This is a genomic window from Paracoccus methylarcula (assembly GCF_003007735.2).
Classification (GTDB): domain Bacteria; phylum Pseudomonadota; class Alphaproteobacteria; order Rhodobacterales; family Rhodobacteraceae; genus Paracoccus; species Paracoccus methylarcula.
Window position 1 is genome coordinate 225,753 of sequence record NZ_PXNQ02000006.1, and the last position, 48,546, is coordinate 274,298.

Annotated in this window: 43 protein-coding genes, 2 tRNA genes and 6 pseudogenes (1 of these 51 cut by a window edge); 31 read left to right on the forward strand and 20 right to left on the reverse strand. The window is 61.6% G+C overall.

All coding sequences use genetic code 11. The features are described 5' to 3' along the window. Positions 1–975, reverse strand: partial view of a ketol-acid reductoisomerase gene (gene ilvC / locus A7A09_RS11495; protein ID WP_106691534.1) — the 5' portion only. Its footprint begins 48 nt before the window's first position; the window shows 975 of its 1,023 coding nt (coding positions 1–975); its start codon is at positions 973–975; its stop codon lies beyond the left edge, outside the window. 129 nt (positions 976–1,104) lie between these two features. Between ilvC and A7A09_RS11500 the strand changes: the two genes are divergently transcribed. The 3 genes and pseudogenes from A7A09_RS11500 to A7A09_RS11510 all read left to right on the forward strand — a co-directional run bounded on the left by A7A09_RS11500 (position 1,105) and on the right by A7A09_RS11510 (position 3,318). Continuing rightward, positions 1,105–1,560: an Lrp/AsnC family transcriptional regulator gene (locus tag A7A09_RS11500; protein WP_106691535.1), complete on the forward strand. Its 456-nt coding sequence runs from the start codon at positions 1,105–1,107 to the stop codon at positions 1,558–1,560. Then, positions 1,557–2,023 (forward strand): annotated as a pseudogene (locus A7A09_RS11505) (Lrp/AsnC family transcriptional regulator). Before A7A09_RS11500 ends, A7A09_RS11505 begins: the two are co-directional and overlap by 4 nt. A gap of 176 nt (positions 2,024–2,199) precedes the next feature. Further along, positions 2,200–3,318, forward strand: a complete 1,119-nt coding sequence (locus A7A09_RS11510; RefSeq protein WP_106691536.1) for a Hint domain-containing protein — start codon at positions 2,200–2,202, stop codon at positions 3,316–3,318. Between the two features lie 189 nt (positions 3,319–3,507). On the opposite strand, the gene A7A09_RS11515 is transcribed toward A7A09_RS11510, so the two are convergent. Further along, positions 3,508–3,591 (reverse strand) — tRNA-Tyr (locus tag A7A09_RS11515). 122 nt (positions 3,592–3,713) lie between these two features. On the opposite strand from A7A09_RS11515, the pseudogene rlmB reads away from it, so the two are divergent. The 3 genes and pseudogenes from rlmB (at position 3,714) to A7A09_RS11530 (ending at position 5,656) form a co-directional block, all read left to right on the forward strand. Further along, positions 3,714–4,513: pseudogene (rlmB, locus tag A7A09_RS11520) on the forward strand (23S rRNA (guanosine(2251)-2'-O)-methyltransferase RlmB). Positions 4,514–4,605: 92 nt separating this feature from the next. Further along, the gene (locus A7A09_RS11525) at positions 4,606–5,013 is read left to right on the forward strand and encodes a YHS domain-containing (seleno)protein (RefSeq protein WP_148043646.1); all 408 of its coding nucleotides are present in this window, start codon (positions 4,606–4,608) and stop codon (positions 5,011–5,013) included. 277 nt (positions 5,014–5,290) lie between these two features. Continuing rightward, positions 5,291–5,656, forward strand: a complete 366-nt coding sequence (locus A7A09_RS11530) for a CoA-binding protein (RefSeq protein WP_245999306.1) — start codon at positions 5,291–5,293, stop codon at positions 5,654–5,656. 51 nt (positions 5,657–5,707) lie between these two features. Here A7A09_RS11530 and A7A09_RS11535 read toward each other — a convergent pair whose 3' ends face one another. Further along, complete coding sequence (locus A7A09_RS11535; protein WP_106691538.1) at positions 5,708–6,823, reverse strand: aminotransferase class V-fold PLP-dependent enzyme; 1,116 nt, start codon at positions 6,821–6,823, stop codon at positions 5,708–5,710. 143 nt (positions 6,824–6,966) lie between these two features. On the opposite strand from A7A09_RS11535, the pseudogene A7A09_RS11540 reads away from it, so the two are divergent. From A7A09_RS11540 to A7A09_RS11550, 3 genes and pseudogenes are all read left to right on the forward strand, one after another. Then, positions 6,967–7,664 (forward strand): annotated as a pseudogene (locus tag A7A09_RS11540) (type 1 glutamine amidotransferase). Then, positions 7,661–9,019, forward strand: coding sequence for a glutamine synthetase family protein (locus A7A09_RS11545; protein WP_106691539.1), 1,359 nt, complete (start codon positions 7,661–7,663; stop codon positions 9,017–9,019). Before A7A09_RS11540 ends, A7A09_RS11545 begins: the two are co-directional and overlap by 4 nt. A gap of 41 nt (positions 9,020–9,060) precedes the next feature. Next, entirely contained in the window at positions 9,061–10,371 is a 1,311-nt protein-coding gene (locus tag A7A09_RS11550; protein WP_106691540.1) for an NAD(P)/FAD-dependent oxidoreductase, read from the forward strand. 4 nt (positions 10,372–10,375) lie between these two features. On the opposite strand, the gene A7A09_RS11555 is transcribed toward A7A09_RS11550, so the two are convergent. From A7A09_RS11555 to A7A09_RS11580, 6 genes are all read right to left on the reverse strand, one after another. After that, positions 10,376–10,837: a tellurite resistance TerB family protein gene (locus tag A7A09_RS11555; RefSeq protein ID WP_106691541.1), complete on the reverse strand. Its 462-nt coding sequence runs from the start codon at positions 10,835–10,837 to the stop codon at positions 10,376–10,378. A 38-nt stretch (positions 10,838–10,875) separates the two neighbouring features. Further along, a complete protein-coding gene (locus A7A09_RS11560; protein ID WP_106691542.1) occupies positions 10,876–11,175 on the reverse strand; it encodes a DUF1330 domain-containing protein in 300 nt (99 codons plus the stop codon). Further along, a complete protein-coding gene (locus A7A09_RS11565; RefSeq protein WP_245999291.1) occupies positions 11,172–12,041 on the reverse strand; it encodes a PhzF family phenazine biosynthesis protein in 870 nt (289 codons plus the stop codon). Before A7A09_RS11565 ends, A7A09_RS11560 begins: the two co-directional genes overlap by 4 nt. Before the next feature lie 85 nt (positions 12,042–12,126). Beyond that, the gene (gene ppk2, locus A7A09_RS11570) at positions 12,127–13,032 is read right to left on the reverse strand and encodes a polyphosphate kinase 2 (RefSeq protein ID WP_106691544.1); all 906 of its coding nucleotides are present in this window, start codon (positions 13,030–13,032) and stop codon (positions 12,127–12,129) included. Positions 13,033–13,117: 85 nt separating this feature from the next. After that, positions 13,118–13,588, reverse strand: coding sequence for a hypothetical protein (locus tag A7A09_RS11575; RefSeq protein ID WP_106691545.1), 471 nt, complete (start codon positions 13,586–13,588; stop codon positions 13,118–13,120). A gap of 88 nt (positions 13,589–13,676) precedes the next feature. After that, positions 13,677–14,618, reverse strand: coding sequence for an aminotransferase class I/II-fold pyridoxal phosphate-dependent enzyme (locus A7A09_RS11580; protein WP_366465899.1), 942 nt, complete (start codon positions 14,616–14,618; stop codon positions 13,677–13,679). Between the two features lie 206 nt (positions 14,619–14,824). On the opposite strand from A7A09_RS11580, the gene A7A09_RS11585 reads away from it, so the two are divergent. The 5 genes from A7A09_RS11585 to A7A09_RS11605 are packed head-to-tail and all read left to right on the forward strand — an operon-like array spanning position 14,825 to position 18,431. Next, entirely contained in the window at positions 14,825–15,328 is a 504-nt protein-coding gene (locus tag A7A09_RS11585; protein ID WP_106691546.1) for a type III secretion system chaperone family protein, read from the forward strand. A gap of 37 nt (positions 15,329–15,365) precedes the next feature. Continuing rightward, positions 15,366–16,181: a pyrroline-5-carboxylate reductase gene (gene proC / locus A7A09_RS11590; RefSeq protein ID WP_106691547.1), complete on the forward strand. Its 816-nt coding sequence runs from the start codon at positions 15,366–15,368 to the stop codon at positions 16,179–16,181. Beyond that, on the forward strand, positions 16,178–16,510 hold the full coding sequence (locus A7A09_RS11595; RefSeq protein WP_106691548.1) for a tRNA-binding protein: 333 nt from the start codon (positions 16,178–16,180) through the stop codon (positions 16,508–16,510). Before proC ends, A7A09_RS11595 begins: the two co-directional genes overlap by 4 nt. Next, positions 16,510–17,457 carry a 2-hydroxyacid dehydrogenase gene (locus A7A09_RS11600; RefSeq protein WP_106691549.1) on the forward strand — a complete coding sequence of 316 codons (948 nt, stop codon included), beginning with the start codon at positions 16,510–16,512 and terminating at the stop codon, positions 17,455–17,457. The genes A7A09_RS11595 and A7A09_RS11600 overlap by 1 nt, the downstream gene beginning before the upstream one ends. 11 nt (positions 17,458–17,468) lie before the next feature. Next, complete coding sequence (locus A7A09_RS11605) at positions 17,469–18,431, forward strand: magnesium transporter CorA family protein (protein WP_106691550.1); 963 nt, start codon at positions 17,469–17,471, stop codon at positions 18,429–18,431. On the opposite strand, the gene A7A09_RS11610 is transcribed toward A7A09_RS11605, so the two are convergent. Continuing rightward, positions 18,428–19,117 (reverse strand): DUF1045 domain-containing protein, encoded by a 690-nt coding sequence (locus A7A09_RS11610; RefSeq protein ID WP_106691594.1) that lies wholly within the window; start codon positions 19,115–19,117, stop codon positions 18,428–18,430. The genes A7A09_RS11605 and A7A09_RS11610 overlap by 4 nt on opposite strands. Positions 19,118–19,317: 200 nt before the next feature. Here A7A09_RS11610 and A7A09_RS11615 point away from each other — a divergent pair. Beyond that, positions 19,318–20,381, forward strand: a pseudogene (locus A7A09_RS11615) (DUF475 domain-containing protein). A gap of 8 nt (positions 20,382–20,389) precedes the next feature. Here A7A09_RS11615 and A7A09_RS11620 read toward each other — a convergent pair. Together A7A09_RS11620 and A7A09_RS11625 are read right to left on the reverse strand one after the other, a co-directional pair. Then, positions 20,390–20,674: a protealysin inhibitor emfourin gene (locus A7A09_RS11620; protein WP_106691551.1), complete on the reverse strand. Its 285-nt coding sequence runs from the start codon at positions 20,672–20,674 to the stop codon at positions 20,390–20,392. A 45-nt stretch (positions 20,675–20,719) separates the two neighbouring features. After that, positions 20,720–21,811, reverse strand: a complete 1,092-nt coding sequence (locus A7A09_RS11625) for a M4 family metallopeptidase (RefSeq protein ID WP_106691552.1) — start codon at positions 21,809–21,811, stop codon at positions 20,720–20,722. A gap of 195 nt (positions 21,812–22,006) precedes the next feature. Between A7A09_RS11625 and A7A09_RS11630 the strand changes: the two genes are divergently transcribed. Genes A7A09_RS11630 through A7A09_RS20520 form a run of 4 tightly spaced genes read left to right on the forward strand, consistent with a single transcriptional unit; the run spans position 22,007 to position 27,952 of the window. Beyond that, on the forward strand, positions 22,007–22,471 hold the full coding sequence (locus tag A7A09_RS11630; protein ID WP_148043647.1) for a DcrB-related protein: 465 nt from the start codon (positions 22,007–22,009) through the stop codon (positions 22,469–22,471). A 14-nt stretch (positions 22,472–22,485) separates the two neighbouring features. Beyond that, positions 22,486–25,908: a DUF6531 domain-containing protein gene (locus A7A09_RS11635; protein WP_148043648.1), complete on the forward strand. Its 3,423-nt coding sequence runs from the start codon at positions 22,486–22,488 to the stop codon at positions 25,906–25,908. 8 nt (positions 25,909–25,916) lie between these two features. Beyond that, the gene (locus tag A7A09_RS11640) at positions 25,917–27,179 is read left to right on the forward strand and encodes an RHS repeat domain-containing protein (RefSeq protein WP_106691555.1); all 1,263 of its coding nucleotides are present in this window, start codon (positions 25,917–25,919) and stop codon (positions 27,177–27,179) included. Beyond that, positions 27,176–27,952: a hypothetical protein gene (locus tag A7A09_RS20520; protein WP_148043649.1), complete on the forward strand. Its 777-nt coding sequence runs from the start codon at positions 27,176–27,178 to the stop codon at positions 27,950–27,952. The genes A7A09_RS11640 and A7A09_RS20520 overlap by 4 nt, the downstream gene beginning before the upstream one ends. Before the next feature lie 52 nt (positions 27,953–28,004). On the opposite strand, the gene A7A09_RS11645 is transcribed toward A7A09_RS20520, so the two are convergent. The 3 genes from A7A09_RS11645 to A7A09_RS11655 all read right to left on the reverse strand — a co-directional run bounded on the left by A7A09_RS11645 (position 28,005) and on the right by A7A09_RS11655 (position 30,772). Then, a complete protein-coding gene (locus A7A09_RS11645) occupies positions 28,005–28,421 on the reverse strand; it encodes a DcrB-related protein (protein ID WP_106691556.1) in 417 nt (138 codons plus the stop codon). Then, positions 28,421–30,403, reverse strand: coding sequence for a type VI secretion system Vgr family protein (locus tag A7A09_RS11650; protein WP_106691557.1), 1,983 nt, complete (start codon positions 30,401–30,403; stop codon positions 28,421–28,423). Before A7A09_RS11650 ends, A7A09_RS11645 begins: the two co-directional genes overlap by 1 nt. A gap of 294 nt (positions 30,404–30,697) precedes the next feature. Further along, positions 30,698–30,772, reverse strand: a tRNA-Gln gene (locus A7A09_RS11655). Positions 30,773–30,866: 94 nt separating this feature from the next. Between A7A09_RS11655 and A7A09_RS11660 the strand changes: the two genes are divergently transcribed. Beyond that, positions 30,867–32,048, forward strand: a complete 1,182-nt coding sequence (locus tag A7A09_RS11660; protein WP_106691558.1) for a BaiN/RdsA family NAD(P)/FAD-dependent oxidoreductase — start codon at positions 30,867–30,869, stop codon at positions 32,046–32,048. 28 nt (positions 32,049–32,076) lie between these two features. Here the strand turns inward: A7A09_RS11660 and kdsA are convergent, their stop codons facing one another. The 3 genes from kdsA to A7A09_RS11675 are packed head-to-tail and all read right to left on the reverse strand — an operon-like array spanning position 32,077 to position 35,316. Beyond that, entirely contained in the window at positions 32,077–32,919 is an 843-nt protein-coding gene (gene kdsA / locus A7A09_RS11665; RefSeq protein WP_106691559.1) for a 3-deoxy-8-phosphooctulonate synthase, read from the reverse strand. After that, complete coding sequence (locus A7A09_RS11670; protein WP_106691560.1) at positions 32,916–34,679, reverse strand: KpsE/RkpR family capsule polysaccharide export protein; 1,764 nt, start codon at positions 34,677–34,679, stop codon at positions 32,916–32,918. Before A7A09_RS11670 ends, kdsA begins: the two co-directional genes overlap by 4 nt. Next, on the reverse strand, positions 34,663–35,316 hold the full coding sequence (locus A7A09_RS11675) for an ABC transporter ATP-binding protein (protein ID WP_106691595.1): 654 nt from the start codon (positions 35,314–35,316) through the stop codon (positions 34,663–34,665). The genes A7A09_RS11670 and A7A09_RS11675 overlap by 17 nt, the downstream gene beginning before the upstream one ends. Before the next feature lie 153 nt (positions 35,317–35,469). Here A7A09_RS11675 and A7A09_RS11680 point away from each other — a divergent pair, with 153 nt between their 5' ends. Continuing rightward, positions 35,470–36,051 carry a uracil-DNA glycosylase family protein gene (locus A7A09_RS11680; protein ID WP_106691561.1) on the forward strand — a complete coding sequence of 194 codons (582 nt, stop codon included), beginning with the start codon at positions 35,470–35,472 and terminating at the stop codon, positions 36,049–36,051. A gap of 79 nt (positions 36,052–36,130) precedes the next feature. On the opposite strand, the gene A7A09_RS11685 is transcribed toward A7A09_RS11680, so the two are convergent. Next, positions 36,131–36,676, reverse strand: coding sequence for a carboxymuconolactone decarboxylase family protein (locus A7A09_RS11685; RefSeq protein ID WP_106691562.1), 546 nt, complete (start codon positions 36,674–36,676; stop codon positions 36,131–36,133). 42 nt (positions 36,677–36,718) lie between these two features. On the opposite strand from A7A09_RS11685, the gene A7A09_RS11690 reads away from it, so the two are divergent. From A7A09_RS11690 to A7A09_RS11720, 7 genes and pseudogenes are all read left to right on the forward strand, one after another. Further along, on the forward strand, positions 36,719–38,050 hold the full coding sequence (locus tag A7A09_RS11690; protein ID WP_106691563.1) for an aspartate aminotransferase family protein: 1,332 nt from the start codon (positions 36,719–36,721) through the stop codon (positions 38,048–38,050). A gap of 194 nt (positions 38,051–38,244) precedes the next feature. Then, a pseudogene (locus tag A7A09_RS11695) lies at positions 38,245–39,215 on the forward strand (TAXI family TRAP transporter solute-binding subunit). A gap of 802 nt (positions 39,216–40,017) precedes the next feature. Further along, positions 40,018–42,185, forward strand: a pseudogene (locus tag A7A09_RS11700) (TRAP transporter permease). Further along, the gene (locus A7A09_RS11705) at positions 42,178–42,603 is read left to right on the forward strand and encodes a universal stress protein (RefSeq protein WP_106691564.1); all 426 of its coding nucleotides are present in this window, start codon (positions 42,178–42,180) and stop codon (positions 42,601–42,603) included. Before A7A09_RS11700 ends, A7A09_RS11705 begins: the two are co-directional and overlap by 8 nt. Before the next feature lie 46 nt (positions 42,604–42,649). Next, positions 42,650–43,627: a threonine dehydratase gene (locus tag A7A09_RS11710; protein WP_106691565.1), complete on the forward strand. Its 978-nt coding sequence runs from the start codon at positions 42,650–42,652 to the stop codon at positions 43,625–43,627. 49 nt (positions 43,628–43,676) lie between these two features. Then, positions 43,677–45,344, forward strand: a complete 1,668-nt coding sequence (locus tag A7A09_RS11715) for a formate--tetrahydrofolate ligase (protein WP_106691566.1) — start codon at positions 43,677–43,679, stop codon at positions 45,342–45,344. Between the two features lie 67 nt (positions 45,345–45,411). Further along, a complete protein-coding gene (locus tag A7A09_RS11720; RefSeq protein ID WP_106691567.1) occupies positions 45,412–45,882 on the forward strand; it encodes a GFA family protein in 471 nt (156 codons plus the stop codon). A gap of 15 nt (positions 45,883–45,897) precedes the next feature. Here A7A09_RS11720 and A7A09_RS11725 read toward each other — a convergent pair whose 3' ends face one another. Next, positions 45,898–46,683, reverse strand: coding sequence for an enoyl-CoA hydratase (locus A7A09_RS11725; protein ID WP_106691568.1), 786 nt, complete (start codon positions 46,681–46,683; stop codon positions 45,898–45,900). 56 nt (positions 46,684–46,739) lie between these two features. On the opposite strand from A7A09_RS11725, the gene A7A09_RS11730 reads away from it, so the two are divergent. The 3 genes from A7A09_RS11730 (at position 46,740) to rpsI (ending at position 48,283) form a co-directional block, all read left to right on the forward strand. Next, complete coding sequence (locus A7A09_RS11730) at positions 46,740–47,162, forward strand: PaaI family thioesterase (RefSeq protein WP_106691569.1); 423 nt, start codon at positions 46,740–46,742, stop codon at positions 47,160–47,162. 150 nt (positions 47,163–47,312) lie between these two features. After that, positions 47,313–47,777: a 50S ribosomal protein L13 gene (gene rplM, locus A7A09_RS11735; RefSeq protein WP_106691570.1), complete on the forward strand. Its 465-nt coding sequence runs from the start codon at positions 47,313–47,315 to the stop codon at positions 47,775–47,777. A 2-nt stretch (positions 47,778–47,779) separates the two neighbouring features. After that, positions 47,780–48,283 carry a 30S ribosomal protein S9 gene (rpsI, locus tag A7A09_RS11740; protein ID WP_106691571.1) on the forward strand — a complete coding sequence of 168 codons (504 nt, stop codon included), beginning with the start codon at positions 47,780–47,782 and terminating at the stop codon, positions 48,281–48,283. The last annotated feature ends 263 nt before the right edge of the window (positions 48,284–48,546 follow it).

Sequence of the window (48,546 nt, forward strand, 5' to 3'; positions counted from 1 at the left end):
CATCTCGCGCAGCTTGGCGCCGACCTGTTCGATCTGATGTTCGTCATTGATGCGGCGCGTGGCCTTGAACATCGGCTGGCCGACGGTGTTCTCCTGCATGAAGTCGCGCACGAAACGGCCGGTCTGGATATCGGTCAGAACATCCTTCATGCGTTTCTTGGTTTCCTCGTAGGGGAGGATCCGCGGGCCGCTGACATATTCGCCGTATTCGGCAGTGTTCGAGATCGAGTAGTTCATGTTGGCGATACCGCCTTCATAGATCAGGTCCACGATCAGCTTCACCTCGTGGAGACACTCGAAATAGGCCATTTCGGGCTCGTAGCCCGCTTCGACCAGCGTCTCGAAGCCCATGCGGATCAGTTCGACCAGGCCGCCGCAAAGCACCGCCTGCTCGCCGAACAGGTCAGTTTCGCATTCTTCGCGGAAATTGGTCTCGATGATGCCCGAGCGCCCGCCGCCGATGGCCGAGCAATAGGACAGGCCCAGATCCATCGCCTTGCCCGAGGCGTCATTGTGCACTGCGACAAGGCAGGGCACGCCGCCGCCCTTGACATATTCGCCGCGGACGGTGTGGCCGGGGCCCTTCGGAGCCATCATGATGACATCGACGCCGGGTTTCGGCTCGATCAGGCCGAAATGCACGTTCAGGCCATGGGCGAATGCGATCGCCGCGCCTTCGCGCAGATTGTCATGGACGTGCTTCCTGTAGGTCTCGGCCTGCAATTCGTCCGGCATGGTGAACATGATCAGGTCGCACCAGGCTGCGGCCTCGGCGATGCCCATCACCTTCAACCCTTCCGCTTCGGCCTTGGCGGCCGAGGGGCTGCCCTCGCGCAACGCGATGACCACGTTTTTGGCCCCGCTGTCGCGCAGGTTCAGCGCATGGGCGTGGCCCTGGCTGCCATAGCCGAGGATCGCCACCTTCTTGTCCTTGATCAGGTTCACATCGCAGTCGCGGTCATAGTAAACGCGCATGGTCCAAGTCCTTTCCTGTCTGATGTCGAGGTTGTAGTCCTTATATACTGCCGGGGATGTTCATTTTTCGCGAATTATGCGAGTGTTGACAAATATCCATGTCCAAAAGATGCAAACTTGACAAAATTCATGCCTGATACGACGGATCGGCGCATATTGCGCCAGCTTCTCGCCGATCCCGGCGCTCCCAATTCCGTGCTGGCGGACCGGGCGGGGGTGACCAGCGCCAGCCTTTGGCGGCGCGTGGAACGAATGCGCGAAGCGGGGGTGATCTCTGCGATACAGAGCCGCATCGACTGGCGCGCCCTTGGATGGGAGGTCGAGGTGAGCTTGCGCTTCACGCTGGACAAGACCAATCCCCGTGCACTGGACGAATTCATCGCGGCGGCGCGCGAAGTTCCCGAAGTGACCGAGATCCAGACATTCCTGGGGAGCGTTGATTTGCGCCTGTCGGTGATTGCGCGCGACATGGCGCATTGGCAGGAGATATACCGCGACCGGATCCTGACATTGCCGCATGTCTCCGACAGCGATGCGCTGATGCTGATTTCGACCATCAAGGACAGCGCGGAGCTGGCGCTATGAGCGGGCTGGACGCGACGGATTTGGCGATCCTGAGGGCTCTGACGGCGGATGCCACCAAGAGCGCGGCCGAGATCGGGCGCATGGTGGGGATCGGACAATCGGCGCCTGGCGGCGGATTCGCAAGCTGGAGGAAACCGGCGTATTGGCGGGGCGGCGGGTGGTCGTGGACAATGCTGCCCTGGGGTTTGGCGTGACCGTGTTCCTGGGTATCCGCCTTGCCGCCAAGGGACGGGTTTCGCTGGAGGATTTCGAACGTGCGGTGACCGCGATTCCCGAGGTGCAGACGGTCCAGCATGTGCTGGGCCAATTCGATTACCGTCTGCGGATCACCGCCCGCGACATCAGCGATTTCGAACGAATCCTGCGCCGGCGCATCATGACGCTGCCGGGGGTGGGGCAGGTCGAGGCCAATGTCATGCTGTCGGAAGAGCGGCTTCCGGGACCGTTGGGCATGCTTGGCTGAGGGCTTGGGGGGGGGCGTGGGAGGTCTACGGATGCGCGGAAACTTGCTGACAGGTTTTGGGCGCATGCGCCGGGCAATTGCCATTCCCTGCCCCGCTCGGCATTAACCATGTTTTCGCGAGCCATGTAGGGTCGCGGCATTGTTGCGTGTTTTAACCAGTAGTGGGGTAACGAGCCATGGCAGCCTATGCGCTCTATTTTTCGAATGATCAGCTTGGCGATTTCAATACATCCAACGCATTTGAGCTGATCACCAATCCGATGGGTGAGCAGAAGCTCACCATCAATACCAACCATCCCGGCGATCGTCTGGTGTCCAATGGAGCGGTCGCCGATATCGGAGAGATCACCGGCTGGCGGCTGACGGTTCAGGGTGAGGATGTCAGCGACGGGGCCGTAAGTCATGTCGTTCCAAATTCGAATGTCGTCGTCGAGTACTCGACCGATGGCGGTGCAAATTGGAACAGCTACACGACGGATATCGGGCATCCCGATGCGGTGTATAGCGTCCGGCAGGATGAAAAGGACTGGATGGCTCTGACGGCGAATATACCCGGTCAGTCCGACCTGCAATTCGGCTTCATCGCTTCCAATTCCCCTGTGCATTCATGCCAGGCATTCGTGACCGATGAGACGATCTTCGAATGTCAGGTCGGCGAATATATCCTTCCCGAGATCATCTTCCCCTGCTTCACAGCGGAAACCCGGATTTCGACCGCATATGGTCCGGTGGCGGCGGGCGACCTTGCGGCCGGGAACCTGGTTCTGACCAGCGATAACGGTCTTCAGCCCATCCGCTGGATTGCGCGGCGAAAGCTGGACAGGCATGATCTGAGGCTCAATCCGGGACTGCGTCCGATCCGGATCCGGGCGGGGGCGCTTGGCAGCCAGATGCCGCAGTCGGATTTGCTGGTCTCGCCACAGCACCGGGTCCTGGTGCGTTCGCAGATCGCCCTGAGAATGTTCGGCACCGACGAGGTGCTGGTCGCGGCCAAGCAACTTTGTGAGATCGACGGGATCGATATCGACCAGGAATGTGACGAGATCACCTATGTTCACTTTCTTTTCGATGATCATCAGATCGTGTGCTCGAACGGTGCCTGGACCGAATCGCTTTATACCGGCCCGCAGGCGCTCAGGGCGGTCGGACCTGCTGCATTGGAGGAAATCTACACGCTATTCCCGGAATTGCGGGAGGGTGAAGCAAAGCCCGCAGCCCGACCGATCCCGCAAGGGCGTCTGGTGAGGCAAATGGCCAGCCGGCATGCCAGGAATGGCAAGCCCCTGGTCGCCTGACGCTATCCGGCGGCCATAACGACGGTGACCGGATCGCGATTGCCGCCGGAGGAACTCATTCCTTCGGCGGCTTCCTTTGCATGATGCCGCAAATATTTCCGCCCGGCAGTTTCTTGGGTGGTTCGTTCGCGACGAATCTCTGGCAATCGAGGCGGCGATGCCTGCTATCTCGCGAATTTGAGTGGAAAATGGTGGGCGACCCTGGAATCGAACCAGGCATGGGTCTCCCCGGCGGAGTTACAGTCCGCTGCCGCACCTTGCAGCACGTCGCCCACCGAGCGCCGTCGGCGTGAGGAGTGATTAGCGGTCCCGTTCAGGGGCGTCAAGCGGATTTCCGGGGCTTGCGCGATCACGTCGGGACGCGCAGAGAGGGAAGCGCAACAAAGGAAAGCAAGATGGCCGACACGCCGCGCAAATCGAAAAAGCCCAACTGGGTCATCGACAAGGAACGAGCCCGCCGGGCGGCAGCCGCCGAAACAGTCTGGCTGTTCGGATTGCACGCCGTACGCGATGCACTGGCAAATCCCGGGCGTGAAAAGCTGCGATTGGTGGTGACACGGAATGCCCTGGACCGTTTGGGCGATCTTCATGGCGTGACGCCGGAACTGACCGATCCGCGCGTTTTCACGAAGACCGTTCCATTGTCCGACGAAAATGTCCACCAGGGCGCGGCGCTTGAGGTTAAGCCGCTGAAATGGGGAAGCCTCAGCGAGGTCGCCTTGCGCGAGGCTCCGGGAGAGACGCGCCCGTTGCTGGTTGCGCTCGACAGGGTCAGCGATCCGCATAATGCCGGGGCCATCCTGCGCTCGGCCGAGGTGTTCGGCGCGCGCGCGGTGATCGCACCGGCCCGCCATTCGCGCCCGAGACAGGGGCCCTGGCCAAGACCGCATCCGGTGCGCTGGAACGCCAGCCCTACCTGCGCGTGCCGAACCTTGCCGAGGCGCTGAACCAGCTGAAGCAAATGGGCTTCGTCCTGGTCGGGCTCGACGGCTCCGGCGATACGGTCCTGCCCGAACTGCTGGCCGGTCTTCAGGGCCGTGCCCTTTGCCTGGTCATGGGGGCCGAGGGTCCGGGCATGCGGGAACTGACGATGAAAAGCTGCGATCACATCGCGCGCATTCCCTTCGCGGCGGATTTCGGCTCCCTCAATGTGTCGAATGCTGCGGCGGTGGCGTTATATGCTGCGGCTCGGTGAGCATAAATCACAAGCATGAGATATCTTCGGCCCGACATTGAGAATCACGCGCTACACTGTCAAAGCTAGTGACTTCCATGATCCTGGTAACCATGAAGCCGCTGATTCTGTCCATATCGCTGATATTTGCATTCGCATTGCCCGCCGCTGCGAAGGATTGGGCATTGGGAGGATATGACGCCGTCGGCTACAGTTTCGGACGGGCGGTTCCCGGGCGCAGCGATATCGCGACGATGTGGAAGGGAAAATCCTGGCATTTCGTGTCCGAAGAGAATCGGACCCGATTCGAGGCCGATCCACGACAGTTCGCCCCGGCTTTCGAAGGGTTCTGCCCTGTTTCCCTGGCCGATGGCCGGAAAGAGCGGGGCGATCCGCGGTTTTTCGCCGTTATCGACCGACAACTCTATTTATTGCGCTCCGATGTGGAGTTACGCAGGATCAGGCGGGCCCCGGACGAGATACTGGATGAAGCCCGGAAAACCTGGTCCATGGTGAAGTAAATCGCGAAATTCGCACGACATAATCACGAATTCGCGAATATTCTGGAACTTTTTCCGGCTGATGCCCATTTACATCACAGAACATGACCCCGGAACGGTCATGTTCGGATCACTGTCCCTCGTTCCGCGACTTGCGCCCGGCCAGATTCTGGACCGGGCGCCTTTTCTATGCAAGGTTGACGCTCCATCCTGGCAGAGAGGGAGGCTCACCTTGCAGATTGACATTGATCAGGACGAACAGATCGCCCGGATTGCTCGTGACACGAAGGTGGTCGCAATGGTCGGTTTGTCGCCCAACGAGGCTCGGCCCAGCTGGGGTGTGGCGCGTTACCTGCAATCGCAGGGGATACGCGTCATCCCGGTCAATCCCGGTCATGCCGGCAGCACGATCCTGGATGAGCAGGTCTATGCCAGCCTTGCCGATATTCCAGCCGATGCCGGAGTCCAGATGGTGGATATCTTCCGTCGTTCCGAGGCCGTCGGCCCGATCGTCGACGAGGCTCTGGCGCATATGCCCGATCTCAAGGTCATCTGGCTGCAACTGGGGGTCAGGGATGACGCGGCCGCGAGCAGGGCCCGCGAACGCGGTGTCGAGATGATCCAGGATCGCTGCCCGAAGATCGAATTCCCCCGGCATATCTGATCGCTGTCCCGACCTGTCGCCGATCCGGGGCCCGGTCTTGCCGGACGGGTCTTACAGAACCTTGTCCAGAACGGTTCTCAGCCGTTCGACCGTGCCCTCGACATCCTTCAGTTTGTCGAGCCCGAAAAGCCCGAGCCGGAAGGTCGAGAAACTGTCCCCTTCGTTCACGGCGAGGGGGACGCCAGCCGCGATCTGCATGCCTTCGGCCGCGAATTTCCTGCCGGACTTGATATCCGGATCCTTGGTATAGGAGACGACGACGCCAGGCGCGGCAAAGCCCGGAGCTGCGACCGAGCGGATACCCTTTTCGGCCAGCATCGCGCGGACAGCGTTGCCAAGCTGCCATTGCGCGTCCCGCGCTGCATCGAATCCCATGTCCCGCGTCTCCGCCACAGCCGCGTGCAGCCCGACCAATGCATCAGTTGGCATGGTCGCGTGATAGGCGTGGCCCCCATCTTCATAGGCGGCCATGATGGTCCGCCATTTCCTGAGATCCAGTGCAAAGCTGTCGCTCTCGGTCTGCTGCAGCCGTGTTGCCGCGGCTTCGGACATCATGACCAGCCCGGCCGATGGCGACGCGGACCAGCCCTTTTGCGGTGCCGAGACCAGGACATCGACACCAAGCGCCTTCATGTCCACCCAGATTGTCCCCGAAGCGATGCAATCCAGCACCATGAGCGCCCCCACCTCATGCGCTGCTCCGGCCATCGCGGCGATATAGTCGTCGGGCAGGATCAGGCCGGCGGAAGTCTCGACATGCGGGGCAAAGACCACATCGGGGCGGGCCTCGCGAATTTTGGCGACCACTTCCTCGATCGGCGGCGGGGCAAAGGCGGGTTGCGGCTCGTTCCCGGCGGGGCGGGCCATGGCGACGGTGGTGTCGCGGGCAAATCCGCCGGCCTCGAAAATCTGGCTCCAACGATAGCTGAACCAGCCGTTGCGGACGATCAGCGCATGGGCATCGCGGCCAAATTGCCGTGCCACGGCCTCCATCGCGTAGGTACCTCCTCCCGGCACGATGGCGATCTGATCGGCGCTATAGACCTCGCGCAGGGTAGAAGACAGCTCGCGCATGACCTGCTGGAACTTCTGCGACATGTGGTTCAGCGAGCGGTCGGTGAAAACCACCGAGAATTCCTGCAGGCCATCGGGGTCGATTGCGGACATGAACGCTGCTCCTTCGTGATCGGTTCGGGCTGCAGGCTATCCTGTCCCCGGGTGCTTTGCCAGCCAGTCAAATGGTGCAGCCCCTTGCGGCCACCCCATCCGGGCGACTACCTTGCAGTCATAGATAACATCGCAGGTCATTCATGCGTATCGGCATACTTCAATGCGGCCAGTCGCCCGCGCAGATGAAGGAAGAACTGGGCGACTATCCGGACATGTTCATGCGGCTGCTGGACGGTCGGGGGTTCGAGTTCCGGGTCTGGCATGTCGAGGGGATGGAATTCCCCTCGGATGTTCACGATGCGGATGGCTGGTTGCTGACCGGTTCCCGCCACGGAGCATACGAGGATCACGCCTTCATTCCGCCGCTCGAGGATTTCATCCGGCGCGCCTATGCCGAGGGGGTGCCGCAGGTCGGTATCTGCTTCGGTCACCAGATCATCGCCCAGGCATTGGGCGGCAAGGTGGTCAAGCATCCCGGCGGATGGGTGATCGGCGCGCAGGATTACGATGTCGGCGGTGAAACCGTGACCCTGAACGCCTGGCACCAGGATCAGGCGTGGCCCTGCCCGAGGGGGCCGAGGTCATCGGGCGCAACGACACATGCGAGAATGCCGTGCTGGTCTATGGCAACCGGGCCTATAGCGTGCAGCCGCATCCCGAATTCGACGATGCCTTCGTGCAGGGTTTGATGGACACGCGCGCCAAGGGTGTCGTGCCGCAGGACCTGCTGGACGGTGCGGCCGCCCGGATGGGCGGGGCGCGGAATTCGGACGGGCTGGCGGATCGGATCGAGGCGTTTTTCAAACAGCCCCGTGGACAGGCGAAGGGTGCGGCATGAACAAGCAATGGATCGACCGCACACCCGAGGCGGCACGCGAATACCTGGCCGGGCGGCGGCTTGACGAGGTCGAATGCATTGTGGCCGATATCGCCGGCGTGGCTCGGGGCAAGGCGATGCCTGCCTCGAAATTCGCACGTCAGGACAAGTTCTACCTGCCGAATTCGATCTTCCTGCAGACGATCACCGGCGAATGGGCGGATAACCCGACGGGCGCCTTTACCGAGCCCGACATGATCCTGATCCCGGATTACAGCACGGCCAGCGCCGCGCCATGGACGGCGGATTGGACGCTTCAGATCATCCATGACGCCACCGACCAGCAGGGAAACCCGTTTCCCATCGCACCGCGCAATGTGCTGAAACGGGTGGTCAAGCTTTACGAGGAAAAGGGCTGGAAACCCGTCGTCGCGCCCGAGATGGAATTCTTTCTGGTCGCACGCAACACCGATCCGAATCAGCCAATCATCCCGCCCATGGGCCGCACCGGCAGGCGGGCGGCGGCCAAGCAGGCCTATTCCATGTCGGCGGTGGACGAATACGGCAAGGTCATCGACGATATCTATGACTTCGCCGAAGCCCAGGGTTTCGAGATAGACGGCATCCTGCAAGAGGGCGGGGCAGGGCAGGTCGAGATCAACCTCAATCACGGAGATCCCGTCGCCCTCGCAGACGAGATGTTCTATTTCAAGCGCCTGATCCGCGAGGCCGCGCTGCGCCATGATTGCTTCGCGACCTTCATGGCCAAGCCGATCGAGGGCGAACCGGGCAGCGCCATGCATATCCACCACTCGGTCGTCGACATGCAGACCGGACGGAATATCTTCTCGGATGCTCAGGGACGGGAAACCACCGCTTTCCTGAATTTCATCGCCGGGATGCAGCGGCATCTGCCGGCGGCGATCGCTCTGCTGGCACCCTATGTGAACAGCTATCGCCGTTATGTTCCGGATTTCGCCGCGCCGATCAACCTGGAATGGGCGCATGACAACCGCACGACGGGGTTGCGCGTGCCGATCTCGGGTCCCGAGGCACGGCGGGTCGAGAACCGCCTCGCGGGGATGGATTGCAACCCTTACCTGGGCATCGCCGCCTCGCTGGCCTGCGGTTACCTGGGGCTGCTGGAGGGGGAGGCCCCTCGCGCCGAATATCTGGGCGACGCCTATATGTCGCAGGACGAACTGCCCTATAATCTGGGCGATGCGCTGGACATCATGGCCGGGAACGCCGCCATGCGCAGCGTTCTGGGCGAAGAGTTCGCAGCCGTTTACGAATCTGTGAAGAGGAACGAATACAAGGAGTTCCTGCAGGTCATCAGCCCGTGGGAACGGGAACATCTGCTATTGAACGTGTGAGGGCTGGATAGGCCACGACCATTCTGGCTGCCGGAGACTTCATGAACCTGCTTTATGTCAACGATCGGCGGGGCGAATATCCCGCCAGCCTCTATGCCGAGACCCGCAACACGCTTGATCCTTTCCCGATGCTGAAGGGCGAGGCACGGGCCGATGTCGCGGTCGTCGGAGGCGGCTATACCGGCCTGTCGGCGGCGCTTCACCTGGCCCGGCGCGGGTTTCAGGTCGTGCTGGTCGAGGCGCATCGCGTGGGTTTCGGTGCCTCGGGCCGCAATGGCGGTCAATTGGGATCGGGCCAGCGGCAAGAGGTTGACTGGCTCGAGGAGCAATTGGGCCGGGATGCTGCGCGCCGCCTGTGGCAACTGGCCGAAGAGGCAAAGGCGCTGGTCAGCTCGTTGGCCGGTGAGGCGGGGGTTCTGGTTCGCAACGGTGTGGCCCATGCCTGCCGCAACAAGGCAGAGGTCGATCACGCCAAGCATATCGCCGATCATCTGGCGCAGCATTACGACTACCCGGATGTTGAAGTTCTGGATCACCGGGGGCTGGCCGATCTCATCGGCAGCGAGGCTTATATCGGGGGGGATGTGGATTGGGGGGCAGGACATCTTCATCCCCTGAACCTCGCGATTGGCATCGCCAGCCTGGCGAAGACGGCCGGCGCGCGCATCTTCGAGAACAGCCATGTCCACCGCATCACCCATGCCGGAAAGGCGGGGGAGAAAAGCACCGTTCATTGCGATACCGGCAAGGTGATCTGCGATCACGTGATCCTTGCCGGGAACGGTTATCTGGGCGATATCGCTCCGCAGATCGCAGCCCGTGTCATGCCGATCAACAATTACATCGTCGCGACCGAGCCTCTGGATGATAGCTTTCCCGAAATCCTGCCGCGAAACCCTGCGGTCGCCGATACCAAGTTCGTGGTGAATTACTGGCGCCTGGATGATGAGCGGCGCTTGATATTCGGCGGGGGCGAGACCGTCAGCTATCGTTTCCCCAATGACATCGCCCAAGTGGTGCAGCCGCATCTGTTGTCGGTCTATCCGCAGCTTCGGAACATCCGCCTGACCCATGCCTGGGGAGGGACATTGGCGATCACCATGAACCGGATGCCCTGTTTCGCCCGCCCCGCGCCCAACTGCCTGTCTGCCAGCGGGTTCTCGGGGCATGGCGTCGCATTGGCGACATTGTCGGGACGGCTGATGGCCGAGGCGGTGGCGGGGCAAGCCGAAGGTTTCGATGCGATGGCAGCGGTTCCGACACGCCCGTTTCCCGGCGGCGCGATGCTCAGGACCCCGCTTCTGGTCGCGGGAATGGCATGGTATGGGCTGCGCGACAGGATGGGCTTCTGACGTCTCAGTCCTCGCTTATCCCCAGATCCTGCAGGACCTTCTGCCGCGCCAGCGCCGAGTCGCGATCCGGCACCCCCAGAAGCCCGGCCACCAGGCGGATCAGGGTTTCCTCATCCGCGGCCCGCTTGCTGTCGGCATAGGCCGTCTCCCACATCGAGCCGATCACATCCACCCGATCCTCCAGGGCGATCCGCTCCTTGACCTCGCGCGTGAAGCGCACGGTATCCGGGGCCTCGGCCTCGATCATCTCCGCCGCCGCCCGGCGTTCGGCAGCCTCTTCCAGCGTCAGCCCGCGCCTGCGGGCCAGGATCCGGTCGATCCGCTGCCGCTCGGCCTGATCGTAGATATCATCGGCCCGGGCGACTCGCACCAGGAGCGCGGCAATCGCCACCTCGGCATCCGGCGAAGCCAGGGGTCGCGGATGCGGGTCGTCGTTGAAAAGGCGAGTCAGGAGGTTGCGAAACATACGTCAATCATACGGTTTTTCTTCGTAACCACAAGTCTCTAGCTGTCGCCTGCCCAGCCCTCGACGATCACCAGATCGGCATCGCTGACGGGATCCCGGAATGCCTTGGCCCGCTGATACTCGACGCTATGATAACAATCCCGCGCCGCCTGAAGCGAAGGAAACTCGATCACCACGCTGCGCGGCCGCATCTCGCCCTCGACGATTTCCTGCGGCCCCCCGCGAACCAGGAACCGTCCGCCGAATTTCCGGAAGGCTTCGGCATTGGCCCGGCGATATGCTTCGTAGGCTTCGGGGTCGGCGATGCTGACATGGGCGATCCAATAGGCTTTCGTCATGTCTCCTCCGGTACCCGGATGCGTCCCTCGGCGATCGGGACGGCTTTTCCGCTGATCCTGATTTCGTCCAGCTTGCCGCCCCGCAGGATGGCGGTCAGGCCGATCCGCGAGGGCCGCCCCATCTCGATGCCCTGTTGCAGGAGGATATGCGTTTCATCCTCGGTCAGGGCGCCACTTTCCAGCAGTTGCGCCGCCAGTATGGCCGAGGCAGACCCGGTCGCCGGATCCTCGGGAATACCGGCCGTCGGCGAGAACATCCGGGCGCGAAAACCGGAATCCCCGGCTGTATAGAGATAGGCGCTGTCAACCTGCGCTTCGGCCATCAGCCGGGACCACGAAGGTTCTATCGGACGGGCGGCAGCCAGGTCGTCCAGACCGGCAACCGGCACGAAGAGAAAGGCCGGACCGCCTTGCCAGATGCCCGGCCGATGACCCGCGAACCCGATTGCGGTTGCGGGCAGGTCCAGTGCCCGGGCAATCAGTTCGGCATCCGTCTTGCCCGGATGCGCGACGGGCAGCTTCGGGGCAATGAATTCCGCCTGCCCTTCACGGATCTCGACCGGGACCAGTCCCGCTTCCTCTTCCAGCAGTATCCGCCCGTCCTGTCCGCCGGCCAGATGCAATGCGCAGCCGATGGTCGGATGACCTGCAAAGGGGATCTCGGCGGTCGGAAAGAAGATCCGAACCCGAGCCGTATTCGCCGGATCGCGCGGAGCCATCACAAAGATCGTCTCGGACAGGTTGAATTCGCGCGCGATGACCTGCATCTGCGCGGTGCTCAGCCCATCTGCTCCCATGACCACGGCCAGCGGGTTGCCCGCGAATGGCCGGTCGGTGAACACGTCGTAAACATGATATTCAAGCACCGGCGCCCCCTTCTTCTTTGTTCCAATACCTCCGGGGGAGTCGCGCGGCACGCGCGGCGGGGCGGGCAGCCCCCTTTGACCCGGTTCAGTATTTCTGGGGCACATACAGTTCGCGTGGCAAGACCTCGCGTTCGTAATCGGGGTTGAAGACCCGGTTCGGCAATGAGACCTCCTCATGCGGCACCTCACCATAGGGGATCAGTCCCAGCAGGTGGTTCATGCAGTTCAGCCGGGCGCGCTTCTTGTCGTTTCCGGGAACGATATACCAGGGCGCCTCGGGAATATTGGTGCGCTCGAACATGTCTTCCTTGGCCTTGGTATAGGCTTCCCAACGGACCCGTGACTGCAGATCCATGGGTGAGAGCTTCCATTGCTTCAGCGGATCGTGGATGCGGATCAGGAATCGCATCTGCTGTTCCTCGTCGGTGATCGAGAACCAGTATTTCACCAGCCGTATCCCTGACCTGACCAGCATCCGCTCGAACTCGGGAACGTCCTGAAAGAATTGTTCGACCTGGTCCTCGTCGGCAAAACCCATTACCCGCTCGACCCCGGCGCGGTTGTACCAGCTGCGGTCGAACAGCACGATCTCGCCGCCTGCGGGCAGATGCGGCACGTAGCGCTGGAAATACCATTGCGTCTTCTCGCGGTCCGAAGGGGCGGGCAGGGCAACGACGCGGGCGACGCGCGGGTTCAGGCGCTGCGTGATCCGCTTGATCGCGCCGCCCTTGCCTGCCGAATCGCGGCCCTCGAAGATCACGACCACCTTTTCCTTGTGATAGCTGACCCAGTCCTGCAGCTTGATCAGCTCCGATTGCAGGCGCAGAAGTTCGTGGAAATATCCCTTCCGGGGCATCTGGTCGGGATGATGGCTGCGATAGATGCGCTTGATCTCGGCCGAAAGGATGGCGTCTTCCATCTCGATTTCGATATCTTCGTCGATCGTGTCCTGAAGCTCGGCTTCCAGCCAGTCCTTGGGTTGTTCGCTCATGATCCTCTCCGGCGTTTCGTCCCCCTTTAAGGCGGAATTGTAACGGTATTAAGGCCGTGGCCCGGTCACCGGAAGATCGCCCGCCTCACCGGCCGAAGCCGGCGGCGCAGCCCCTGGTGACAGCAAGGACGAACTCGCCGCCGCGCCCGTCATCGACTGTTCCGCACCATTCCCCGCCGATGGTGTACAGGCTTCGGGTGCCCTTGGCTGGGCGGTAGGCGATACGGCGGCCATTCACGTCGAACAGGTTCAACACGCCCCCGGCATTGGTTGCGTAATAGCCCAGAACGCTGCCATCCGCCGTGATGATCAGCCGCTTCTCATTGGCCGGGTTCGACGGGCGGTTTTCCCATGTGGACGAGGAATTCGCCGTGTTTCCGGCCGAGTTCCATGACGCGTTGGGCGAATTCGAGGGCCTGGCCGGATTGTTCGCGGGATGGCCGGGGCCAAGATCGAAGGGGAGTTGCGTGCGATCCAGGATGATCAGCGGGGTATCCGCGATGGCGGGCATGGCGCTCAGGACAAGCGCGGTGAACAGTGCGGTCAGGCGGGGCATCGATCCTCCGTGGCGAATATCCCGAATCTGCCCGAGACCATCCCTGAATGCCAGAGTCCAGGAGGTCACGCATTTCGGAGCGCGGCAATCAGCCTGTCCCATTCCCGCATGTTTCCGGGGATGCCGAGCCGGAGCCAGCGATCGGAATAGGGAAAGCGCCGGGTCCAGATATGGGCGCGGGCGAGCCGGTCCTGCGCCGCAATCGCGTCTCCGGCGTCATAGAGACGGAACAGGTGGGTCCCCCCTGCGGGAGTCCAGCCCGCGGATATGGCGATACGGTCAAGGCGAAGGCTTGCCTCCGAATGATAGCCCACCGCGCCATCCGCCCAGCCATGATCGGCCATGGCGCTGCGCCGATCTCCAATGCCGGACCGCTGACGGACCAGGGCCCCGCAGCCTCGGCGATGCGTTCGAGCAGGGCGGGGGCGGCGATGACGAAACCAAGCCGCAGCCCCGCCAATCCCCAGAACTTTCCGAAACTTCGCAGGATCACGGCGTTTTCCGGCAGCAAGGGAGCAAGCGACAGATCCGGACGCGGATCGGCAAAGCTTTCATCGACGATCAGATGGCCGGTCTGCGCCGCCAGCCCGGCCAGCGCCGAGGCCTGCCATTCGCGGCCATCGGGATTGTTCGGATTGACCACGACGGCAAGATCGGCCCCGGCCATATCCTCGATCCGCGCGCATTCGGTGACCGTCCAGCCCGCAGAGCGCAGGCTGGCGGCATGTTCGTTGTAGCTGGGCGCAAGAACGGCGGCGCGTCCGCGCGGCAGCAGCCGCGGGACCAGCTGGATCGCTGCGGATGCGCCCGCTACCGGCAGGACCGACGAGGGTGCGCAGCGAAACCAATCGGCGGCCACCTCCGTCAGGCGGCGCATAGCGGCGGCGGTCGGCAGGGACCGCCAGGCGTCGTCCCCCAATGTCGCAACCGGCCATGGACGGCGGTTGATTCCGGTCGACAGGTCGATCCAGTCGCCTGCCCCATAGCGCGCTGCCGCCATGTCGATATCGCCACCGTGATCGCGCTGCATCTCCTGCCTCTTCTGCGGATTTTTCCCGGGAACCGGATGGGTGAACCGCTCATTAGTTACAAGGTGACAGATATTTTCGCTTTACAGCAGAGGCAATCCGAACCACGATATATAGTAAGAACTTCCCGGCGATCCCGCCCGGTATTGAGGTCGCCACAAGGGTTAGCGGTCAAGGAATCGCTCTGGCAATCAGGCAGGAGGCAGATATGGCACAGACCGGAGAGTTTATCCCGAGCGACGATATCCATCCCATCGACATCGTCGAAACGGTCGCCACGCATCACGAATGGGATTTCGACCGGTTGGCCGACGACCAGATCGCGATGATCGTCGAGGGGCAATGGCGCAGCTATTCGCTGACGCTGGCATGGTCCCCCGGTGAAGAGATGCTGCGGCTTATCTGCACATTCGACATGGACCCGCCCGCCGAGCGCTTGCCGGTGCTTTTCGAGGGGTTGAATCTTGCCAACGACCAGGTCTGGGAAGGTGCTTTCACCTTCTGGCCGCAACAGCGGCTGATAGTCTGGCGTTACGGGCTGGTGCTTGCCGGTGACAATCTGGCCACGCCCGAGCAGGTCGACGAGATGATCGGCAATGCGTTAAGCGCCTGCGAACGCTTTTATCCGGCTTTCCAGATGATTGGTTGGGCCGATTCCTCCGCGACCGAAGCGCTGGACATCGCCATAGGCGAGGCCTACGGACGGGCATGAGGGGACATCCGGTCCCCGCATGACAGGAGGGGAGCGGATGAGCGATTTCGATGATATCAACGCGCGTGGCCTGGTGCTGGTCGGCTGTGGCCGGATGGGTGGCGCGATGCTGCGGGGCTGGCTGGCACGGGGGCTGCAGCCCGGTGCGGTCACGGTGATCGATCCGAAACTGGCGCCCGAATGGCAGGACATCGGGCTGCGCGTTAATGCGCGGCTGCCCGATGATCCGGCAGTGCTGGTGGTGGCGGTCAAGCCGCAGATGATGGCGGATGCCCTGGGCGAGTTGCCGGTGCTGAAGGATACGCTGGTCGTCTCGGTCGCGGCGGGAACGACAATCGCCACCTTCGAGGCGGCTTTTCCCGGCGCTGCCATCGTTCGGGTGATGCCGAATACACCTGCGGCCATCGGCAAGGGAATTTCCGCGATCATCGGCAACGCGACGGCAACGGCGGCGCATCTCGATCTGGCCGAGGCGCTGATGGCTGCGGTAGGGCGCGTGGTGCGCCTGGACAGCGAGGATCAGATGGACGCGGTTACCGGCCTGTCCGGCAGCGGCCCGGCCTATGTGTTTCACATGATCGAGGCGATGGCCAAGGCAGGCGAAGCGCAGGGACTGGCCCCGGCGCTGGCGCTGGAACTTGCGCGGATGACCGTCGCCGGAGCAGGGGCACTGGCCATCGATGCCGACGAGGATCCGGCGGTGCTGCGCGAGAATGTGACTTCTCCCGGAGGCACTACCGCTGCGGGGCTGAAGGTATTGATGGACGCCGAGACGGGCCTGCCGCCGCTGATGGCGCGGACCGTTGCGGCGGCAACCGAACGGGGGCGCGAATTGGGGAAAGGCGCGAAATGACGATCAGCTTTGACGATTTCCTGAAGGTAGATATCCGCGTTGCGACGATCACCCGCGCCGAGCCGTTCCCCGAGGCGCGCAAGCCCGCCATCAAGCTGTGGCTGGATCTTGGAGAATTGGGCGAACGCAAATCCTCGGCCCAGATTACCCGGCATTACGAGCCCGAAGCGCTGATCGGCAAGCAGGTGCTCTGCGTGGTGAATTTCCCGCCACGCCAGATCGGGCCGGTCATGTCCGAGGTGCTGGTGCTGGGCGTGCCTGACAGCGAGCGCGAGGTGGTATTGATCCGGCCCGATCTCGAGGTGCCGAACGGGGGGAGGCTCTATTGATGAAGCTCTTGGTGACACGGCCGATGACCGAAACCGCGACACGGGCGCTGGAGGCGCGGTTCGAGACTGTCTTTCGCGATAATACCCCTCTGACCGAGGTAGAGGCGGGGGAGGCGCTGTGCGATTACGACGCGATCATTCCGACCTTGGGGGACGCTTTTACGGCCAAGGCCTTTGAAGGCGATCTCCGCTGCCGGATTCTCGCCAATTTCGGGGCAGGATACAATCATATCGACGTGGCGGCGGCGAAAGCGGCCGGGGTGACCGTTACCAATACGCCCGATGTCGTGACCGATGCCACTGCCGATATCGCCATGACGCTGATCCTGATGACCATGCGCCGCGCGAACGAGGGTGAAAGGCTGCTCAGGGCCGGGCAATGGACCGGCTGGAATCCGACCCAGCTTCTGGGCGGGAATGTCTCCGGGCGGACCGTGGGCATCATCGGCATGGGCCGGATCGGTAAGGCCATCGCGCAGCGCTGCCATCTGGGTTTCGGCATGCGGGTCGTGTTTCACAACCGCTCGACCGTCTCGGCGCTGGATATTCCGGCGCGGCAGATGCCGGGTTTGCACGAGATGCTGCAGGCTTGCGATGTTGCCGTGGTGGCTGTGCCGGGTGGGGCGGGGACGCGCCACATGATCGGCAAGGCGGAACTGGAGGCCTTGGGCCGCAAATCCTACCTGGTCAATATCGCCCGCGGCGACGTGGTCGAGGAGGCGGCGCTGGTTTCCGCCCTGAATACGGGCGTGATCGCCGGGGCCGGGCTGGATGTCTACGAACGCGAACCAGAGGTGCCACAGTCGCTGATCGACGCTCCGAACGCCACGCTGTTGCCGCATCTGGGGACGGCCACGGACGAGGTGCGTACTGATATGGCGATGCGTGCGCTTGCGAACCTGGTCGCCTTTGTCGAGGGGCAGCGCCCGGGCGATCTGGTTAGCTGAAGGAGCCGCCGATGCTCTATGCATATGTCACCCGCAACGGCCGGATCACGCGGCTGGAAAAGGGGGCCGATCTGGAGCAGGCGATCTGGATCGACCTGATCCAGCCAGGTGACGCGGAAATAGACAGCTTGCGGGCGATAGGCGTTCCCGTTCCCAGCCTTGCCGATATGGAAGAGATCGAGATCTCGAACCGGCTTTATCGCGAGGACGGGCTTGACTACATGACCGCCGTGCTGCCCGGCGAGCGTGCCGATGGCGAGCGCTCGGCGATGCCGGTCAGTTTCATCCTGTCCGCACAGCGTCTGGTGACGGTGCGCCACCACTCGCCGCGCCCTTTCCTGACATTCCCGGATCGGGGAGAGCGTTCGACGCTTGGCTGCGGCAGCCCCGATCGCCTGTTCGTGGGTTTGCTGGAGGAAATCATCGCCCGGCTGGCCGATATCCTCGAAGGCTCCGGCAGGGTGCTGGACGATACGATGTCGGGGATATTCGAACCTCGTGCCAGCAGCGTGGGCTCGGATCGGCTGCAAGCCGCTCTGCAAAAGGTCGGGCACGAGGCCGAGTTGCTGGCGCGGGTGCGCCTCGGGCTGCTGACGATAGAGCGCATCCTCGCCTTCTATACCGCCATCATCGACGAACGTCCCGAGGCGGAAAAACTCCGCCCGGTGGTTCGCTCGCAATTCCGCGATGTCCAGGCGCTTGAGGTGCACGCGGATTTCCTGTCCTCGCGGGTCAGTCTGACGGTAGACACGACGCTTGGCATGATCAATCTGCAACAGAACAATACCGTTCGGGTCTTGTCGGTCGTGGCCGCGCTTTTCCTGCCGCCGACGCTGATCGCCAGCATCTATGGGATGAACTTCACCAATATGCCCGAATTGAACCAGCCATGGGGCTATCCGATGGCCATCGGCCTGATGGTCGGCACGGCTGTCGGCATCTGGTTGCTGCTGCGATGGAAGAACTGGCTTTAACCTGTCAGGGAAAATCGTTCGATCATGTGAAACCGTCCCTGCATGTCCTCTCCGGCCAGAGTGACCGATTCGATCACATGCGGATCGGGCAATAGCGGAATCAGCCGGGGGCGGAGCGCTGCAAGAACCCGCTCGGCATCCGGGGCGGGGAGTCGGTTGCCCAATGTCATGTGGAATCGGAACTCGTCCATCACCCAGGGATAACCCCATCGATCCAGGTTCTCGCGTTGCCGGGACGTGAGCCGATCGGGGTTTCGGCGCGCTCGGTCGGCTTCGCCCAATGGTGCGCGGTGGTGGTCGGACTCGCTGACAAGGCGCGAGGCAAGTGCGGTCAGGGGGGCGTGATCCGCGCATGTCAGTGCCGGAAACCCGTCCAGGACTGAAAGCCGCAACCCGCCGGGGATGGCGACGGCAGGCTGGCCTTTCGCCAAAGCTGCGAGATTGTTCCGCAATGACGATTCGCTACTGTCGGAGGCAAGCGCGAAGGGTGGTTTCAGTGTCGCATGAAAGCCGTAGCGATGGGGCGAAGAGGTGATCTCGGCGATCCTGTCCGCCGGCATGTCCGGGATCCGGGGATATGGCTGCTCCCGGCCCGAGGCGATGTCCCAGCCCAACCATGATGCGCCGAACTCCGCCAGCGCACCGGTTGCCGTGTAATAGATCGCGTAGCGTCTCCAACTGCTCATGGCAAAGCTTTCCTGTCCCATTCTCGCATTGCGAGGAACCTGCCCCAGCCCGGCCCGAATGACCATGTGATTCCGTCCGTTCTGGTGCGTGCGGGAGTAATGGCCCGAACCCGTCGGCTTCGGAAACGGATTGGAACATCGCCTTGCTGTCAGGCTTCAGGCGGCCTATCTCATCCGAAACCATCAGCGGGGTCTTTTCGATGCGCTCTTCTCTCTCCTATCTCCTCTGGCCATTGGTCGTGACCGCTCTGGGGATCGTGCTGGCCGGTTACCTGGGATGGGAGTTTTCGGGAACGGCGGCCGGGGCGTTGTCCTTTCTGCTGATCGCCGTCGTGCTGGCGGTGCTGGAAATCTCGTTGTCCTTCGACAATGCCATCGTCAATGCCAACAAGCTGAAGGAAATGACGCCTGCATGGCAGCGGCGTTTCCTGACCTGGGGCATCCTGATCGCCGTATTCGGCATGCGAATCGTGTTCCCGCTGCTGATCGTGGTGATCGCGGCCGGGATCGGGCCCATTGCCGCGATCAAGCTGGCCGCCACCGATCCCGCGCGATATGCCGATCTGATCATCGACGCGCATCTGCCTATCGCGCCTTCGGCGGGGCCTTCCTGATGCTGGTCGCGCTCAGTTTCTTCTTCGACCAGTCAAAACAGGTGGACTGGATCGGGAAGCTGGAGCGTTTCCTGCGAGCCTGCGGATCGGTGCGGGGGATGGAGATCGGCTTCGTGCTGGCCTTCATCCTGTTCTTCGTCTGGCTCTTGCCGGTGCGCGACGAGAAGCTGTTCATGTTCAGCGCGATGTGCGGGATCGTGACCTTCCTTACCGTGGATGCACTGGGACATCTTCTGGATAAATGGGGCAAGTCGGGCTCCAGTGCTACCCGCAACACCGCCCAGGCGGGGCTGGGTGGTTTCCTGTATCTCGAGGTGCTGGATGCGTCCTTCAGCTTCGATGGGGTGATCGGGGCCTTCGCGTTGACCCAGAACCTGTTCCTGATCGCCATCGGGCTTGGTATCGGTGCGATGTATGTCCGCTCGATGACGGTGATGCTGGTCGAGCGCGGGACGCTGGCCGAGTTCCGTTACCTGGAACATGGCGCCTTCTGGTCGATCCTGACACTGTCGATCATCATGTTCGGCCAGACCATGTGGCATTTGCCCGAAGTCGTCACCGGCCTGCTTGGAGCGGGTTTCATCGCCACGGCATTCGTCAGTTCGATCCTCTGGAACAAGCGGCAGCGGACCGAGGAGGAGAGTTCCTGAACGCCGGTTCACATCCGGTCGATCAGGTCCAGCATCTCGGGCGGAATCTGATCCTCGCGAAGGGTGAAGCTGCGGCTGCGGCGGCCCTCGAATGACAGCGTGATGCGATAGGTCAACCGATCGGCGCAATCGCCGCAATCCCGAGTGGACAGGCGTTGCAATTCCCTTGTTCCGAAAGCGTCGTTCAGCTTTTGCCGCATCGGTTCGGTTTGGGCGTCCACATCGATCCGCTTGTGCAGCGCCGCGGCGGCGATGCCGCCAAAGCCGCCATCCGCGTCGATTTCGATGATCATGATCCGCTATCCGCCAAATATTCACCCACCCGGGCGAATGTAGGCCTAGATGCCGATTCCGACAAGTTTCCACGCCCGGCGCAGCATCGCTGCCTCGTGGCTGCCCAGACCGGCAAGCTCGGCCGCGGCCTGCATGGTCTGATCGGCCCATTCGGCAAAGGAGGCCATCGGGTTGTTCAGCCGTTCGAGGGCGCGATACCAGACGCGGCCCGGCAACTCCCACGAATTTCCACCCAGATAGCTGCAGAACAGGTAGAAGGCGTGGTTCGGAATGCCCGAATTGATATGTACGCCGCCATTGTCCTCGGAGGTCGAGACGAAGCCGTCCATGTGCCATGGCTGCGGATCCTGTCCCAGCAGATCGTCGGAATAGGCGGTGCCCGGCGCCTTCATGCTGCGCAGAGCCACGCCGTTGATGCCGGAACCGAGGATGCCGCGCCCGACAAGCCAATCGGCCTCATGCACCTGTTGGCCAAGGCTGCGTTGCAGCGTCAGGCTGCCGAAGACATCGGCGATGCTTTCGTTCAGGGCGCCCGATTGGTTCTCGTATATCAGCCCGCCGGAATGCTGGATGATGCCATGGGCCATCTCGTGTCCGATCACCGAGAGTTCCAGGAATGTCCTGAAGACCTTGCCGTCTCCGGTGCCATAGGTCATCTGGTTCCCGTCCCAGAAGGCGTTGTTGTAGTTGCGGCGGTGATGGATCGTGGCGATCAGCGGCATGCCCGCGCCGTCCAGCGAGTTGCGGCCATATTCCTCGGCAAAGAGCGAGAAGACCTGGCCCGCGCCATCATAGGCGAGATCGGCATCCTCGATTCCTGTGGGAGCGTCGCCTTCGCTGCGCACCAGCTTGCCCGGCAAGGCGGCCTTGTATTCGCCATCATGGATGCGCCGGTCGGGGCAGCAGATCTTCCCGGCCTCGTCGAGTGCCGGACCGGCGAGGGCATCGGGGCGGATCGGCGGGGTCGGGGTGACGTGTTCTTCCCGCTCTTCGCGCAGTTTTTCTGTTTGTTTCAACAGGCTGCGAGCCATGCGCGAGATCTGTGCGTCGCCGCGCAGGGCCAGCACGCGCAGCATGTGGGGCGGGACTATGCAGTTGATCGGGTGATGGGCGCATGAGGGCAGCGAAAGGCACATGGGAGGGCTCCGGTCTGACATCTCGCACCAGTCTAGAACCGATCGGGCGGGGATGAAAACAGCGCATGCGACGGCAGGGAGTGCGGCCCGGGCCGCAGATCCCCGATGCGCGGGTGATGCGGAAGAAAGCCAATTGCTCGATGCGCGACTTTGCGATAGATTTTCCTCATTGATTTGCACCTATGCGATGTGATCGTGAAGCGTCATGAAATATTTGGACGTGTTGAAGGCTTTCCGATGTTTCTTATGAACGACTGCTCGATAGACCTGCCCAAGGATTGGAACGACCAGTCGATGAATATCATTTCATCGAATTCGCCGATGGCCCCCGGCCTGACAATGACGGTGACGCGCGACGACCTGCCGTTTGGCATGTCGTTCGAGGAATATCTTGAAAACCAGTTCGATGAGGTGAGCAAGTCGATGATAGATTTCACGCTCATCGGGCGCAGGACAGTCAAGCTCGATGGTGTCGATGCCGCAGAGATAGAATGCAGTTGGCTGGCGAAAGACATCAGATTGCACCAGATCATCTACATGACTCCGACCCCGAACGGCCGGGTAATGGTGATCACGTCATCGATGCCCGGTCAGATGACAGAAAGCCAGGGCAACGGGGTGCGGCGTATTATGCAGACACTGAAATTCCGTAGAGCATAGATCGGGGAAGCAGGATGGGGTTGCTGTCACAAGGTATGACCCTCGGCTTCACGATGCCGACCGAGGGCGCGCCGCACGGTTCGACACCACAGATGCAAGAGGCGATCGCCAGCCAGCCGGACGCACGCAATGCGCTTGAGCGTAATTGGGATACCGCGCTGGACGTATTGGAAAACCCGACCATCCAATATTCCGCCATGGCTGTCGGGACAGGGGCTGCGATGGTTCAGGGCGGTATGGGTGTTGCAGCCGCTGCAACTGCCGCAGGGACTACCGCCACCGCTGGAACCGTCGCGATAGGCACCCTTGCACCCTTGGCGCCGATTGCCGCAGGGGTTGCGGGCGGGTTACTGGGCAATTGGGCGGGTGGCCATATCGGCAACTGGGTCGGCTCGGCAATGGGGCTGGAGCCGCTTGCGGGACCAAGCGAACAGCCGGCGGTGGTCGGTGACAAGATATACCATGCCCGGTCCGGGCTTGTTGCAGGCCTGTTGGGGGCTGCCGTGGCGGTCGGCGCAGCGGTCGCGATCGGGGCATTCGTTCTGGCGACCGGTGGCGCGGGTCTGCTTGCCGTCGCGGCCTTTTCCTTTGCCGGAGCGGGTGTCGCCGGCACGTTGTTCGGCATGGCGGGATCGCTGGGGCAGCAGGGAGAGGAAAAGGGCCATATCAGCGTCGGCTCACCCGATGTGTTCTTCGAGAACAAGGCGGTCGCTCATGTCAGCGCCTTCATCAAATGCGACGATCACGGCCCCGAGAAACAATGCGCACAGGGTTCGGATACCGTCTATGTCAACGGCTTCCCGTTATCGCGGAAAGGGCACAAGACGACCTGTGACGGTACAATCCAGACAGGTCGGGAAACGATCAAGCTGGATATGACGACATCCGCCGACCAGCTTGACATCGACGGCGGCTGGCTCAATCGCATCGTCCGGACCGGAGTGGCCATTTCTGATTATCTGCCGTTCCCGCGCGGTTCGAAACCCCGGCCCGGAGACAGCACGCCGCCGAAGCCGAGACCCGGCGATTCGACTCCGGCATCGCCACGCAAGCCGACGCAAAGCGCGGAGTCGGACGGGATCAATACCAACGCGCAGAATCGGGTTGGCGATCCGGTCGATGTGGCGTCGGGCCAGGTAAGCGAGTTTCGCACCGATATCACGATTCCCGGAACCATTCCCCTGCATCTCGACCGCAGTTACAGGCGCGGTGCAACCGGCATACAAGGCAATGACTGGTCCGGCACCTGGGCTCAGCATCTGAGAATCGAGGCGGGGCGAACCATCTGGCAGGATCCTGATGGTGTCGAATTCACCTTCGACACGCCTGACGACAATGTCTGGGCTGTCAATCTTCGCTGTCCGCATATTGCCCTGCTGGGAAGCCGCTCGGGCCTGATGTATCTTTACGATTACCGCAGCCAGTTGTTCACGATCTTCAATCACCGGGTCAAAAATCGCCTGCTGCTGAGCGCGATACAGGATCGCAACGGAAACGAGATCACATTCCATTACGGCGAAGACGGGCTGAAATCGGTCAATCACAGCGACGGTTTCGGCCTGGCCGTGGACAGCCGGCGCATGCTTATCCATCATGCCGCGCTGATCGGTCACGATGCCGGTGACTGTGTCTTCACCTGGCAATATGACCGGACTGGCCGCCTGACCCGCGTGGATTCGGCGCAAACCGGGCAGTTGCGCTATGGCTATGACGAGCAGGGGCGGCTGAACATGTGGGCCGACAGCCACCTGACACATGCGCATTTCGCCTATGACCGCGCCGACCGGGTGATCCGCAACTGGAGCGATAGTGGACATCTTTCGGTCGAACTGGCCTATGACACCGTGGCCAGGCGCACCCGCGTCACCGATGCCGCCGGCGGAGTCAGGTTCTTTGACTGGACCGACCGAGGACTGGTCTGGCGCGAAATCGACGCGGCGGGCGGGGAATGGCTGACCGAATGGGGAACCGCCAGCGAAATCCGGGCCCGGCAGGATCCATTGGGCAATCGCTGGACCTTCGATTACAACGGCGTTGGCGACCTGACGCGTGCCACCGACCCCGAGGGCAACAGCGAAAGCTGGGAATACAATGCCGCCCGACTGCCTGTGGCCCATGTCGATGCAACCGGCTCACGCACCGCGTTCCGCCATGACAGTAACGGAAACCTTGTAGCCGTCATCGACCCGACCGGTGCCGAACGGCTTTATCGTCGTGACGGGCAGGGCAAGATCATGCGGGTCGAACTGCCGCAGATGCGACAGACTCGCATATACTACGATGCGATGAACCGCCCCTGCCGCCTGCAAACTCCCTCCGGGGAGACGATCAGGCTGACACATGACACCGAAGGCCGGCTGATCCGCCAGATCGACGAGATCGGCGCCGAAACCCGGCTGGACCATACCCGCAGCTCGCAGAATCCGCGTGGGGCGCTGGCGCGGGTCACGCTGCCCGATGGAACGGCCATCGATACCACCTATGACAGCGAGGGGCTTGTTACCGTTGCAAGGAACGGTGTCGGCGATGCACATCGTTTCCGCTATGGTGCCTTCGACCTACCGCTGGAATCACAGGACCCACAGGGAAATCGCGTCAGGTTCGAACATGATCACGCACTTCGCCTCACCGCAGTGATCAACGAGATGGGTCAGCGGTATGAACTTACCTATGACCCGGTTGGCAACCTTGTCGCCGAGCGGGACTATTCCGGGCTGATCACCCGCTATGATTACGACATTGCCGGTCGGGTGAGCCGCCGGATCGCCCCTGATGGCGTCATAAGCCAATATACATGGTCTCCTGCGGGGCGCCTTGTCCAGGTCGAGGTGGTCGATGGTGGAAAGACCGCCGTTACGACGTCGGAATTCGACGCGGCAGGCCGCCTGATCGAGGTTCGGAACGACGACGGTGTCGTGACCCGATCCTACGATTCCGCCGGACGGATGATCAGCGAAACGGTCAATGGCCGCGAAATGAGCTATTCCTACGAACCCGGCTCGGCCGCGCCTGTAGCACGTGGCGGCGATGGGCTGGGATTGGAGATGGCCTATTCGCTGGATGGCGCCCTGTCCGCCATGCGCTTCGCCGGAACCGAATTGAGCTTCGAACTGGATGCGCGCGGCCTGGAAATCCAGCGCCGCACGACCGGCGGCTTCACGCATGAGCAGGACTGGGAAGTCATGCGGCGCCTGACCGGGCAGCTGGTTGGCCCCGAGCCGATGAACGGGCGCCCGTCGGCCGCCCGTATCCAGCGCGGCTATGGCTGGGACAGGGCCGGGCGTGTCACCTCCATTGCCGACCGGGTTTCCGGGGTGACCGAGATAAATTACGATGCCCGCGCCTTGTCACCGACACCGCCCGGCAGCGCCCGGATGGCTCGTCCCCGATCCTGCATCGTTATGATTACGATCCCAACCGGAACCTTGCCGGGCTGATCGAGAACATGCGTTCGCAGCAGATCGAAGCGCATGCCGGTCGTATTCGCCGCCGCGGCAACATCACCTATCAGCACGACGCCTGCGGCCGGGTCATCGAGAAACGCCATGACGAGCCGGGTTTCCGCCCGCGTATCTGGCAGATGACATGGGACGCCCATGACCGGCTGGTTCGGCTCAGGACGCCAGACGGGTCAGTCTGGCGCTATGAATACGACGCCCTGGGCCGCCGCATCCGCCGCCTGCGGGTAATCGAAGGCGGTGCGAAATCGCCTGCCCGGCAGGATCGCGCATCCGATGACTGGAGCCTGACTGTGGACACCCCGGCACAGGACCAGTCTTCTGCCGGCGATCCGGGCGGCGTTGGGCCTCGGTGGATTGGCAGTGCCTATCAATGGGACGGCGATTGCATCGCGGCCGAGGCTCCGATCTATGCCGACGGGACGGTGGCCTGGGACCAGGCGGCGCACTGGATCTACGAGCCGGGCAGCTTTCGCCCAATCGCATGCGTAAATCAGGATCACATTGCCCATGTGGTCACCGATCACCTGGGCACCCCGCATGAGCTTGTGTCCGAGGATGGCCGAAAGGTACTTTGGCGCGCCGAGCTTGGCCTATGGGGCAAGCTGGACCATGCCGAGCAAGCCGCAAATGACGATCACCCACCGGTTTCCTGCCCGATCCGGTTCCAGGGACAGTGGGAGGATCCGGAAAGCGGGCTCTACTACAACCGGCACCGTTACTACGATCCGGATGCGACGCAGTATTTGTCGCCGGATCCGATCGGGTTGGCGGGAGGGATTAGACCTCAGGGCTATGTGGCGGATCCGAATGGATGGGTGGATCCGTTGGGGTTGGCGGGGTGTCCTGAACGAGAGGTTAATGGAACGAAAATATACGGCACGGGACAAAAGGACAAAACCCCGGGACATAATCAATTCTCGGAGGTAATTTCAAACAAGTTGGCCATGTCGGGAAAATTTGACAGGATTTATATGCATAGGGCGTACAATACCGCTCTGGGTCCCGGAATTTCCAGAAGGCAGCCAGATGTTCTGGCTATTGATAGAAATGGGAGAGTGCACGCTATTGAGCTTGCGTCTTGGACAGATATGCGACCCAGCAGATATGGAAACTTGTCAGTGCGAAACAACAACGCGATGAGAAATCTTCCGCCGTCACAACGTGGGCAGGTTATCGTTCTGGACCACCCATATAATGCTCAACATATTAAGAATGCTTTGGACAACTTGATTGGTGGTATTAGATGACGATATATAGCTTTGCTTTCTATGGATTTGATGGCGTCGACTCCCATGCAGTGGTGACGGTGTTGGATAAGTTGAGTAGAGAGATAGGGGCCAGTATCGATACTGTCACCTATCCTGTGGAGGCTGAAACGAATGGAGAAGGTGAAGCGCTCGATTTTACTGAAGAGATCTGGTCTAATTTTGTCAGAGCACCTCGGGATAATTTTAGGTTTTCGAGCGAATCTGGCTCGTCAGGAATGGATGGAGGATTCAATGACGGGGTCTCGTACGGGATACCGGTCTTGGATATTTCATTTTCTATGCTGGGTGATGAGTCTATGCCAGAATTCTTCACCGTATTCGAGGCGATTGGGACGTCTCTGAAGCCATTTTACGGATTTTTATATCGAACCGAAAGCGTTAATAAGTCGATATCATATGCGCTTATGAACGGGGCCACCGTCTTTCCTGAGGTTGAAAATCCATTTTTATTTGCTGATGATTTTTCTGTTTGGCGTGGCGGGCCGGATAGCTATAAAAACAACTGTCTTAGGATGGTGTATGAAGAAAATCTTCTCAGTTCATCGCATCTTGATGCACGTATCGATGACATGTCCTTGCGGGAATGGATAGAGTCTCGCAAGGAAAACGGGGTGATTCGTGATCTTTCTAATGGCAGATTTTGGTGGGGAGTGCACCCCTCCGAAATCGAACGGTTAAATTCTGAACTGGGAACGTCGGGCCTTCTGATTTCTTGGGCTCCCAAAAAGAACCGAGTCAGAAACATACCATGACGGTGCGGCCGCCCTTGAAAGAGCATGTGAATGCTACCTCTCAACATAGTTTTCAGCCGGGCATTACCCTAAAACTTTCCACGATCCTTCGCATCTCGAACTTCTGACCAGGACTCATCTGGCCATCGGTGGAGGCCGTGAAAATCAGCGCCCGCTCGCCCGTGTCTATGATCGTGCTCAGCATGTGAACGGGCGTATTGCTCCGCATCCAGCGGCCTTCCATCTCATGTGCAGGAAGGCCGGAGAGGTGAAATTCACGGCGACCAAGCAATTCGAAACCCTCGAGCGCATTCGAGACACGTTTCATCTGATCTTCCAGATATTCCGGAAAGCTGACGCCCCATGCCCTGTCGTCGCGGGTGATCGTCAGCGCCATCTGTGTCGGTGAATTGTCCGAGGCTATGACATTGACTGTTCGGTCGCGCCAACCTTCGGGCAAGTCGAACATGCCTTCGTTGATGCGATACATCAGCTGCCAACACCTTTGTTCAGATGGATTTCCGGCCCGACCTGATCCAGCCCGTTCTTGTTGAATACGATCTTGGAGCCGTCGCCGAATTGCAGCACGACCTTGTCCGGCGTCATCGTCAATGAGCCGTCACCCACCTTCAGTGTCAATTTATCAGTCGCTTCGGCCTCGATGACCTTCGATCCCAGGCTCATCTTGTTGGTGGACAAATGCTCCATCACGTCATGCGATTCGACATGGACCTTGTCCGTGGCGCTCATCTGGATATCGTTATCCGCCTGATAGGAAATGATTCCGGGCCCGCCATCGCCCGCAACCGCAGTCTCGGTGACCTTGTTTGCCTTGACGCTGCGCGTCAGTGCGATTGTCTCGGCAAGATTGCCGCTGTCGACCGCCTTTATCTCATCGCCGGCCTGCACCTTGATGCTGCGATTCCCTGCCTCAACCAATGTCGATTCGTTATCCTTGACGACACGTTCAAGATCCTTCTGGGCATGCAGGAAGATCTTTTCGGCTCCATTGGCGTCCTCGAAGCTCAGTTCGTTGAAGCCCGATCCCCCATGCGTCTTGGTCTTGAAGCCGCTTTTCGTCTTGCTTGCAGGCAGGCCGTAGATATTGCCGTTCTTGCCGTTCACCACGCAGCCGGTGACGATCGGCTTGTCGGGGCTGCCATCGATGAAATCGACCACGACCTCCATGCCGATGCGTGGAATGACGACGCCGCCAAGCCCGTTGCCCGCCCAGTTCTGTGCCACGCGGCAGCGCATCGAGCGCGCACCTTCGAGATCCCAGTGGAACTGGACGAGGATACGCCCGAATTCGTCGCAGTCTATCTCTCCGTCCCCGACCACCATTGCGGTTTGTGGTCCCTGCACGATCGGCACCGGCGTTTGGCGCGGTGGCGCCATCGGTGCGGTATCGGGCATCAGCGTGTAGGAGCCGGTGAAGGAATAACCGTCGCTGCCCGTGCCTCCTGAACCATACGCCTCGCTGACGAAATTATGAGAAGCACTCAGGCATAGATACCGCTCGCCGGTCCCCGGTACCGGCTCCCCGGTAAGCGTGATCACCATTCCGGAACCGAGGCTTGCGCAATCTCCCACGGCCCGGTTGCGCCGATCACCGCCGCGCTCCTGCTTGGTGCGCAGACGGGCCGTCAGCTTGCCGCTGTCCTGATCCGGGAAGTCACCGGGATATTCGTAGCTTTCCAAGCGTCCAAAGCTATGCGCGGCGTCCCCGATATGGTCGGATTCCATGGTGGCCGTCGGGGTCTTGAAGTTGTAGTCGATCAGCCGCACGGCCCCGGTGGTCAGGTTCCGCTCCGGCGACCATTCCCAGAAATGTTCGCCCGGTGCCTGATGATGCCCGTCGGACCGCCTGAATTCCCGTGGACCGATATTCTCATGCGTGATCACGTCATCCGTCAGCACGAGAACATGGTTGCCGGCTTCGTGACGGAAATGGAAGCTGATCCCGTGCCGCTCCATCTGCCGACGCGCGAAATCGAGATCGCTTTCCCGGTATTGCACCGTATATTCCAGCACCGGATAGACCTCGGACAGCTTCATCTCGAAGGCCGCGTCTCCGGTGGAGACATAATCCATGAACAGTTCCTGAAGGATCTGATCCACGGTCTTGTCGTGGAAAATTCGCTGGTTGCGGCGTTTCCCCGCCAGCCAGAACCAGGGCCGGAGCGTCAGGTCATAACGGTGGCCATTTTCGCCAACGCCAACCCATCTTGCCTTGGTCACGATCCCATCGAAGGGGCGCATGGTATCATGTGCCTCGATTTCCACCGTGGCATGGGTGCCGATCAAGGCGTCGAAATCGAGATCGTCCTGCGCCGACAAGGCTTCGACCTGGTATTCGAACAACTCGTTCAGGCGATCCGTTCCATTGAACCGCAGCAACACCAATGCGTCCGGTCCAAGTGCCGTCAACAATCGGCCAGTACGTTCAATCTGCTTGAAGGGGGCATTCATCAGCGGCCTCCATGAAATCGATATAATATCGTTCCTGTTTACCGCGATTCTGCGTGGAATGACAGGCTCAACACGCCCTCGGAATATCCGAATCCCGGGGTGGCGAAGACTGGCAGGACAGAGATTTCAGCTATCGCCGCCTGTCTCGTCCCGCCATGTTGGTGCAGGTCTTGCCTAAGCCTGTGTCATCGCGCTGCAATGAATCGGCTGCATGCTAAGGCCGGATCCAGCCATGGACAGAGAATCCATCCGGCGTCGCTTGGGAAGCCATTGATATTGAATATTAATGCTAATTGGCTGGGGCGGTAGGATTCGAACCTACGGTACACGGTACCAAAAACCGTTGCCTTACCACTTGGCTACGCCCCAACTGTCGGGGCTGAATAGCCAAGACGACGGGGGGGGGTCAAGCCGAAATTTGCGCCGGCTTGCCCGTCGCGGGCGATCTCGTTATGCGCAGCTCATGGATCAGGTGGATATCGCAATTCTTGGCGCCGGCGCGGCGGGGTTGTTCTGTGCGGGCTCTGCCCTGACGCAGGGCTGTCGCATCCTTGTCGCGGAGCATTCCCGCAAACCCGGCGAGAAGATTCGCATCTCGGGCGGGGGTCGGTGCAACTTCACCAATCTTGCGACCTCCTGGGATCGCTTCCTGTCGCGGAATCGGCGTTTCGCGGCTTCGGCCCTGGCGCGATACCGTCCGGAGGATTTCGTGCGTCTCGTGGATCACGCGGGAATCGGCTGGCACGAAAAGACGCAGGGACAGCTATTCTGCGACGGCAAGGCCACCCAGATCACGGACATGCTGATGCATCGCATGCGCGGTGCCGAGCTCCGGCTGGAAACCTCGGTCGAAGACGTTCATCGCAATGCGGAAGGCTTCGTCATTGCCACGAATGCGGGGCAGGTTCGGGCTAGGCGCGTCGTCGTGGCGACTGGCGGGAAATCGATCCCAAAGATGGGCGCGACGGGCATAGGCTATGCGATTGCGCGCAAATTCGGATTGCGGATCGTGGAGCCGCGCGCAGGGCTGGTGCCGCTGACCTTCGCCGAGCAGGATCTGGTCCTGTGCCGTCCCCTGGCGGGAATCTCGGTCGAGGCAGAGATCCGTCACGGAAAGGCAGGGTTCCGCGATGCGCTGCTATTTACTCATCGCGGGTTGAGCGGTCCGGCGATCCTGCAGATCTCCAACTACTGGCAGCCGGGGGAGGTTCTGGAGGTCAACCTTCAACCCGATCTCGATATCACCGAGGCGTTGATGATGGCGCGAAAAGGGGCGGGGCGCATGACCGTTGCGACGATCCTGTCGCAATGGCTGCCCGAACGGCTTACGCAGGCGATCGCGGCCGAGCAGGGGCTGTCTGAAGCGCGCTTGGCGGATCAGCCCAACGCCGTGTTGCAGCGGCTCGGGTTACGTATCAATCGCTGGCAGTTACGACCGGTCGGAACCGAAGGCTATCGAACGGCCGAGGTGACGCTTGGCGGTGTCGATACAGGTGATCTGGATGCAAGAACCATGCAGGCTCGGGAGGTTCCCGGACTGTATTTCATCGGCGAATGCGTCGATGTGACCGGCTGGCTCGGCGGCTACAATTTCCAATGGGCCTGGGCATCCGCAGAGGCGGCCGGGCAGGCGCTGAAGGCATAGCGAGTTTCAGCGAAACGCCATTCGCCGATCAGATCTCGATCGGGTCGGCCTTGGCTATCGCGTCGAATTTCATCAGCGATGCGATCAGCGCAGGCATCTGATCCAGCGGGATCATGTTCGGTCCGTCCGATGGCGCGTTGTCAGGGTCTTCATGCGTTTCTATGAAAACACCCGCAACCCCCAGTGCCACTGCCGCCCGTGCCATGACCGGGGCGAATTCGCGCTGTCCGCCGGAAGAGCCGCCCCGGCCCCCCGGTTGCTGCACGGAATGGGTGGCGTCCATGATCACGGGATAGCCGGTGCGCGCCATGATCGGCAATGCCCGCATGTCCGCGACCAGGGTATTGTAGCCAAAGCTTGCCCCGCGCTCGGTCAGCAGGATGTTCTCATTTCCGGTCGAGGCGACCTTGGCGGCGACATTCGGCATGTCCCATGGGGCAAGGAACTGCCCCTTCTTGATATTGACCACCGCCCCCGATTCTCCGGCTGCCAGCAGAAGATCCGTCTGCCGCGACAGGAAGGCCGGGATCTGGATCACATCCACCGCTTCGGCGGCCATCGCGACCTGGAGGGTGTCATGGACATCGGTCAGGACCGGGCAGCCCAGCTTTTCGCGGATGGTTGCGAGCATCTGCAACCCGTCCTCCGCTCCCACGCCCCGCCGCCCCTGCAACGAGCTGCGGTTCGCCTTGTCGTAGCTTGCCTTGAAGATATAGCCTGCACCGGCGGCCTTGCAGGCCCTGGCCATGGTTTCGCCTATATGCAAGGCGTGATCCAGGTTTTCCAACTGGCAGGGACCCGCGATCACCGTCAGGGGAAGGTTGTTGCCGCAGGCCAGGTCGCGGATGCTGATATGGCGTTGTGTGGTCATGTTGATACCTGTTCACGCAAGATCGACACTGTCAACGACAGCATGAGATAGATGCCCATGAAAATCAGGAAAGCCACAAGCGTATTCTGGAACGCCTTGGGATAGGTCGCATCGTCCGGCGGCACCGGAGAGACGGAAAGCGACAGATAGCGGACCTGCTTGTTGGCCTCGATCTGCGCGGCTTCCAACTGTTCGGCGGCGCTTGCGAGCAGACCCTGCCGGGTTTCAAGATCGCCTTCGGCGATGCGCAACTCGCCGGTGATCTCGGCCAGCGAATTCCTGGTGTCGTTATTCTGGGTCAACTGGCGCCTGGTATCCGAAATCATCTGTTCCAGCCGCTCGATATCACCGCGCGTCGCATCGACACGGCTTTGCACGGGCCGCGGATTGGAGAGCAATTGACCAAGTTCGAGCCGCTTCTGGGTCAATTCTCCCTCGAGCTGCGACACCTGTCCCATGACGACCGAACTTTCGGCCTGGGGATCCAGCACGCCCAGTTGGGTCTGCAATTCCTGAACACGGCGCTGCGCCTCGAGGACCTTGGCCTCGGCATCTTCGTAATTATTGCGCGCGCCCTTCATCTGGTCATCGCGCAGGCGGGAGGTCATGTGATCCACCTCTTCTTCGGCATAGCGGATCAGCGCCAGGGAAAATTCCTTGCTGAGCTCGGGATCCGGCGCGATCACCTCCATGTTGATCACCCCTTCGGTCGGATCATATCCGATAACGATGGAATCCTTGTAGACTGCGTAGGTCTCCTCGTTCGAAGCGTCCGGGGCGAGGCGCTTGATCGGGTCGATATCCGGATCCTGGAAGGTTTTCTTGAAGCCAAGCTCCTTGTCCAACCGGATCATCGCGGCTCGAGATGTCAGATAGCTCTGGACCCCGACCGCATCGGTATTGGTTGCCAATGGAGAACTGCCGAACAGGCCGCCGGTTGCACCCGCGCCCGCCGGTTCGGCCATCTGGATCCGGAACTGGGAGTCGGTCGCGTAAAGGGGGGTGGCAACCGCGTAGTAATAATATCCGGCGATAATCGTGGGCAGGGCGACGAAAAACATCAGCCGCAAGCCCAGCATGATCAACCGCCGCCGCCGCCTTCGCGAGATGTCCTGTTGAATGCGGAAGATCTCGGCGGCGCGGCGCTCTTCGGTCATTTCTTCGCGAGAGGGCAGGGCTGCAGGAGATTTCAGCGCCGGAGTCGCGGATGGTGTCCGGATGGCGGGCGTGTTCGCTGCCGGGGAGGTTCCGGCCCTGTGCCCCTCATTCGAAAGGATCTGCTTCAGCGCGGCGCGATGCGACGGGTCAATGCCGCGTTCCCGCAATTCCAGCACCGCTTCCTCGTCCGAGTTCACCTTGATCTGGTGCAGCGATGCGATGCGGCGTGCAATGCGCAACTGGCGTTCGGACAGCTTTTCTGCGCGAATCGCGTCGAGTTTGGCATCACGATCCTCGATGGAGCCTGCCGCGCCGCCCGCCGTTTCATCCGCTTTGCCGGCTTTCGCCTTGTCGGTGAGGCTGAAATCACCGAATCCGTCATCCGTGTCTTCGGTGCGCATGAAGCGTTCGCGCATCTCTGTCTCGGATTCGGCAGTGGATTTCGGGGCGCTGGCCGGGGCGGCCTGATCCGTGGGCTTCTTGCGCAATTCCACCCGGACTTTCGGTGCTGCCTTGGTGGAACCAGTCTGATCCGCAGCGTCGGGGCGGACGGATTCATCGGCGGAAGCGTGAAAACGCCGCGCCTTAGGCGGTGTAGTCATAATACTGCTTTGCCTCTTCAAGTGTCTCGAACATGTATAATTTTCCGTCACGCATGATAGCTGCCGAACGGCAGAATTTCTCGATGGTTCCGGGCTGGTGTGAAACAATGATCACGGTAGAGTTCCGCAGCCTGTCGAAAAGGACCGAACCGGCCTTGCGGTTGAATTCCACATCGGTGGTCTGCGGCATCCCCTCGTCAATAAGATAGATGTCAAATTCCAGTGCGAGCAGCAGTGAAAAATTGAAGCGCTGCCGCATCCCCGCGGAATAGGTGCCCACGGGCATGTCGAAATATTCGTCGATGCCGGCGAGCCAGCGGGTGAATGCCTCGACATAATCGGGATCGAGTCCGTAGATGCGGGCGATGTAGCGCGCGTTCTCGACTGCCGAATGCCTGGTGACCACGCCCCCCATGAAGCCGAGGGGGAAGGAAACGCGGCAATCCGAGCGAATCACGCCTTCGTCCGGCTTTTCCAACCCGCACATCATGTTGATCAGCGTGGTTTTCCCGGTCCCGTTGGGGGCGAGGATGCCGAGCGAGTTTCCCAATTCGACGCGGAATGACGCGCGGTCGAGAATCACCTTGCGTTGCAGCCCGGTCCAGAAGGACTTGGAGACGTTCTCAAATTCCAGCATGTAATGCCTGTCATCATCCTTCGAATATCGCCAGACCGGCGATGTCGGCGGACCATAGGTGCCAGTCGGCATGCTGTCCAGTTGCCTGAAGGATACATGAGGAAACGTGATGACGCAGGTTATTTCGCGTTGTATTTGTATTAGATTGAACGAATGCTGCCCCTGCGTGAAGACATAGAATTCTGCACATTGTGTGCCAAACGTTTCGCCGCCACGGTGACGGCGCATCGGCCCCGTCCGGTGGTCTGGTTCCGCAGTGGGGCGGGACTGCTGATCGCGGGGCAGGCGCCGGGAATGCGGGTGCATGAAAGCGGCCGTCCCTTTGCCGACCGCTCGGGCGAACGATTGCGGCAATGGATGGATGTCGATGAGGCAACATTCTACGACCGCGACCGGATCGCGATCGTGCCCATGGCTTTTTGTTTTCCGGGTTATGATGCAAAGGGTTCGGATTTACCTCCACCGCCGATCTGCGCCCGGACATGGCGGGCCCGGGTCATGGAGCATCTGCAGCCGCGATTGACCCTGCTGGTCGGCGGCCACGCGATAAGGTGGCATCTGGGGGCCTCCAATGTCACCGACACCGTTCGCGCATGGCGGGATCATGCTCCGCTGGTCTTTCCCCTGCCGCATCCGTCCTGGCGCAATACCGCATGGCTCGGCAGGAACCCGTGGTTCGAGGCTGAACTGCTCCCTTCGCTCCGCGAGGCCGTCGCGAAGGAATTGGGGCGATAGGCTGGCGCCGATCCGCCGGGGCGGGAACGCGATCAGAGCGAGTTTCCGCCCCGCAAACCGCCCAGCCCGGCCGGTTCTGCTATCGGATCGGATTCGCGGCCATCTCGGCTGCCACTTCTTCGTCGACAGGGACATCGAGGCTGTTCACGAGGAAGCCCAGCACCGAGTAAAAGCCGACCGTAGCCATCAGGTCCAACATCCCTTTCGCTCCGATCTCTTCGATCAATTCTTCGCGGGTGTCCGGAAGCAGGCGGGCATCCGTCATCAGCTCATCCACGGCGCGGGCCAATACGCGATCAGCGTCGGACATGTTCTCCAGCGGTCCGGCCAGGGTGGCGATACGCAGATCATCCATGCCCACGGCACGCCCCCGGCTGACATGGTGAGCCCATTCATAGGGCGCATCCAGGTTATGGCCGGTGCGCAGGATCACCACCTCGCTTTGCTGATCCGACATCGCCCGCTTGCGCACGACATGATCGCGCAAGGGCGCCCAGGCCGCCAGCAGGTCGGGATGGTGGACCATCACGCGATAGACGTTCAGGCGACCGGCGAAGCCTTCGCGCAATTCCGCGGCAGTTTCCGGCCATTCGCCATTCGTCAGGGGTTTCAACTTCGTGCTCATCGGGACATCCTCATCGCGACGAAAGACTCAGGATATTTGATCATGTCGCATGTATTCCCGCGCAATTGCCATGTCCAACCCCCTGTCGCCACCGGGGGCGAGGGCGTCTGGCTGATCGATTCGGAAGGCCGCCGCTACCTGGACGGCTCGGGCGGGGCGGCGGTGTCCTGCCTGGGTCATGGCGACAGGCAGGTGACCGAGGCGATCAAGGCGCAACTCGACAAGCTGGCCTTTGCCCATACGGGCTTTCTGACCAGCGAACCGGCCGAGGCGCTGGCCGATCTGCTGATCGCGCATGCGCCGGACGATCTGGACCGGGTCTATTTCGTCTCGGGTGGGTCCGAGGCGACCGAGGCTGCGATCAAGCTGGCCCGGCAATACTGGGTCGAGAAGGGGCAGCCGCAGCGCTCGCGCCTGATCGCGCGGCAGCAGAGCTATCACGGCAATACCATCGGGGCGCTGTCGGCGGGAGGCAACGAATGGCGGCGGCAGCAATTCGGGCCGCTTCTTCTGGATATGAGCCATATCGCGCCCTGCTATGAATATCGCAACCGCGAGGAGGGGGAGACCCCGGAGGAATACGGCATCCGCGCCGCCGAGGCCTTGCGCGAGGAAATCGAGCGGGTCGGCCCCGAGACGGTCATGGCCTTCATGGCCGAGCCGGTGGTGGGGGCCACCGCGGGGGCCTTGCCCCCCGCGCCGGGATATTTCAAGCGCATTCGTGAAATTTGCGACGAATACGGCATCCTGCTGATCCTTGACGAGGTGATGTGCGGGATGGGTCGCACCGGCACGCTGTTCGCCTGCGAGCAGGATGGTATCGCGCCGGACATCCTGTGCATCGCCAAGGGCCTGGGCGCGGGATATCAGCCCATAGGCGCGATGCTCTGCAGCGCCTCGGTCTATGACGCCGTGGCGCGGGGCAGCGGGTTCTTTCAGCATGGGCACACCTATATCGGCCATCCGGTCGCCACGGCGGCTGGTCTTGCGGTGGTCAGCGCCATCCTGGATCGCGGACTCTTGCCGCAGGTGCGGACCAAGGGGGCGGCGCTGCAAAAGGCGCTGGAGGCACGTTTTGGACAGCATCCCCATGTCGGCGACATTCGCGGCAGGGGGCTGTTCCGCGGCATCGAGATCGTTGCGAACAGGGCCACCAAGGCGCCCTTCGACCCGGCTCTCAAGCTTGCGGCCAAGCTGAAGAAGGCGGCCTTCGCGCGTGGATTGATCTGTTACCCGATGTCCGGCACCATCGACGGCAGGCATGGCGATCACATCCTGCTGGCACCGCCCTTCATCCTCTCGGAGGACGAGATGGCGCAATTGGTCGAGATGCTGGCCGGGGCCATGGACGAGGTTCTGGCGGAGGTAATGTAGCGGCGGAATCCGTGGCTTGTCCGGATCCGAGCGGGTGGGTTGAGTAGTTTAACCTATAGACAGCACTGAGTTTCCGGAATTCAGTTGTTAGGCATTGCCAAACCGCATGACTGCGCTACCGTAAACGTGAACCCGTGCCGAAAGGCGCGGGGTAAAATCGATACGATGACGGAAAAACCTAGGGAGATAGCTGCATGAGCACGTTCAAACCGATTCTTCTGGCGACGGCCTTCGCGCTTGGCGCAAGCGCGGCCGCTGCCCAGGAAGAGCGCTTCATCACCATCGGCACCGGTGGTCAAACCGGCGTCTATTACGTTGTCGGGCAGTCGATCTGCCGCCTGGTAAACCGGAATACCGCCGAGACAGGCATCAAATGCACCGCGCCATCGACAGGTGGCTCGATCGCCAATATCAATGCGATCCAGGCCGGCGACATGACCATGGGCGTGGCCCAGTCCGATTGGCAGTTTCACGCCTTTAATGGCGATGTCCCCGAATTCGAGGGCGACAAGAAGTTCGACGGCCTGCGCTCGGTCTTTTCGGTTCACCCCGAACCGTTCACCGTGGTTGCCCGCGCCGATTCCGGGATCGAAAACTTCGAGGGTCTCAAGGGCAAGCGGGTGAATGTCGGCAATCCCGGCTCGGGTCAGCGGGGCACGATGGAAGTCGTGCTGGATGCGCTCGGCTGGACGATGGGAGATTTCTCGCTCGCCTCCGAGCTGAAACCGGCGGAGCAGTCGGCTGCCCTGGGCGACAACAAGGTCGATGCGATCATCTACACCGTGGGCCATCCCAATGGCTCGATCCAGGAGGCGACCTCGACGGTGGAGGCACGGCTTATCCCGGTCACCGGCGAGGCGATCGACAAGCTGGTCGAGGACAATCCCTATTACGCCAAGGCGACGATCCCCGGCGGCATGTATGCCGGCAATGACGAGGATGTCGAAACCTTCGGCGTGAAGGCGACCTTCGTCACCTCGGCCGATGTTCCCGAGGACATGGTCTATGAGGTCGTGAAGGCGTCTTCGACAATTTCGACCGCTTCAAGGGCCTGCATCCGGCCTTCGCCAACCTCGAGCCCGAGGCGATGATCGCGGAAGGCAACAGCGCCCCGCTGCATCCGGGAGCCGAGAAATATTACCGGGAACAAGGCTGGATCGAATAACCAGCCGAATGATCATACGGGGCGGCCTTTGCGGGCCGCCTCTCGCTCGTAAAAATCATAAAAACTCGTGAACACAATAATATAATGCCCAAACGGGGAGGGTGGCGCGATGAGCGAGAATGACGAAAAGCCGAAATCCGGCGACCATCAGTTCGAAGCCAGCAGGGTTGAGATGGAAGCATCCGGCAAGGGTGGCCTGTCTCAGGCCGAGCTGGATGAGCTTGTCGCCTCTTCGGATACCGGCGCGCGAAGCCCTCGCGGTGCCGTAGGCACGATCATCCTGCTTGTCGCCTTTTTCTGGTCATTGTTCCAGCTCTGGATCGCTTCGCCCCTGCCATTCGTCGTCACCGGGTTCCTCAAGAGCATCGGCCTTTCCGGGGCGAACCTGGTCATGAACGACACCGAGACCCGATCGATCCATCTCGCCTTCGCGTTGTTCCTTGCCTATATGGCATATCCGGCGCAGCGTTCTCCGTTCCAGCTTGCGTTGGGAGTCGGGATCCCGGTGCTGATGGCGGTCCTGTTCATCGAGGGCAGCAAGACCGGTGTGCCGGTCTGGTGGATCCCGGTCGTGGCCGCCGCGGTGATCGCGGCGGTCCTGCTTGGCAGTCCCAAGAACTGGGTGCCGCCGTGGGAATGGGCGCTTGCGGTGGTCGCGGCCATTGCGGCGCTTTACATCCTCGTTTTTTATGACGCCATCGGAACCCGTATCGGGGCGCCGATCAAGCAGGATTTCGTCATTGCCGTGATCGGCCTGATGCTGCTGCTCGAGGCCACCCGGCGCAGTCTCGGCCCGGCGCTGATGATCGTGGCCAGTGTCTTTCTCGCCTATACTTTCCTTGGTCCCTACATGCCCGGCATCATCGCGCATAAGGGCAATACCCTGTCCGAGGTGGTCAATCATCAATGGATCACGACCGAAGGTGTCTTTGGCATCGCCCTGGGCGTGTCCACCAGTTTCGTGTTCCTCTTCGTGCTGTTCGGCGCGCTGCTCGACAAGGCGGGCGCGGGCAATTACTTCATCCAGGTGGCATTCTCGCTGATGGGGCATATGCGGGGCGGACCGGCCAAGGTGCCGTCGTCAGTTCCGCCATGACCGGCCTGATCTCGGGCTCCTCGATCGCCAATGTCGTGACCACCGGCACCTTCACCATCCCGCTGATGAAGAAGGTGGGTTTCAGCTCTGAAAAGGCCGGGGCGGTCGAGGTCGCCTCGTCGGTCAATGGGCAGATCATGCCGCCGGTGATGGGGGCTGCGGCCTTCCTGATGGTCGAGTATGTGGGGATCCCCTATTTCGACGTGGTCAAGCACGCCTTCGTGCCCGCCACGATCAGCTATATCGCCCTGGTCTATATCGTCCATCTCGAGGCAATGAAGGCCGGGATGAAGGGCCTGCCGCGCGCCTATGTGCCGGGGCCGCTGATGCGCCGCCTTGTCGGCTTCGTGTTCGGTGTCGTTGTCATCTGCGCCCTCGCGATAATGGTCAAATATACCATGGGCTGGATTCGCCCGACATTCGGCAATAACGCGCCCTATGCCGTTTTCGCCATGCTGACCGCCGTCTATATCGGCCTGCTCTATGTCGCCTCGCGCGAGGAGCCGCTGGAACTGGACGATCCCAATGCGCCGGTGACGCAGCTGCCGCTACCGGGGCCGACCGTGCGCTCGGGACTGCACTTCCTGCTTCCGGTCGTGGTGCTGGTCTGGGCGCTGATGGTGGACCGTCTGTCACCCGGCCTGTCGGCCTTCTGGGCCACGGCCTTCATGATCTTCATCCTGCTGACACAACGTCCGCTGATGGTGATGATGCGCGGCGCGGACCGCACCGGCAACGGCAAGATCGGCGCGGCGCTGCAATCGGGCTTCAGCGACCTGATCGACGGGATGATCTCGGGCGCGCGCAACATGATCGGCATTGGCATTGCCACGGCGACCGCCGGGATCATCGTCGGCGCGGTCAGCCAGACGGGCGTCGGCTCGGCGCTGGCCGATGTGGTCGAGGTGTTGTCGGGCGGCAACCTGCTCGCCATCCTGTTCCTGACGGCGATCCTGTCGCTGATCCTTGGCATGGGCCTGCCGACCACGGCGAACTACATCGTCGTCTCGGCCCTTCTGGCCCCGGTCATCGTGACACTTGGCCAGCAGAACGGGCTGATCGTGCCGCTGATCGCGGTGCATCTCTTCGTGTTCTATTTCGGGATCATGGCGGATGTGACGCCGCCGGTAGGGCTTGCCTCCTTCGCGGCGGCGGCCGTGTCGGGCGGTGATCCGATCCGCACCGGGGCGGTCGCCTTCTTCTATAGCCTGAGGACGGCGGCGCTGCCCTTCCTGTTCATCTTCAATACCGACCTGCTGTTGATCAATGTCGATTGGATACACGGGATCTTCGTCTTCATCACGGCGACTCTGGCGATGCTGCTCTTTGCGGCGGCGACGCAGGGCTGGTTCCTGACCCGCAACAGGATCTGGGAATCGGCACTGCTGCTGGTGATCGCCTTCGCGATCTTCCGGCCCGGTTTCTTCATGGATTACATCTATCCTCCCTATGAAGACCTGCCGCCCGCCCAGTTCGAGGAGGCGCTTGGCAATGCCGATCCGGGTGCGCCGCTGCGGCTGCGGATTGCGGGGCTGAACGAGGTCGGTGATCCGATCGAGTTCACGGCCCTGCTCGAAGTGCCCGAGGGGGCCGACGGAGCCGAGAAGATGCAGGCCCTGGGAATCGAGACGGTCCAGAACGGCGACGAGGTCGTCATCGACAACGTGGCCTTCGACAGCCCGGCGCAAGAGGCGGGACTGGATTGGGATCAGCAGGTCCTGTTGGTCCGCGCCCCGGCTCCCGCGCCGTCGAAATACTGGATCTACATCCCGGTGGCCCTGGCCCTGGCGCTGGTTATCTGGATGCAAAAGATGCGAGCAGGTCCCGGCGCCGGGGCCATCCGCCGCGAAGGTGAAGGAGTGAGCCATGCCTGAGAACGTCCTTCTGCCCATTGATCTGCAGCAGACCGAAAGCTGGGAAATGGCCCTGACCGCTGCCCGCCGGCAGGTCGATGAGGGAGGCCGGATCCATCTGCTGGGGATCGTGCCCGATATCGGCAGCTCGATGGTCGCGACCTACCTGCCCAAGGGCTATGAGGTGCAGGCGTTGCAGGCCATGAAAGACGGGCTGGACCGTTTCGCGAAAGAGCATTTTCCGGATGGCGCGAAGGTCGAGACCCATGTCGGTCATGGCCATGTCGCCGAAACGATCCTGAAAATCGCCAAGAAAGCCCGGGCCGATATCATCGTTATGGCCAGTCCGCAGCGCGACGAGTTGCGGAGCATCCTGATCAGCAGCCATACCAATGCCGTGGTCCGGCATTCTCCCTGTTCGGTTCTGGTCGTGCGTTGATGTAAGGGTTTGATTGTAAAAGGTTTGGCGAATTACGGGAAATGCCATGAGGTTTACCGCCGAGGATTTGCAGGAGGCTGCCCGGCTGGTCTATACGCAGATGCAGCCGACGCCCCAGTATGCATGGCCGCAACTGGCGCAACGGCTTGGATGCGAGGTCTGGGTCAAGCATGAGAACCACGGCCCCACGGGTGCTTTCAAGGCGCGCGGTGGAATCACCTTCATCGACTGGATGCGGCGTGCCCATCCCGAGCTGAACGGGATCTGCACGGCGACACGGGGCAATCACGGGCAATCACAGGCGCGGGCCGCCTCTGCCGCCGGATTGACCGCGAAGATATTCGTGCCTTTCGGCAATTCGGTCGAGAAGAACAGGGCGATGCGCGCCTTCGGTGCCGAATTGATCGAATTCGGCGAGGATTTCGACGAGGCACGGGTGGAAGCCTTTCGCGTCGCCGAGGAAGAGGGGCTATTGATCGTGCCGCCCTTCCACCGGGAACTGGTGCGCGGTGTCGCGACCTATGCCTATGAGCTGCTCACCGTCGTTCCCGATCTCGATACCGTCTATGTGCCGATTGGCTGCGGCTCGGGGATCTGCGGCACCATCCTGGCCCGCGACGCCCTTGGGCTTCCGGTCGAGGTCGTGGGCGTGGTTTCCGCCGAGGCGCAATGCGCGAAACTGTCGGTTGAGGCGGGCAGGCCCGTTGAGACGCATTCTCCCCGGACGATCGCCGACGGTATGGCGGTCCGGGTCCCCGTTCCCGAGGCGATGGCGATCTATGGCCCCGGCACGGCGCGCTTCGTGACCGTGACCGTGACCGATGCCGAACTGGCCGAGGCCATGCGGGTCTATTACAGCGACATTCACAACATCGCCGAAGCCGCTGGCGCCGCTTCCTTGGCGGCATTGATGCAGGACCAGGAGAGGATGCGGGGCAGGAAAGCCGGTGTCATCCTTTCGGGTGGAAACATCGATAAGGGCTGGTATCTTGATGTGCTGCAGGGCAGCCTGCCACAGATCTAGGGATGGATCCTTGCTCTGTCCCGGCATCAACAAGATTGTGGGGAGGCACATGACATCAGATATCCAGATCGCGCGGGCCGCGACCAAGCGCCCCATCACCGAGATCGCCGAAGGCCTGGGCCTTGGGGTGGAACAGATCCTGCCTTACGGCCATGACAAGGCCAAGATCACTCATGATGCCATCGCCGCATTGACGGATCGCCCCATGGGGCGGCTGGTTCTGGTCACCGCAATCAGCCCGACCCCGGCAGGCGAGGGAAAGACAACAACGACGGTGGGGCTTGGTGACGCGCTGAACCGGATCGGCAAGCGCGCGACCATCTGCATACGCGAGGCCAGTCTCGGTCCGAATTTCGGCATGAAGGGCGGCGCGGCAGGAGGGGGCCGCGCGCAGATCGTGCCGATGGAGGAGATGAACCTACATTTCACCGGCGATTTCCACGCGATCACCTCGGCTCATAACCTGCTGGCCGCGATGATCGATAACCATATCTACTGGGGAAATGCGCTGGATATTGACACGCGCCGGATCACCTGGCGGCGGGTGATGGACATGAATGACCGGGCCTTGCGGGACGTGGCGCTTGGGCTTGGCGGTGTGGCCAATGGTTTCGTGCGGCAAAGCGGGTTCGACATCACCGTGGCCTCCGAGGTCATGGCGATCCTGTGCCTCGCCAGCGATCTGGCCGATCTGCAGGAAAGACTGGGCCGGATCGTCATCGGTTATAGCCGCGATCGCCAGCCGGTCACGGCCCGCGATCTCAAGGCCGATGGCGCGATGACCGTGCTGCTCAGGGATGCGTTGCAGCCGAATCTCGTTCAAACGCTGGAGAATAATCCGGCACTGGTGCATGGCGGGCCTTTCGCCAATATCGCCCATGGCTGCAATAGCGTGACGGCCACGCGGACGGCGCTGCACCTGTCGGATTATGTCGTTACCGAGGCAGGTTTTGGCGCCGATCTGGGGGCCGAGAAGTTCCTGGACATAAAATGCCGTCTGGCCCATCTGTCCCCTTCGGCCGTGGTGCTGGTCGCCACGATCCGTGCGCTGAAGATGAATGGCGGGGTCGCCAAGGCCGATCTGGGGGGAGAGGATGTGGCGGCGGTCACGCGCGGCTGCGCCAATCTGGGCCGGCATATCGAGAATCTGCGTGGTTTTGGCCTGCCGGTCGTGGTGGCGGTGAATCATTTCGACGGCGACAGCGAGGCAGAAATCGCGGCCTTGCAGACATATTGCGGACATCATGCTGTAAAGGCGGTGATCGCACGGCATTGGGCCGAAGGCGGAGCAGGTGCCGAGGATTTGGCGCGCGAGGTCGTGGCGCTGTCCGGGGGCGAAGTGGATTTTCACACGCTCTATCCCGATTCCATGCCGTTGTGGCAAAAGATCGAAACCATCTGCACCCGCATCTACCGCGCCTCTCATGCCGAGGCCGCGGCAGGGATTCGCGAGCAGCTCGAAACCTGGGAGGAGGCGGGATACGGCCATCTTCCCGTCTGCATCGCCAAGACCCAGTATTCCTTTTCGACCAACCCGGCGCTGCATGGCGCGCCCGAAGGGCATATCGTCCCGGTTCGCGAGGTGCGTCTGAATGCGGGGGCGGGTTTCATCGTGGCTATCTGCGGCGAGATAATGTCCATGCCCGGCTTGCCTCGACAGCCTGCGGCGGAAAATATCGGTGTCGATGAGAACGGGTGGATCGAAGGGCTGTTCTGAACCGCTACCCTTCGGGTTTGCTCTCGAAGCTGCCCGGTGCGACGATCCCTTCGATAAGGAGGTCGTGATGGTGGAACTTGCCGGAGGCTGTGGTTGCGGGCGGATTCGCTATCGAATGATGGAGCGCCCGCTATTCACCCATTGCTGTCACTGCAGCTGGTGTCAGCGCGAAACCGGAAGCGCCTTTGTGCTCAATGCGCTGATCGAAACCGATCTGCTGCGGCTCGACGGCGAAGCCGAAGAAGTTCTCACGCCCTCGGCTTCGGGCAAGGGACAGCGAATCTTTCGTTGTCCCGATTGCCGCGTAGCGATTTACAGTCATTATGCCGGGGCGGGGCCGCGCTTTGCCTTTCTGCGGGTCGGAACATTGGACGATCCGGCCAGCTGCCCACCGGATGTCCATATCTTTACATCGACCAAGCTGCCCTGGCTGCAGCTTTCTGACGACGTGCCGGTCATGAGGGAATATTACGACCGCGAGGCGTTAGGGCCCGTGGCATCGCTGGCGCGACGGAAAGCGGCTCTGGCACGAAAATGATTCGGGGCCCGGGCGTCAGTTCCAGCCCGGTTTGCGTTTTTCCAGGAAGGCGTTGATGCCTTCATCGGTGTCCGGCAGCATCATGTTTTCGCACATCGTGGCGCCCGCGCTGTCATAGGCCGCCGACAGGCCGAGGCGAAGCTGTTCATGGAAGGCGCGTTTACCCATCCTGACCGCCGAGGGCAGTTTCGAGGCGATCAGGCGCGCCATCTCCATCGCCGTCCCGCTCAGTTCCCCGGCGGGCACGACGCGGTTGACCAGCCCCAGTTCGCGGGCGCGTTCCGCCAGGATGAATTCGCCGGTGGTCAGCATCTCGAAGGCTGCTTTCGGTGGCACCGCCCGGGTCAGCGCGACCATCGGGGTCGAGCAGAAAAGCCCGATATTGACGCCGTTGACGCCAAAGCGAACGCCCTCGGCGGCAACCGCCAGATCGCAGGAGGCGACAAGCTGGCAGCCTGCGGCGGTGGCGATCCCCTGAACCTCGGCGATGACCGGTTGTGGAAGGGCGGGGATCATCTGCATCATTCCGGCGCAGCGTCCGAACAACTGGTCATAGGCGGCCCGTCCCGTGTCCTCGTTCTTGCGGGCGGCCTGCATCTGCCGCAAGTCGTGGCCGGCCGAGAATGCCTTGCCCGTGGCTGCCAGGATCACCGCGCGGATCGTGTCGTCGGCCTCGATCATCCGTAGGGCGTCCGACAGGGCGTCAATCATCTCCAGCGACAGGGCGTTGAAATTCGACGGGCTGTTCAGCACCAACCGCGCCACATGATCGGTATCTTCGCGCAAGACGAGGTCTGCCATCTTGATCTCTCCTCCGTTTGCATAAACCGTAAGGCGCAAATGGCCGGGGGGAAAGTATGGACATCGTGATGAATGCGGATGCGCTGAACAGATTTCTGGACAGCGAGTTTCCACAGGTGGCGGCAGAGTATCGGGTCGAGCAGGTGAATGAGACCGGGCTGGTGGCGCGGCTGGCGGTAGGGGAGGCGCATCTGCGGCCCGGCGGAACCGTCAGCGGGCCGTCGATCTTCGCGCTGGCCGACCTGGCGATCTATTGCGCGATCCTTGCGCGGATCGGGCCGGTCGCATTGGCGGTCACGACGAACGCCTCGATCGACTTCATGCGCAAGCCCGAGGCGGGCAGGGATCTGATTGCCGATTGCCGGTTGCTGAAACTGGGCCGTGTGCTGGCCGTGGCCGAGGCGCTCATCTATTCCGCAGGCGGGGCCGAACCGGTGGCACGCTGTTCGATGACCTACTCGATTCCGCCGAAAAGCTAGGATTTCGGGCGGTTATTTGCAGGTATTTTAATACCTATTTATTATCATATTGTTTTTATTGAAAAAATTCAGGATCTCCGCTCTTGACTGTGGGGCCATGATTTTCGATATACCGCCATCTCGAATGAACACGACCCCAAGGGACGACAAATGAAAACCTATACCGCGAAACCGGCGGAGATCGAGAAGAAGTGGATCCTGATCGACGCCGAGGGCGTCGTTCTGGGCCGTCTCGCCTCGATCATCGCCAATCGCCTGCGCGGCAAGCACAAGCCAAGCTATACGCCGCATATGGACATGGGCGACAATGTCATCGTCATCAATGCCGACAAGGTGCAGATGACCGGCAACAAGCGCCGCGACAAGACCTATTACTGGCACACTGGCCATCCGGGCGGCATCAAGCATCGCACGGCGGCTCAGCTGCTGGACGGCGCCCATCCCGAGCGCGTGGTGATCAAGGCCGTCGAACGCATGATCAGCCGCAACAAGCTGGGCAAGCAGCAGATGACCCATCTGCGCGTCTATGCCGGGACCGAACATCCGCATGAGGCGCAACAGCCCGAAGTGCTGGACGTGAAGTCCATGAATGCCAAGAACACCCGGAGCGCGTGATTATGGCCGAAGACATCAAATCTCTCGACGAACTGAAGTCGGCCGTTTCGGGAACCGAGGCCGACGCGCCTGCGGCCGAGGTTGAAGCCGCCGTCAAGCGCGAAGCGCAGCGTGACGATCTTGGCCGTTCCTATGCGACCGGCAAGCGGAAGGACGCGGTTGCCCGTGTCTGGGTCAAGCCCGGTTCCGGCAAGGTCTCGGTGAATGGCAAGGACATTAACGAGTATTTCGCCCGTCCGGTGCTGCAGATGATCCTGCGCCAGCCCTTCGACGTGGCCGGCGTGGCCGGTCAGTACGATGTGCAGGCGACCGTCAAGGGCGGTGGGCTGTCGGGGCAGGCGGGTGCCGTGAAGCATGGCATCAGCCAGGCGCTGCAACTGCACGAGCCGAGCCTGCGCCCGGCGCTGAAGGCCGCAGGCTTCCTGACCCGCGACTCGCGCGTGGTCGAGCGGAAGAAATACGGCCGTGCGAAAGCCCGCCGCAGCTTCCAGTTCTCGAAGCGCTGATTCTGCCTGCAAGGCTATTGGGAAGGCGCGGTCCTGCGGGACCGCGCCTTTTCTTTTGCCGGAATCGAGTCGATTGAGCGGTTGCATCAGAGGGTCGGCGAGTCGTTCTGGAGGGTGACTCGGTCTGGAATCGGCCGGGAAGGGCGTAAATCCGTGGCGAAAGCGTTCTCCAGGGCGAACGTCTCGGGCGTCGTGTCACGAAAAATGCATAAATTATCCACATCAATTCAATAACTTGATTGGAAGTCCGGCAGAACTTTAAA

Coding starts and splice junctions, on each gene's coding strand:
- A7A09_RS11500 (WP_106691535.1), top strand. CDS start 1,105: ATGCCTGATACGACGGATCGGCGCATATTGCGCCAGCTTCTCGCCGAT.
- A7A09_RS11510 (WP_106691536.1), top strand. CDS start 2,200: ATGGCAGCCTATGCGCTCTATTTTTCGAATGATCAGCTTGGCGATTTC.
- A7A09_RS11525 (WP_148043646.1), top strand. CDS start 4,606: ATGAAGCCGCTGATTCTGTCCATATCGCTGATATTTGCATTCGCATTG.
- A7A09_RS11530 (WP_245999306.1), top strand. CDS start 5,291: ATGGTCGGTTTGTCGCCCAACGAGGCTCGGCCCAGCTGGGGTGTGGCG.
- A7A09_RS11535 (WP_106691538.1), bottom strand. CDS start 6,823: ATGTCCGCAATCGACCCCGATGGCCTGCAGGAATTCTCGGTGGTTTTC.
- A7A09_RS11545 (WP_106691539.1), top strand. CDS start 7,661: ATGAACAAGCAATGGATCGACCGCACACCCGAGGCGGCACGCGAATAC.
- A7A09_RS11550 (WP_106691540.1), top strand. CDS start 9,061: ATGAACCTGCTTTATGTCAACGATCGGCGGGGCGAATATCCCGCCAGC.
- A7A09_RS11555 (WP_106691541.1), bottom strand. CDS start 10,837: ATGTTTCGCAACCTCCTGACTCGCCTTTTCAACGACGACCCGCATCCG.
- A7A09_RS11560 (WP_106691542.1), bottom strand. CDS start 11,175: ATGACGAAAGCCTATTGGATCGCCCATGTCAGCATCGCCGACCCCGAA.
- ppk2 (WP_106691544.1), bottom strand. CDS start 13,032: ATGAGCGAACAACCCAAGGACTGGCTGGAAGCCGAGCTTCAGGACACG.
- A7A09_RS11575 (WP_106691545.1), bottom strand. CDS start 13,588: ATGCCCCGCCTGACCGCACTGTTCACCGCGCTTGTCCTGAGCGCCATG.
- A7A09_RS11580 (WP_366465899.1), bottom strand. CDS start 14,618: ATGCAGCGCGATCACGGTGGCGATATCGACATGGCGGCAGCGCGCTAT.
- A7A09_RS11585 (WP_106691546.1), top strand. CDS start 14,825: ATGGCACAGACCGGAGAGTTTATCCCGAGCGACGATATCCATCCCATC.
- proC (WP_106691547.1), top strand. CDS start 15,366: ATGAGCGATTTCGATGATATCAACGCGCGTGGCCTGGTGCTGGTCGGC.
- A7A09_RS11595 (WP_106691548.1), top strand. CDS start 16,178: ATGACGATCAGCTTTGACGATTTCCTGAAGGTAGATATCCGCGTTGCG.
- A7A09_RS11600 (WP_106691549.1), top strand. CDS start 16,510: ATGAAGCTCTTGGTGACACGGCCGATGACCGAAACCGCGACACGGGCG.
- A7A09_RS11605 (WP_106691550.1), top strand. CDS start 17,469: ATGCTCTATGCATATGTCACCCGCAACGGCCGGATCACGCGGCTGGAA.
- A7A09_RS11610 (WP_106691594.1), bottom strand. CDS start 19,117: ATGAGCAGTTGGAGACGCTACGCGATCTATTACACGGCAACCGGTGCG.
- A7A09_RS11620 (WP_106691551.1), bottom strand. CDS start 20,674: ATGATCATCGAAATCGACGCGGATGGCGGCTTTGGCGGCATCGCCGCC.
- A7A09_RS11625 (WP_106691552.1), bottom strand. CDS start 21,811: ATGTGCCTTTCGCTGCCCTCATGCGCCCATCACCCGATCAACTGCATA.
- A7A09_RS11635 (WP_148043648.1), top strand. CDS start 22,486: ATGGGGTTGCTGTCACAAGGTATGACCCTCGGCTTCACGATGCCGACC.
- A7A09_RS11640 (WP_106691555.1), top strand. CDS start 25,917: ATGCGTTCGCAGCAGATCGAAGCGCATGCCGGTCGTATTCGCCGCCGC.
- A7A09_RS20520 (WP_148043649.1), top strand. CDS start 27,176: ATGACGATATATAGCTTTGCTTTCTATGGATTTGATGGCGTCGACTCC.
- A7A09_RS11645 (WP_106691556.1), bottom strand. CDS start 28,421: ATGTATCGCATCAACGAAGGCATGTTCGACTTGCCCGAAGGTTGGCGC.
- A7A09_RS11650 (WP_106691557.1), bottom strand. CDS start 30,403: ATGAATGCCCCCTTCAAGCAGATTGAACGTACTGGCCGATTGTTGACG.
- A7A09_RS11660 (WP_106691558.1), top strand. CDS start 30,867: ATGGATCAGGTGGATATCGCAATTCTTGGCGCCGGCGCGGCGGGGTTG.
- kdsA (WP_106691559.1), bottom strand. CDS start 32,919: ATGACCACACAACGCCATATCAGCATCCGCGACCTGGCCTGCGGCAAC.
- A7A09_RS11670 (WP_106691560.1), bottom strand. CDS start 34,679: ATGACTACACCGCCTAAGGCGCGGCGTTTTCACGCTTCCGCCGATGAA.
- A7A09_RS11675 (WP_106691595.1), bottom strand. CDS start 35,316: ATGCTGGAATTTGAGAACGTCTCCAAGTCCTTCTGGACCGGGCTGCAA.
- A7A09_RS11680 (WP_106691561.1), top strand. CDS start 35,470: ATGCTGCCCCTGCGTGAAGACATAGAATTCTGCACATTGTGTGCCAAA.
- A7A09_RS11685 (WP_106691562.1), bottom strand. CDS start 36,676: ATGAGCACGAAGTTGAAACCCCTGACGAATGGCGAATGGCCGGAAACT.
- A7A09_RS11690 (WP_106691563.1), top strand. CDS start 36,719: ATGTCGCATGTATTCCCGCGCAATTGCCATGTCCAACCCCCTGTCGCC.
- A7A09_RS11705 (WP_106691564.1), top strand. CDS start 42,178: ATGCCTGAGAACGTCCTTCTGCCCATTGATCTGCAGCAGACCGAAAGC.
- A7A09_RS11710 (WP_106691565.1), top strand. CDS start 42,650: ATGAGGTTTACCGCCGAGGATTTGCAGGAGGCTGCCCGGCTGGTCTAT.
- A7A09_RS11715 (WP_106691566.1), top strand. CDS start 43,677: ATGACATCAGATATCCAGATCGCGCGGGCCGCGACCAAGCGCCCCATC.
- A7A09_RS11720 (WP_106691567.1), top strand. CDS start 45,412: ATGGTGGAACTTGCCGGAGGCTGTGGTTGCGGGCGGATTCGCTATCGA.
- A7A09_RS11725 (WP_106691568.1), bottom strand. CDS start 46,683: ATGGCAGACCTCGTCTTGCGCGAAGATACCGATCATGTGGCGCGGTTG.
- A7A09_RS11730 (WP_106691569.1), top strand. CDS start 46,740: ATGGACATCGTGATGAATGCGGATGCGCTGAACAGATTTCTGGACAGC.
- rplM (WP_106691570.1), top strand. CDS start 47,313: ATGAAAACCTATACCGCGAAACCGGCGGAGATCGAGAAGAAGTGGATC.
- rpsI (WP_106691571.1), top strand. CDS start 47,780: ATGGCCGAAGACATCAAATCTCTCGACGAACTGAAGTCGGCCGTTTCG.